The sequence below is a fragment of the Deltaproteobacteria bacterium genome, from assembly GCA_011375175.1.
GTDB lineage: Bacteria > Desulfobacterota > GWC2-55-46 > GWC2-55-46 > DRME01 > DRME01.
This window is the reverse complement of the sequence record DRME01000047.1, coordinates 1-56,930: the sequence shown is the minus strand read 5'-3', so window position 1 is coordinate 56,930 and position 56,930 is coordinate 1. Positions and strand designations below refer to the sequence as shown.

The following is a 56,930-nucleotide window of genomic DNA, read 5'->3' as shown; positions in this document are numbered from 1 at the left end:
AGCTTTTCGCGCGCCTCGGCGGAGAGGCCCGCCACCTCCCCGAAGTCGAGCGCAGGGGGGATCCTCGTCTCCTCGGCCCGCCTGAAGCGCTGCGCCTCCTCCATCTGGCGGCTTATGTAGCCCTCGTACTTGACCTCCGTCTCCACCGAGGCGAGCACCGCGGGCGAGGCGGCCACGCTCCCGCCGGCGAGCTCGAAGAGCTTTCTCACCGTCGCCTCGGGCCTGCGAAGAAGCTCCCTGTAGGTATGCACCCTTCGTATGGAGCCCATGCCGAGCTCCGAAAGCCTCGCGTTGGTCCGCTCCGTGGGAGCCGCCTTCGTCCCTTCCAGCCACTCGAGCACACGCCGCCTCTCTTCGAGCCGCCTCCTGTAACCCTCGTAACCCTCGTCGTCGACAAGCCCCGCAGTGCGGGCCTTGTCGCGCAGCCGCCACTCGGCGTTGTCCTCCCTGAGCAGCAGCCTGTACTCGGCCCTGGAGGTGAACATCCTGTAGGGCTCGCTCGTGCCCCTGGTTACGAGGTCGTCGATGAGCACGCCGATGTAGGCCTCGTGGCGGCCGAGCACGAGCGGGGCCCTGCCCAGGACCTTGAGGGCCGCGTTGGCGCCGGCCACGAGCCCCTGGGCCGCGGCCTCCTCGTAGCCCGAGGTGCCGTTTATCTGGCCCGCCAGGTACAGGCCCCTGATTTTTTTCGTCTCCAGCGTCGGATATAGCTCCGTGGGGTCGACGAAGTCGTACTCCACGGCGTAGCCGGGCCTCACGATCCGCGCATCCTCGAGTCCCTCGACGGTCCTCACCATGCGGGCCTGCACCTCCACGGGCAGGCTCGTGGAGAGGCCGTTGGGGTAGACCTCGCAGGTGTCCGGGCCCTCGGGTTCGAGGAATATCTGGTGGCGCTCACGGTCGGGGAAGCGCACCACCTTGTCCTCGATGGAGGGGCAGTAGCGGGGGCCCACGCCCTCGATGACGCCGCTGAAAAGGGGCGAGCGGTCGAGGTTTGCCCGTATCAGCTCGTGGGTCCGCCCGTTGGTGTAGGTGATGTGACAGGGCATCTGCTCGCCCGTCACCACGCTGTTGGAGAAGGAGAAGGGGCTTGTCTGCTCGCCGTACTGGGGCGCGAGCCTGGAGAAGTCTATGGTCCTTGCGTCAAGGCGCGGACAGGTGCCGGTCTTGAGCCTGCCCATGCGAAGTCCCAGGGCCCGGAGCGCCCGCGCAAGGGCCGTGCTCGCCTCGTCGCCGGCCCTGCCGCCCGGGAAGCGCCTCATCCCTATGTGGATGAGGCCGTTTAGGAAGGTGCCGGTCGTGACGACCACGGCCCTTGCGCCTATCGTCTCGCCCGTGGAGAGCCTCACGCCCCGCACCGCCGGCGCCGGGCCGGCCCCGCCGCCCCCTTCGATCACCAGCCCCTCGACCGTGCCCTGGCGTATGGCGAGGCCCTTTCTCGCCTCCAGGGCTGCGCGCATGCGGAGCCTGTAGCGGGTCCTGTCGGCCTGGGCGCGGGTTGCGCGCACGGCCGGACCTTTCGATGCGTTGAGCGTGCGGTACTGGATGGCCGCGTCGTCTATGGCCAGGGCCATCTCGCCGCCCAGGGCGTCTATCTCCTTTACGAGATGGCCCTTGGCAACACCTCCTATGGCGGGGTTGCAGGACATCTGGCCTATGGTGTCGACGTTCATGGTGACGACCGTCGTCTCAAGGCCCAGCCGCCAGGCCGCAAGCGCCGCCTCGCACCCGGCATGGCCCCCGCCGACGACCACTATGTCACACTCCCGCCTCACGCCCTTCGCCTCCGTTCCTTGCTCGCCGCCTCTCCCTGTTCCACGTGGAACAGGGAGAGGTTATTTTATATTACAACCTTTCCGCCTGTCAACGCCCGCCGGACCGGAAGGGGTTGAAAAAGACCGCTTTGTGCGGTATATTTTCAAAGAGGGGGGGCGCAAAGTGGTCGCGGACCCGCGCTCCCCTCGGCTCTCGCTGTATCTCGGCCTTGCTGGACGGCGCCCCATCTCCGGGCCGCCGCCGTGAAGGCGCGCCCGCGGGAGACTTCGAACTTTTTGGGAAACAGGGAATTAAAAGTCTTTGAAGGGGGTCTGGGGGAAACTTTCTTCAGAAAGTTTCCCCCAGGCTGCCCGCGCCGGCTGCCTTGGGGGCTGTACCGGGGGGTTCGGGCCGCAAAGGCGTAAAAATCCCGCCTGGCGCGGGCCGAACCCCCGGTACAGCCGAATATCCGAATACCATGCGATGGGGCAGGGGGAAACGCGGGCCTGTGGCCCTTCTACGGAAAGTTTCCCCCAGGGTAATCCGAGCTTCCTTGCACGTAACGAAGGGGTCTTCGCCCGGCGAAGAAAGCGCAGATGAAACCGAAATGGATCGGCCTCGACGTGGGGACCAGGCGCATAGGCGTGGCCGTGAGCGACGCCCTCGGCTTTTCGGCCCATCCGCTCTGCACGATAGAGCGCAGGGGCACGGGCGCCGACGTGGCCGAGGTGTGCAGACGGGCCGAAGGGGAGCAGGCGGCCGGCATCGTGGTGGGCCTGCCGGTCAACATGAACGGCACGGCGGGGCCCCAGGCCGAGATGGTCATGGCCTTTGTCGACGAGCTCAGGGCCGCAACACCGTTGCCCGTGGAGACCTGGGACGAGCGCCTCTCCACGTCGGCGGTGGAGCGGGTCCTCATCGAGGGCAACGTGAGCCGCCGAAAGCGCAAAGAGGTGGTCGACAAGCTGGCGGCGAGCTATATCCTCCAGGGCTTCATGGACAGCCGGGGCGTTAAGGGGGAGGCGGAGGGAGCCGAGCCCTGACGGCCCCGCCGCTGTACCTGTAACTCCTTGAAAAATTTGAAAAAATGAAGAGAAGGTTGGAGAAGGCCCTCTGGGTCGCCGCTGCCGCCTCGGTGGCGGCGGCGGTGCATTTGTACGCCGTCTTCTTTACGCCGGCCTCGCGGCACGCTGAGCCCAAGACGGTTGTCATCCCCAAGGGCGCGAGCTCGAGGCTCGTGGCCGCGAGCCTGGAAAAGGCCGGCGTGGTCCGAGACGCCGACGACTTCCTCCTCGTGGCCGGTCTCATGGGCGCCCACAAGCGCATAAGGGCCGGAGAGTACGAGCTCACCACCGCCATGACGCCCCTGGAGGTCCTCCAAAGCCTCACCAGGGGGCTCAGCAAGCAGTACACCGTCACCTTTCCCGAAGGCTACAACATAAGGCAGATGGCGGCCCTGCTCGAGGCCAAGGGCCTCGCCGACCGTGAAGAGTTCATGGCGAGGGCCACGGACAGGGAGCTTGCCCGGAGTCTCGGCATCGACGCCGACGGCCTCGAAGGATACCTCTTCCCCGACACCTACAAGTTCACCAGGGCCATGAGCGTCGACGACATGATAGCCGCCATGGTCGCCCGCTTCAGAGAGGTCTACTCGGGCGAGTTCGAAAGGCTGCAGGAGGAAAGGGGCATGACCCTCAAGGAGGTCGTCACGCTGGCCTCCATAATAGAAAAAGAGACGGCCGTGCCCGAGGAGCGGCGCAGGATATCGGCCGTCTTCCACAACAGGCTGCGCCGGGGCATAAGGCTCGAAAGCGATCCCACCGTCATCTACGCCATAGAAGACTTCGACGGCAACCTCACACGCAAGCACCTGAGAACGCCCACGCCCTACAACACCTACGTCAACTACGGACTCCCGGCCGGACCGATAGCAAACCCCGGCCGCGCCTCCATAGAGGCGGCCCTCAACCCCACCGACGAAAAATACCTCTACTTCGTCTCCCGCAACGACGGCACCCACTACTTCTCCAAGAGCCTCGCCGAACACAACCGCGCCGTCTACAAGTACCAGAAACTCCGCAAACGGGGCAGGTAGGGGGGGCAGGTTGCCGCCGGCTCACGACGGCGTGTACTTTATGACCCTTATGCGCTCCATGGTGATGAAGCCCTCCTCGACCATCTCGTCGAGATGGGGCAGGAAGGCTTCGAGCCGCGCCTGCGTATCGGCTATCTCGATGATTATGGGCATGTCCTCGGAGAGGCGCAGGAGCCTGGCCGTGTGGAGGCGGCCGTGGATGCCGTAGCCCATCATGCCGCGAAGCACCGTGCCTCCCGCTATGCCGAGCTCCTTGGCCCGCAGCAGTATCTGCTCGTAGAGCGGGCGCTTCCTGTAGCGGGCCGATTCGCTTATGAATATCCTCAGCAGCATCCCTTCGCCCGATTCCTTCATTGCGCCTCCTTGACGACCGATTGCCGGTGCTTCAGCGCTGGCCCGTCAGGGCCCGCGCAAGGATGTAGCCCGCCGCGACGAGGGCGAGACCGAGGGCGTTGCTCACCGCCACATTGGCGACGGCCAGCCGCAGCTCGCCGTCGCGCACGAGCGTCATCGTCTCGAGAGTGTAGGTGGAGAAGGTGGTGAGGCTTCCGAGAAAGCCTATGAGCGCGAAGGTGCGCATCTGCGTCGAGATGAGGGCGCCCTCGAATAGCGACCAGAGAAAACCTATCGCAAAGGCGCCGGCGGCGTTGACCGCCAGGGTTCCCCAGGGAAAGCCGGCGCCCCAGAGGCGGTATGCCACGCCGCTGAGACCGTAGCGCGCCAGGGCGCCGAGCCCCCCTCCCACGGCGATAAATATGAACTTCAACCCTTGATTACCTCCCTCGTGCCGGAATGCGACCCCGGCAACCACTTTACAAAAAGCCTCCCTCAAGCGCAATAGCTTCGGAGCTTCCCTTCTATATAACAATTATGGTCCTCCAATACAAACCTTAAGGAAACCCCGATTAAATACTTACTGGGGGAAACCTTCTATAGAAGGGCCACAGGCCCATCTTTCCCCTAGGCTCCCTCTATATGTCTTGCGGATGCCCGGCGGTACGGGGGAGGTTCGGCCCGCGCCAGGCGGGATCTTTTTACGCCTTTGCGGCCCGAACCTCCTCCCGTACCGCCCCCAGGGCGGGACGGTCAAAAAACGATTCAAATTTCAAGGGGTTTATGTTATCACTTAACAATCGAACAAGAAAAACTCCCGGAGAAGAGAAGAACCGACTCATGGACTACAAGGATACGCTCAATCTGCCCCGCACCGACTTTCCCATGAAGGCCCGGCTGCCGGAGACCGAGCCGCGCACGCTCGGTGCCTGGGACGAGGCGGGGCTCTACGGCAAGATAAGCGCCGCGGGCAGGGGACGGCCCGCCTACATACTCCACGACGGCCCTCCCTATGCGAACGGCCACATCCACATGGGGCACACGCTCAACAAGATACTCAAGGACATGGTCGTGAAGAGCCGTTTCATGGCGGGCTTTGCGGCCGACTACGTGCCGGGCTGGGACTGTCACGGCCTGCCCATAGAGTTGCAGGTGGAGAAGGCCCTGGGCGCCGACAAGCACAAGGTATCGAAGGTGGAGATAAGGAGGCGCTGCCGCGCCTACGCCGAGCGGTTCGTGGCCGTGCAGCGCGACGAGTTCAAACGCCTCGGGGTCTTCGGCTGGTGGGACCGGCCCTACCTGACCATGGACTACTCGTACCAGGCGGCCATCGTGCGCGAGCTCGGCCGTTTCGTCGAGGCCGGCATAGTATACAAGGGCAAGAAGCCCGTGCACTGGTGCGCCTCCTGCAGGACGGCCCTGGCCGAGGCCGAGGTCGAGTACGCCGAGAAGAGCTCGCCCGCCGTCTTCGTCAAGTTCCCCGTCGTCGACGCCAAGGGGGCGCTGCCGGTGAGCCCCGACAGGGAGACGTCCTTCGTCATCTGGACCACCACGCCCTGGACCCTGCCGGCAAACCTCGCCATCGCGCTCCACGGCGAGCTCGTCTACAACCTGGTGCGCACGCCGGCCGGAGACCTGGTGATAAACCGCGAGCTCGTCTCTTCCTGCATGGAGAAGTTCGGATTCGACGACTACGAGGTGCTGGGCGCCTGGAAGGGCTCGGAGCTCGACCGTCGGATACTGTGCCGCCATCCGTGGATAGAGCGCACCTGTGTAGTGGTCACCGGCGATCACGTGACCAACGAGGCGGGCACGGGCTGCGTCCACATAGCGCCGGGCCACGGCCAGGACGACTACGAGCTCGGCCTTCGTCACGGTCTCGACATCTACGCGCCGGTGGACAACGGCGGGCGCTTCACCGGCGATGTCGAGGGTCTCGGCGGCCGCTTCGTCCTCGACGCCAACAGGGATATAATCGAACTCCTGCGCTCGCGCTCCATGCTCCTCTTCAGCGAAGAGATCCGCCACTCCTACCCCCACTGCTGGCGCTGCAAGAGCCCGATCATATTCCGCGCGACCGAGCAGTGGTTCGCCTCCATGGACGAGCCGCTTCCCGGCGGGCGCACGCTGCGCCGGCTCGCCCTCGAGGCCGTAAGGGAGAAGGTGCGCTGGATACCGGAGTGGGGCAGGGAGCGCATCTACAAGATGATAGAGAACCGGCCCGACTGGTGCCTGTCGCGCCAAAGGGCCTGGGGCGTGCCCATACCGGCGCTGCGCTGCCGCGGCTGCGGCCACGCCTTCCTCGACAAGGGGCTCCTCGAGCGGCTCGCCGTCCTCTTCGAGCGCCACGGCGCCGACCTGTGGTTCGAGGGCGAGCTCGACGAGATTACAGGCGGCGCCGTCACGTGTCCCCGGTGCTCGGGCCGGGAATTCGACAAGGAAGAAGACATCCTCGACGTCTGGTTCGACTCGGGCGTGAGCTTCGCCGCCGTGCTCGAGGGCCGCGACGAGCTCGCATTCCCGGCGGACCTCTACCTGGAGGGAAGCGATCAGCACCGCGGCTGGTTCCACTCGGCCCTTCTCGCCTCGCTCGCCACCCGCGGCGCGCCGCCCTACAGGGCCGTTCTCACCCACGGCTTCGTCGTCGACAGCCAGGGCAGGAAGATGAGCAAGTCGCAGGGCAACGTCATCTCGCCCGGAGAGGTGATAAAGCGTTACGGCGCCGAGGTCCTGCGGCTGTGGGCCGCGAGCGAGGACTACCGCGAGGACATACGCATCTCCGAGGAGATATTGAAGCGCCTGTCCGAGGCCTACAGGCGCATACGAAACACCTTCAGGTTCATACTGGGAAACCTCTACGACTTCGACCCGGCCGCTCACACGGTGGAGTACGGGGAGCTCGAGGAGCTCGACAGGCTCACGCTCCACAGGCTCATGGGCCTTACGGCCCGGGTGCGCGCCGCCTACGAGGGCTTCGAGTTCCACACCATATACCACTCGGTCCACAACTTCTGCGCCGTCGACCTGAGCGCCTTCTACCTCGACGCTCTAAAGGACAGGCTCTACACCGAGCGCGGCGACTCGCGGCGGCGCCGGGCGGCCCAGACGACGATCCACCACGTGCTCGACCACCTGGTGCGTCTCGTGGCGCCCGTTCTGGTCTTCACCTCCGACGAGGCCTGGCGGCACATGAAGGGCCGCGACGTGGAAAGCGTCCATCTCGCCTCCCTGCCCGAGGTGAACGAGCGGTGGGTCGACGAAGGGCTGAGCCGGAAGTGGAAGACCATACTGGAGATAAAGGCCGAGGCCGCCAGGGCCCTGGAGGCGGCCAGGCGCGAAAAGCTCATCGGCCACCCCCTCGACGCTTCGGTGACCATCGAGGCGCCGGAGAGGCTTCGGGGAGTCGTGGCCGCCGAGAGGGCGGCGCTCAAGGAGATCCTCGTCGTCTCCGCCGTGGAGGCCGGGCGGGTCGCCCCGGCCGAGGGGGCGGTGCTCTTCGAGTCGTCCGAGATCGAGGGGCTTCGCGTGAGCGTATCGAGGGCCGGGGGCGCAAAGTGCGAGAGGTGCTGGCACTACAGTCCCACCGTCGGCTCCGACGCCGACCATCCGTCCGTATGCGGGCGCTGCGCCGCGGCGCTGCGCTGAGCCCCGGGCGGGAAGTTATGGACAGGCGCCTCGTCGTCTCCGTCACGGCCTGCGCCGTCGTGGTCGTCGATCAGCTCGTGAAGCTTCTCGTCATCTCACGGCTTGCGCTCCACGACGTCGTCGAGGTCGTTCCCGGCTTCTTCAACCTCGTCCACGTGCGCAACCCCGGCGCCGCCTTCAGCATCTTGAGCGACGGAGGCATGGTCCGCACGGTCTTTCTCGTGGCCGTCACCGCGGCGGCCCTGGTGGTCATAGCCTTTCTTCTGCGAAGCGCCACGGACCGGCTCACCGTGGCGGCCCTCTCCCTCGTCGCCGGCGGCGCCGTGGGCAACCTCATCGACAGGCTCCGTTTCGGCGAGGTCGTCGACTTTCTCGACTTCCACGCGGGCCCCTACCACTGGCCGGCCTTCAACGTGGCGGACTCGGCCATCACCGTGGGCGTTGTCCTCGCCCTCTCGGCCCACTACCTCGGGGGCGCCGAATCGGGTGAAGAGCGGCGGGGATAAGGACCATGGGGCTGCGCCTTTTCATCGCCACCTACGTTGTCGTCATATACCTGACGCTGCCGCTCATGGAGCCGCTTCTGCGCCGAGCCGAGGTCCTGGCGGGCAGGGACGGAGTGGCCCTCGGCGTCGACGCGGCGCTCCTGGTCTGCGCGGTCCTTGCGGCCCTTGCGGTGGCAAGGACCGCGGGGATCCTCAGGGCCGCCGCCTTTGCGGCCGCGGCGGCGGCGGTCCTCGGCGCGGCGTGGTTCGCGCTCGACCTGCCGCAGGAGCGGGTCCACTTCATAGAATACGGCCTTCTGGGGCTGCTTGCGCTCAAGGCCGCGGGCAGGGGGCTTGGGGCCGCAGTGGCTGCCTTCATCTTCGTGACGTTCGTGGGGGCGACGGACGAATTCATCCAACACCTGCTGCCCATGCGTGTGGGCGACCTGCGCGACGTCTTCATAAATGCCGTGGCCGGAGGAATGGGACTGTGGGCGGGACTGCTGCTCTTTCGGCGCTGATCATCCTTCTTGCGCTCCTCTCGCCCGCCGGCGCCATTGCGGGAGAGGCGGTCATAACCTTTCTCGACGTGGGCGAGGGCGAGGCCGTGCTCGTCGAGACGCCGGGCGGAAAAAAGGTCCTCGTCGACACGGGCAACCTCGTCACGGGCCGCTCCGTGGCCCAAGCCCTGCGCCGCCGCTCGATCGACAGCCTCGACGCCGTCTTCATAACCCACCACCACCCGGACCACATGGGCGGCGTCTTCCACCTCGCGCCCTTCATCGAGGAGGCCCTGCGCTTTGACAACGGCGTGGAGCTCAAGGCCCCGGGGTGCGAGGGCGACATGTACCGCTACTTCGCCGACCTCTTCAGGACCGGCCGCTACCGCGTCCCGGCCGACGGCGAGGAGATCTCCTTCGACGAGGTCACCTTCCACGTCATGCGCTACGGGGGAGAGAAGCGGGACTGGAACACCAACTCGCTGGTCATCATGGTGCGTCACGGCGGCGTGCGCATACTGCTCATGGGGGACGGCGGCCTCGAGACCGAGCGGTACCTCATCGAAAAGGGGGTCGATCTGCGGGCGCAGCTTCTCAAGGTGGGCCACCACGGCGCGGCAGACGCAAGCTCGGAGGCCTTTATCAAGGCCGTCTCACCCCGCTACGCCGTCATTTCCATAGACAGCGGCAACAGGCGCGGCTATCCGTCGAAAGAGGTGGTGGAGAGGCTGCGCAGGGCCGGGGCCCGCGTGCTGATCACCGCCGAGCGCGGCGACATAACCCTGCGCAGCGACGGATCCGCTTTGAAAAAAGAAAGTAAGGGAAACTCTGATTAATGACCCTGGGGGAAACTTTCTGTAGAAAGTTTCCCCCAGACCCCCTTCAAAGACTTTCAATACGACCTGGTTTCCCCCTGTTTTGCCAGGCAAAACAGGGGGAAACCAGGTCGCATTAAAAGTTTTTGGAGGGAGTCTGAGGGAACCGGGGGTCTGTGACCCGTGGGTCTATGACCCTTTACAAAAAGGTTCCCTCAGTGCAATAAATCAGAGCTTCCTAAGCAAAGAAAAAACAATCGCCTCGCTAACCTTCGGAAACTTGCCGCATCCCAGCGGCAGAACACCCCCGCCGCAATCCCGACGCCCCTGCCGCGCCCGCCCGGACCAACCTGTTTTTCTTTGCCTGCCTCAGGAAGGGGTTTCGCTGCCGCCGCTCGTCTCGGCCGCTTCTTCGGGCGGCAAAGGCCGGGACTCGGTCTCCTCGCCCTCTATGGCGGCCAGCACCGCACCGGCGGCTATTTCACGAAGGGAGGTGACGACGGCCTTGTTGTCGGAGTCGACGAAGGGCCTGGCCCCCTTGAGGAGCTGACGCGCCCTGTGTGCCGCCATGTGGACGAGCGCAAAGCGGCTGGGCACCTTGTCGAGACAGTCTTCGATGGTTACTCTCGCCATGAGCTTGTGGAACCTCCTTTGTCGTTATCGCCGGGCTCTCCGCCCTGCAGGCCCCGGGACGGCACTGTTGCGACCGCGGCCTCAGGGCCCGGAGGGTCCCCTTCACCGAAGAGAGCGCGGACCCGGTCGGCCATCCTCGACGCCCTCGAACGCTCGGCGACGATGATGGAGCTCAGCTTCGTGAAGGCCTCTTCGAGCCTGTCATTTATGATGATGTAGTCGTAGAGGGCCGCGCACCCGATCTCGTGGCGCGCCTGAAGAAGGCGGCGGCGTATGGTTTCGTCGCTGTCCTTGCCTCGGGCGCGAAGCCTCGCCTCGCAGGTTTCGAGCGAGGGCGGAAGGATGAAGATGTACACGCCCCCCTCGACGGAGCGCCGCACCTTTTCGGCGCCCTGGACGTCGATATCGAGTATGACGTCCTCGCCCGAGTCGAGCAGGGCCGCGAGGTCGCGGGCCGAGGTGCCGTAGCGGTTGCCGTGCACTTCGGCGTACTCGACGAACCGATCGGTGCGCACCATTTCGTCGAAGACCGCGGCATCGACGAAGCGGTAGTCGATGCCGTCGACCTCGCCTTCCCGCGGCGGCCTGGTCGTATAGGATATCGATTCGCGCAGGTCGCCGAAACGCTCCACGGCCATGCGGCACAGCGTCGTCTTGCCCGTGCCCGAGGGCGCCGACACTATGAAGGGTATGCCTCGCTTCTTCAACCTCTTCCCCGGCGGCCCTCTACCGCCACCGCATTGGGGCCGCCCGGCGGCTCAGGCGACAAGCGGAGGGCCGGCGGCCCCATGAGGCGCCGGCCCCCCGTATCGCCTGCGGCCCTGCCGCTCCCTTGATTATAAAGGTAACATTTTAGCGGCCCCTTTGCCAAATGAAAAAACGTCACCCGCAAGATCCCTTGAAGGGGCTCACTCGATATTCTGGACCTGTTCGCGCAGTTTTTCGAGCTCGCTCTTTATCTCCACCACGGCCTGGACGATCCTCACGTCCGGGGACTTGGAGGCAATGGTGTTGGCCTCGCGCAATATCTCCTGGCAGAGGAAGTCGAGGCGTTTTCCCACGGGCTCGTCGCTATCCATGTAGCGCGAGAACTGGTTCAGGTGGCTCCTGTAGCGGGCGATCTCCTCGTCCACGGCCGCCTTCTGGGCAAGGAGCGCCGCCTCCTGTATGAGCCTCGTCTCGTCCACGTTTTCCCCCACAAGCCTTGCGAGCTCGTCGGAGAGGCGTTTTCTGTGGGCCTCGAAACTCTCGGGGGCGAGCCTCTCGATCTCCTTCATGAGGGCGTCGAGCCGTTTGATGCCGGCGCCGATGTGGACGGCCAGGTCGCCGCCCTCGCGCCTGCGCCAGGCGTCGACCTCGTCGAGGGCGCGGCCCAGCCCCTCGGAGAAGACCCGCCAGTCGCGCTCGCTGTCCCCCTCTTCGCCTGCGCCGAGCACCTCCTTTATCCTGAGCAGAAAGGGCACGTCCACGGCCCCGTCGATGCCGAGCTCGTCGCGCAGCCTGTCGGCGGCCTCGAGGTAGGCCCTCACAAGGGGCATGTTGAGCGAGAAGGCGGCGCCTGCGCCCTGGGAGGGCCGCACCTGGATCGTTACGTGACCGCGCGAGAAGCGGCGCTTCACCTCCTCGCGCACCCGGCTTTCGAGCGGGAAAAACCGCTCGGGCAGCCTCGCCTTCAGGTCCAGGTAGCGGTGATTGAGTGTCTTCACCTCCACCACGTAACCCTCGCCGTCGAGGGTGAACCCGGCCCTGCCGTATCCGGTCATACTCTTGAGCATGTTTCCTCCCCGCGGGAAGCTTTCGAGTTTTTCCGCGCCCTCACAGGGCTCCCTTTTTCGAAGGAGTCAGGGCTTGCATGGTATGCCGTTCGTACGTCCCCCCCGCCCGCTGGGGGCGGTCCGCGGAGGTTCGGACCGCGCCAGGCGGGGTTTTTTACGCCTTTGCGGTCCGAACCTCCGCGGACCGCAGGGAAACTCTGATTAATTGCCCTGGGGGAAACTTTCTGTAGAAGGGCCACAGGCCCGAGGGCCACAGGCCCACGTTTCTCCCCCTCGCCCCATCGTATGTTATTCGTATCTTCGGCTGTAGCGGGGAGTCCGGCCCGCGCCAGGCGGGGTTGTTACGCCTTTGCGGCCCGGACTCCCCGGTACAGCCCCCAGTGGCAGCCGGCGCGGGCAGTATAAAGTCTCCCCCGGTTACAGGCCTCGGCCTATCTTTCTTGCGTAGCGTCTTCTCACGCCGTGGAGGAAGCCGAAGGCCCTCTGGTCGATATAGTCGGGGAAGGTCCATTCGAGGGCCCTGAATTCGCCGTCGCGGTAAACGAGGGTCAGGTCGGCGTAGACGCCGCGGCCCAGGTATATCCTGTGCGTAAAATTCTTGCACGAGGCGAGCACGAGGCGTTCGAGGGTGAGGTAGCCGGGGTCGATGTTGACCCTGCGCCTGCCGTCGTCCCGTCTGTACGTCTCTTCCACGCCGTTTGTAAAGAGCTTGAGATCGGCCAGCTCGTCGGGCGGGACGGGTCTCTCGAAGCTTATGAACCTTCGCAGCAGTCCTTCGCCGAACTCCTCCCTGTAGTAGTCCGTATGATCGAAGGAGAAGAGGGGGCTCATCATCTCGATGGGTCCGAAGCGCCCTGCGAGGCCTGCGAAGACCTCGGCGAAGAGGCGGCGTTCGCCTGTGATAACACTCATGACGAGGTTCACCTCTTCGGGCTCGCCGGGACGCACGGCCTGATGCCTCCTCTTCAGCGCCGTCTCCTGCGGAACTCCGCCCCCAGCGCCGCCGCGAGCTCGTCGGGGCTCACCGTGGCGGTGCCGACCTTTCCCACCACCACACCGGCCGCGAAGTTGGCGAGCACGGCCGCCTCCTTCATGGCGGCCCCTGCGGCCAGGGCAAGGGCCATGACGCCTATGACCGTGTCGCCCGCGCCGCTCACGTCGTAGACCTCCTTGGCGACGGTGGGGATGTGGGTTACGTCATCGCCGTCAAAGAGGCTCATGCCGTGCTCGCCGCGCGTTATGAGCACGGCCCGGCAGCCGAGCCGCTCGCGCAGCCGCGTCCCCGCCCGCAGCAGGCTCTCCTCGTCCTCTATCTCGACGGCCGAGGCCCTGGAGGCCTCGTCGTTGTTGGGCGTTACGAGGGTGACGCCCCTGTAGTAGTCGAAGTGCTCCACCTTGGGGTCGACGGCCACGATCTTGCCGGCGTCCCGTGCGAGGGCCGTCACCTCCTCGACGAGCCCGGCGCTTACCAGTCCCTTGGAGTAGTCGGAGATGACGACCACGTCCACCTCTTTCATGGTCTTTTTGACGTAGGCGAGGACCTTCCGGCAGGTGCCCTCGCTTATCTTTTTCTTGTTCTCCCTGTCGAAGCGCACGACCTGCTGGTTGTGTGCTATGACGCGGGTCTTGATGGTCGTGGGGCGTCCTGCGTCGACGAAGATGCCGTCGGTCGGTATGGAGCGCTCGCGCAGGGCCTTTACGAGCCTCTTTCCGTCGTCGTCGCGGCCTATGACGCCCGTTACGAGACAGCGTCCGCCGAGGCTGTGGATGTTGTTGACCACGTTGGCGCATCCGCCGAGCAGGATGCTCTCGGAGGTGACGTCCACGACCGGCACCGGCGCCTCGGGCGAGATGCGGCGCACCGTGCCCCATATGAAGTGGTCCATTATGAGGTCGCCTATGATGAGCACCCGCGCTCCGGCAAAGCCGTCGATGAGGGCGCGTCCCTTCCTGACGCTCAGGTATCTGCGCATGCGACCCTTTCGAGCTCCTTGAGAAATTCGTCGACCGTGCGCTCCATGGTGTAGGCCGAGGCGGTATGTGCGGCGCGCCGTCCGGCCTCGGCCCTTGCGCCTTCGTCGAGAAAGCGCGAGAGGGCCGAGGCCAGGGCGGCCGCGTCGGCCGGGTCGTCGACAATGGCGCCTTCCACGCCGTCGGTCATTATCTCGGCGACACCGTTTGCCCTGGTGGTCACGACCGGGAGCCCCAGCGCCATGGCCTCGAGGCAGGCGTTGCTGAAGGGCTCGTATATGGTCGGGAGGGCGAATACGTCGGCGGCCAGGTAGTAGTCGGGGGTTGCGCGCTGCGGTCCCGCAAAGCGGATCCGCCCCTCCACGCCGAGGCGGCGGGCGAGGCGGCGGTAGCGTCGGGTCCCGCCCTTGCCCACGACCACAAGCCTTACGTGCCGCGCTCCCGGGTTCTCACGGTCCCCGCAAAGGAGCGCAAGGGCTTCGATGAGAAAGCCTAGGCCCTTGCGCTCGAAGCCGGAGCCCACGAAGAGGACGACCACGTCGTCTTCGGCGATGCCGAGCCCGCTGCGCACGGCCCTTCGGGCCTGCGCGCGCCTGTGCGCGCCCGGCTCCGGCGGCGCGATCCCGTTATATATAACACGGATGCGCTCCGGCGGCAAACCATAATGCGCCGCGATCTCCCGCCTTACGCGCTGCGAGTTGGCGACGACGAGCCTGAGGTCGGGGGCCGTGAAGAGCCGTCTCTCGATGTAGAGGAGCACGCGGTGTAGCGGGTTGAGCGCAAGGAGAAGGCGCCTTGCCGGGCCGAGGAACCTCTTTCTCCGTTCGAGCCACTCGCGGTGGCATCCGTCGCCCGCCCTGTAGACATGGTGGCACCAGGTCCTCTCAAGGCCCAGCACCACGTCGCAGCGCGCCGCCGCCGCGGCCCTCGATGCGTTGACGGCGAAGACCAGGGGCCTCATGAAGGAAGGCCCCCACTCCGGGACCCCGTGAAACTCCACGCCCTCGCGCTCCTCCCACCGCGAGGCGAAGAGCGCCACCGAGTGGCCCCGGCCGATGAGCCCGTCGATGAACCTGTCGAGAAAGACCTCGGCACCGCCGTAGGGCGTATACCTCCTGCGCACAAGCCCTATCTTCACGGCCCGGTTTCCACGGCGGACCCCTCGAAGGCTTCTTCGGCGAGCCCGGTGACGGCCTCCATGACCTCTTCGACGGTTATGGTCTCCACGCTCTCCGGGGCGGCGACAACGGCGGCCCTGGTCTTCCACGGCCGCCAGGCGAGCGACTTGGCCCGCGTCATGAGCGCCGCAACCGGTTTGCCGAGGGCCGCGGCCATGTGGAGCGAGCCCGTGTCGAGGGTTACGACGAGGTCGGAGAGCGAGAGCGCCGCGGCGAGCGACTTGAGCGTCGGCGTGGGGAGGGCGAAGACCGGCGGGCCGCAGAGGGCGACCAGCCGCTGCGCCTTCTCGTCGTCGCCCGGGAAGCGGGGGTCGTCGCTTCGGCCCGGCGCCCAGAGAACCATCACGTCGGCAAGCCCCTTTTCGGCGATCTCTTCGATGAGGGTGGCGAACTTCTCTATGGGCCACCTGTTGCGGTCGATGCGCGCGCTTATGGATACGGCGAAAAGCGGCCTCGACCCTCGCCTGCCGCGGGCCGTTAGAAACGATGCGCAGCGGCGGCGCTCTTCCTCGTCGGCAGCGAGGACCATGGGACCGGGCTCGCCTTCGATGCCCAGGGGGGCGAGCAGGCGGAAGGTCTTTTCGACTTCGTGGAGGGGCTCTTGCGGCTCGGCGAGCCTCGTCGTGTAGCAGAGCCTCCCCCCTCCACCCCGGCGGTAGCCTATGCGCACCGGCGCGCCCGTGAGGAGCACGTAGCGGGCAAGGCTCGGCGACCAGGAGCCGCAGCCCAGGGCCACGTCGTAGCGGGCCCGCCTTATGCGCATCATGACGGCGGCGTTGGCCGTGAGCGCTGCGAGCCTGCCGCGGCCGGAGTGCTTCTCCTTGGTGTATACGTAGAGATCGTCGACGTCGGGGTTGCCCTCCACCACCGGGGCCGCGTAGGAGTTTGTGAGAAGGCCGATGCGGGCCCGCGGATAACGGCGCCGCAGGGCCCGCAGCGCCGGCGTGGTGCAGACGAGGTCGCCTATGTTGTCCTTTCTGACGAGCAGGATCTTATTCAACCCTTCCATTGGCCGCCTTCCACAATGCCTGAGCCCTGATTTACTGCGCCTGGGGGAAACTTTCTGAAGAAGGGCCACAGGCCCGCGTTTCCCCCAGGATGATTAATCAGAGCTTCCTTGATCGGAGCTTCCCTGCCGCGAGGTCGCCCCTTGTGCGGCGACCTCGAGGACGTATATCTCGGAGCGCCCCCGGAGAAAGACCTTCCTTACCGCATAGGACGGTGTTGCCGCAAGCTTTTCACCTTCAGGCGTCTTGTATATGAAGTAGTCGATGCGGGTGCCTTTGCCGGCGGCCTCCTCCATGCACTCATCGAGGTCGGAACAGTCCACCTTCACATAGGACCTTTCGGCGCTGAAGGGGATGGCCGGGGCGTTTGTGGCTATGGCCGCGGCGGCCTGGACGTTCTCCCTCACCCACCTTATCGCCTCGATCTGGTTCCCGTATGTGGAGTAGTCCTTTCTCTTGGAGTTGATTTTGTAGACCGCGGCGCCGAGCACGAGGAGCGCCACCATGGAGGCTATGGCGGCTTCGCTCAGAGAGAACCTCTTTTTCAGGTACTCCTCGACCCTCTGGTACCCGGGGCCGCCGAAGGGAAGGAGGGCCAGCGCCGCGGGCAGCAGATAGCGGGTCTCGGCGAAGTAGTTCTTCAACATGAAGACATAGGTGGTGAGCACGAAGAGCACCGCTATGGTGAGCAGGTAGGAGCGCTCGCAGCCTTTGCCGGCCCGCTCCCCGGCAAAGAGCCCTGCGGCCACGAAAGGGGATATGGCGTATCCGCACGCCTTGATGAGCATCTCCAGCGTCCCGATGAGGTATATGACATGTATGTAGTGGGTGGCCATCTCGAAGAAGTCGTAATACCTGCCGCCGTATATCTTGTCTTCGGCGAGCTTGAGCTCCTCGACCACCACGCCTCCCTTTACGAAGGAGAGGTCGCCCAGCACGTCGAGCACGTTGAGCACCTTGAGCGGCAGGCGTCCGGTGTACGAGCTGTACAGTTGAAGCAGCGCCACCGTAACGGCCGCCAGTCCCCCGGCTATGGCGATGAAGGTTACGAGTTTTTTCCTGTCGTGCCTGTACGAACGGTACACCCAGAAGAGGCAGAGGGGAAAGAGGACGATGCCCGCGTTTCTCGTAGAGGCGGCAAGGAGCGCGGCGACGGCGAACCCCACGAGATACCAGAGGCTGCCCTTTTCGTGGGCGAGCCACAGGACCCAGACGGCCAGGACAAAGAGCAGCAGGAAGGCGCTGTCGCTCCCTATGGCCGTTGACACGAAGTTGATCTCCGGCGACATGGCAAAGAAGAGGGAGGCGACGGCTGCGAACTTCACATCGAAGAGCCTGTTTACAAGAAAGTAGAAGGGGACGACGGCGAGCACGCCGCATACGAAAGAGACCATGATGGCCGACGTCGCCCAGCTCACCCCCAGTCCGTGAAAGAGGGCGATGAGCAGAGGATAGAAGGGAAGGTACGACTCGGCCGACAGAGAGAGGGCGCCGACGATATCCATTGCGGCAAAGCGCTTGGCTATGGCCACGTAATGGATCCCGTCCTTTTCGACCAGTCCCCAGTTGAGGGCGAGAAGGGGCAGCTTGATGACGGCGGCGGCTGCGAGGATGAAGCCTATGATCCTGGCATGGCCGCTTCTGTCCAGCCACTGCCGGACTATGCCGGTTTCCATCTTGTCTTTTGACATCCGTTGAGGAATCGCTTGAGCGACGAATAGATCACGGTCTGCTCGGGCCGGCGGCGTGTTCCGCCGCCGCGGCGGCCATGGTTTCACATATCTCCGCCCACCGGTATCTCCCGGCCGCCGTCTCCCTGGCCTTCCCGCCCATGGCCCGGGCGGTCGCGCGGTCCCCGAGCAGCCTTATGCACTTGTCGGCCACGTCTGCCGGGTCCTCGGGGTCCGCCAGCAGTCCGGTCTCGCCGTCGACGACGGCGTCGGCCGTGCCGCCCGAGCGGCCGGCCACGACCGGCTTTGCGCAGGCGCCGGCCTCGAGATAGGTTATGCCGAAGCCCTCGACGTCGCCGCGGCGCTCGATCTCGCGGCTCGCCATGACGTAGACGTCGCAGAGGTTGTAGTGGTCGGGACGCTGCTCGTTGGGAACGAAGCCCGCAAAGACGACGTCACCGGCCACCCCAGTCTCGGCGGCGAGTTTTTTGAGCTCCCCCTCGTAGTCGCCCTTGCCGCATATGAGGTACCTGACGCCGGGAACGGCCTTTTTGATCGCCGGCAGCGCCCTTATGACCGTGTCCTGGCCCTTGCGCTCCACGAGCCTTGCAAGGGTGAGGAGCACCGGCCTGCCTTCCAGGCCGTAGCGGCGCAGGAGTTCCTCTTTCGGCGGCGCAGGCTTGAAGGTTTCGATATCCACGCCGTTGCCCACGATGCGGACCTTCTCCTCCACGCGGCAGAGCCCATCTGTGACCTCATGGAGCTTTCGGGCCGTGGCCGAGCTTACGCAGAAGATGGCGTCGGCGGTCTCGAAGGTCCTTTTCATCCGCCTGCGCCAGAAGGGGCTGCGGAAGCGGGGGTTGAGTATCTCGTTGCCGTGGACCGTCACCGTGAGGACCGGTCTTTTCGCCATACCCCCCATGACCCCGGCGGCGGCCGCGCCGAAGGGGTACCACGTCTGGGCCGCCACCCAGTCGAAGTGTTCACGGCCCGCGAGCCTCTTCACGACGAGGCGCTGGTAGAGGAGCTTGGCGTAGTGGTCCTTTACGTTGCGGGTCCTTATCACCCTGAAGGGCAGCGCGGCGTCGAACTCTCCGTCGCCGTGCTCCTGTGTCGGCGCGAGGACGGTCACGTCGTGGCCCAGTGCGTCGAGGGCGCGGGCCACCTCGAAGGCCACGGTGGCCACTCCTCCGTCACGGAGCGGGAAGTCGCTCGATGCCACGAGTATCCTCACGGCGCGCCCCTGCCGGCCCTTTCACGGGCGCCGGAGGCGGTCCGAAGCCGCGCCGTCAGGGTGTCGATCACCTCGCGGGCCCCGATGGCCTCCATGCAGAGCAGCCGCTCCATGCGGCATTCCTTGCGGTGGCAGGGCACGCACGGCAGCTCGTCGCGGCGCACGATCCTGTCGTCCGGGTTTACGGGACCCGTGCGCTCCGCACCGGCCGCGCCGAAGAGCGCCACCGTGGGGGTGCCCACGGCCTGGGCCATGTGCATGGGGCCGCTGTCGGTGGTCACGAGGGCCGCGGCCTCGGAGAGAAGCGCCGCCGAGGCCCTCAGCCGAAGCCGTCCGGCCGCGCAGTGCGCGCCGCTTCGGGCGGCCATCCTTTCCGCCGCGCACCGTTCGGCCTCGCCCCCTATTATGACCGGAACGAGGCCGAGCTCCGGCTCCAGGAGCGAACAGAATTCCACAACCCGCTCTTCGGGCCACCACCTGTTGGCCCTGGTGCCGAAGGGGTGGACGGCCACGAAGCGGCGCGGCGCGATGCCCCTCTCATCGAGGAAGGCGCGGGCCGTTGCGCGGTCCTCCGCCGTGAGAAAGAGATCGAGGCCCCGTCCGTCCGGGGCGATACCCAGGGCCCCCAGCGAGTCGAGCCGCCAGTCCACCTCGTGCACATGGGCTCCTTTTTCGCCCATGTGCATGGTGTAGAGAAAGGAAAACTCCTGTTGCGCCGGTCCCAGCCTCCATGGCGCGCCGGTAAGATAGACGAGGGGACCGGTGTCGGGGTCGTTTCCGTGGAGCACGACGACGAGGTCGAAGCGGCCGCGCCTGAGCCTGCGCACGAGCCCCGGCACAGCGGCCAGGTACCGGAGGTTCACCCGGCCCGGATGGACTATGATGGAGTCCACGTAGGGGTTGGCGCCGAGCACCGCCGCCGCCGCCGCGCTTGCAAGGACCGTGAGCGATGCGCCGTCGAAACCCTTTTTCAGGGCCCGCAGGGCCGGCGTGGAGATGAGGGTGTCGCCGACGGCCGTGGTGTTCACCACGAGAAGCCGCCTTGCCCGCCTGGCGTCGAAGGGCGGCGCCGGTCCGTCGCGTCGCGCAAGGGCCGAGAAGACGCGCCTTATGAGCCTGTGGTGCAGCTTGGCCATCCGAGAATATCGAAGGGCCGCGGCCGGTACGGCGGCGGCCCTCCCCTCACAGCCGTCTAAGCGCAGCCTCGACCCTCTCTTCGAGCACAGGCCAGACCTCGTCGGCGGTCAGTCCTTCGAGACACTCGCTTCGGCCGCTGCGCTCGCAGCCCTCCCGGCCGCAGGGCACGCATTCCCAGGGCTTCTGCACCACCCTGTGGGGCCCGAAGCCTTGATTGCCGCTCCTTGAGCCGTATGGCGTGGTAAAGGCCGCGCCCGGGGAAGCCGCGAGCTCCGAGGCCTTGCCGCCGTCCCAGGGCCCCCAGTCGAAAGCGCCGCTGGGACCGAAGAGCGCCACCACCGGCGTTCCCGCGGCCGCGGCCATGTGCATGGGCGCCGTGTCGACCCCGAAAAAAACAACGGCCCGCCTGCTTAAGCCGGCGAGCTGCCTGAGGCTGAGCCTGCCCGAGAGGTCCACGGGCCGCGTCCCCATCTGCTCCTTTATGGAGCGCACCATGGAGAGTTCCGTCGCGTCAGGGGCCGCCGTCACGACGGCCCTGACTCCGGCGCGCTGAAGTCTGTCCATTATATCAGCCATCCCCTTGTTTGTCCAACACTTAAAGAACCAGCGCGACGTGGGGTGGACGTGGACGAAGGGCTCGTCCGGGGCCACTCCCCCCTCCTTCAAAAGCCCCTCCACGGCCTCTTCGTCGGCCCTCGAGGGATGGATGGAGACCGAGAGGTCGGCCGTGGAGAGGCCGAAGCTCCGCACGACCGACAGGTCGCGCAGCACCGTGTGGGTCATGGCTCCGGCGTAGGGGGCCAGGTGAGTATAGAGGAAGCGTTTTCCGGCGAAGCCTCCGCCCCGGGGGTCGGCGCCGAGACGGTAGCGCGCGCCGCAGAGGAGGCCGAGAAGCGCCGGCCGATCACCGCCGGTGAGGTCCACGGCCATGTCGAAGCGCCTGCGCCGAAGCTCGCCGAGCAGCCCCAGCTCGCCGCGCAGCCGCCCCACGGGCCCCTTCTCCTTTACGGACCTCTCGTAGACCAGGACCTCGTCGATCAGGGGGTTGCCAGCGAGCACCGCCTCGGTGCCGGCGTTTACGAGGACGCTTATCCGGGCGCCGGGAAAGTTCTCGCGCAGGGCCCGAAGCGTGGGCACCGTGAGGAGCACGTCGCCTATGTGGCGGAACTTCATGACCAGCACGGCCCTTACGCCGCCGAACTCCTCCCGCGCCCGCCTCTTTCCGCCCGCCTCGCCCCTTGCGCCCTCCCTCTCCCTCACAGCCCCCCCTTCTCCATCTCCAGCAGCTTTGCGTACTTGGCATGGGTATAGGCGGCCGCGAGCCTTGCGAGCGTGAGCCCCAGCGCCCCTTCGAGAAAGCCCAGGCGCAGCACGTAGGACTTGAGGAAGGCGAGCGGCGGCCTGAGCGCGAGGTCCACAAGCCCCGCCCTTCTGCCGCGGCCGTGGAGGTCACGGGCCGCGGCCGTCGAGTAGCGGTCGAGCCTTCGGATGTAGTCGGAGACGTCGCTGTAGGAGTAGTGCTCCAGGGCGCCGTCGAGGTATCCCGCCCTTCCCTCGACGACCACCGACTCGTGGGGGGCGTTCTCCTCGGCGTAGGCGCCGCGGTCCTTGCGGTAGAGCCGCAGCGTGTGGTCGGGATACCAGCCGCAGCGGCGCACCCAGCGGCGGCCGAAGTAGTTCCTGCGCGGTATGTAGTAGCCGTCGAAGCCGCCCCTGTCGCCCCTGAGCACGGCCGCTATCTCTTCCCTGAGCTCGGGGGTCACCCGTTCGTCGGCGTCGACGTTGAGGATCCAGCGGTGGGAGGCCCTCGACTGGCAGAGGTTCTTCTGCGCGCCGTAGCCGAGCCAGCGGTCCCGCCACACGCGCGCGCCCCGCTCGCGGCAGATCTCGACGGTGCGGTCCGTGCTGCCCGAATCGGATACTATCACCTCGTCGGCCCAGGCCACGCTGTCGAGACAGGCGCCGATATCCTCCTCCTCGTTGAGCGTTATTATGGTAACCGAAAGCCCCTCCATCTCCCGGTCCCCTCCCCGCGCAATCATCCCGGCCGCTACCCCCTCAGCCCCCGCCGAGACGCCGCGCCTCCTCCTCGATCATGACCGGTATGCCGTCCTTAACGGGATAGACGAGCGAGCAGACACGACACACGAGCCCGCCGTCCCCTTCGCTCAAAACCACCTCGCCCTTGCACCTGGGACAGACCAGTATCTTCAGAAGCTCCTCCTTCACCTCCATCAAAAACACCTCCTTGCGTCGTTTCCATGAGGGAACCTTTTTGAAAAAAGGTTCCCTCAGACTCCCTCCAAAAACTTTTAATGCGAGTTGGTTTCCCCCTGTTTCGCCAGGCAAAACAGGGGGAAACCAACTCGTATTGAAAGTCTTTGAAGGGGGTCTGGGGGAAACTTTCTTCAGAAAGTTTCCCCCAGGGTAATCAATGTGAGGGATCAGTTTTCCAGTTTTACGTCTTTTACCGCGCCCAGTCGAATATACTCTATGCCGCCTATGAGGCTCACGGCGACCATGATGGCGAACCAGAGAAGCGAGAGTCCCAGGGCCTCCTCGACGCTTGCCCCGGCCTTGGTGAAGAGGAAGACGAAGACACCTTCCCTTATGCCCAGTCCCGCAAGCGATATGGGCACCATGGAGGCCGCCGTTGTGAGCGGTATGTAGAGGAAGAAGTGGGCCAGCGACACCTCCATGCCCATGCCCCTTGCGAGCACGTAGTAGCCGATGATCACCCCGCCCTGCACGATGAGCGAGAAGGCGAAGACCTTGGCCAGTATGGCGCGTTCGCTCCTGTAGCTCATGAGGACCCTGTAAAACTTGTCGATCTTCTCGTTTATGCCGTAGAAGCGGATGCGCGCGAGGACGGACATGGCCCGGCCGTGGAGCCTGTCTGTCCAGAGCACGAGGCTTACGAGCACGTAGCCGCCGAGAAGGAGCGCGAAGAAGAGGGCGAGACCGGTCCCCTTGATGAGGGGATAGCCCGGAAAGAGGGCGAGAAAGGTTATGAACATGAGGGCCGTGAAGCCCGAGTAGCGGTCCATGAATATGGAGGCCAGGGCCGGGCCGCCGCGGCCCGTGAGCTTGTAGAGGTAGTAGCCCTTGATGACGTCGCCGCCCACCAGCGTGGGCAGGAAGTTGTTGAAGAACATGCCGATGAAGTATATGGAGAAGAGTTTGGGGTACGGTACGGTCATGTCTTTTCCGAGGATGACGGACCACCTGTAGGTGGTCACGCACTGGAGTCCCGTGTATATGAGCGCCGAGGCGGCTATGGCCGCCGGGCTCGTGGCCCGCAGCATCTCCCAGAACTTCCCGGTGTCAACGGAGCGCAGCAGAAAGAACATGATGGTGCCGCTCACGGCCACCTTGACGAGTGTGGTCAGCGCCTTCTTCATCCTCTCCCCAGGACCTTTCTCACAACGAATATCTTTTTATTCTGCGACTCGTGGTAGGTCCTGGCGAGCATTTCGCCGAGAAGTCCCATCACTATGATCTGCACCCCCAGGATGAGCAGCAGTATGGCGAGCAGCAGAAGCGGCCGCGTGCCGATGTCCTCGTGGCGGAATATCTTGAGAAAGCTCAGGTATACGCCTATGGCCGTGCCGGCCGAGGCGAGGACAAGCCCGGCGGGGCCGAAGGCGTGGATGGGCCGTGTTGAAAAGCTCTGGAGGAACTTTACGGTCAGCAGGTCGAGCAGCACGCGCACGGTCCTCGACAGCCCGTACTTGGACGAGCCGAAACGCCGCGGCCGGTGGTTGGTCTCCACCTCGGTCACCGTGGCGCCGTACCAGGTCGCGATGGCCGGGATGAAGCGGTGCATCTCGCCGTAGAGGCGGATGTTCTTCACCACATCGCTTCGGTAGGCCTTGAGCGTGCAGCCGTAGTCGTGGAGCTTTACGCCCGTCACCTTGGATATGAGGCGGTTGGCCGCAATAGACGGCAGCCTCCTTGTGAGGAACCTGTCCTTTCTCTGTTTTCGCCAGCCGCTCACCACGTCGTAGCGGTCCGTCTTTTCAAGGAGCGCCGGTATGTCGCGCGGGTCGTTCTGGAGGTCGGCGTCCATGGTGACGATGATATCGCCCCTGGCGTACTCGAAGCCCGCGGCCATGGCCGCCGTCTGCCCGAAGTTGCGCCTCAGGGAGACGACCACCACGCGCCCGTCGCGGCGCTGTATCTCCTCGAGCCTCTCAAGCGAAGCATCGCGGCTGCCGTCGTCGACGAAGACGATCTCGTAGGGCCTGCCCAGGGTCGCAAGCACGGCGGTGAGCTCTTCGTAGAGGGGCTGTATGCTCTCCTCTTCGTTGTAGACCGGTATGACGACCGATACGCCGCCGGTCCCGCCCATCGCCTCTGTGCCTTCCTCACCCATACCTTTCGCTCGCCTCTCTCCTGCGCCGGCAGGGAGCCTTTCTATTCAAATCCCCCTCGTCCCGGACCTGCGGGACGAGGCGCCGAATCGCGGCCTCCGGCATCGAGCGTCCTTCCTCGAAGCACCGTCCTTACGGCCTCCATCACACCTTCCGCGTCGATGCGCCTCATGCAGAAGGGATCGGCGCAGTGTTTTTTGAAGCAGGGGCTGCAGTGCGCGCCGCTTCGCACCACCACGTGGCCGCCGCCGTAGGGGCCGGTGCGTTTCGCCGAGGTGGGGCCGAAAAGGGCGACCACCGCCGTTTCCGCGGCGGCGGCCACGTGCATCGGTCCCGAGTCGACGGAGACCGCCGCCTGCGCCATGGCGCAGAGGGCGGCGAGCTCCTTGAGGGTCGTGCGTCCCGTCAGGTCGGCAACGCCCTTGCGGCCGGCCATTTCCACGATGGCCCGCCCCTTCGGCCTGTCGGCCGCCGCGCCGACGACTACGGAGCCGAGGCCGAGCTCATCGGCCGCCCGCCTCGCCACCTCGGCGAAGCGCTCCTCGCTCCAGAGCTTGGTGGGCCAGCGCGCCCCTGGAATGAGGACCATGAACGGCGTCTGCGCGGAAAGGCCCGACGATTCGAGAAGCTCGGCCGCCCGCGCCGCGGCGTCGTTGTCCACCTCGAGCGGAAAACGCGCCCGGAGCTCTCCGTCGGCCGGACTCACCATGGCGGCGAGCCTCAGGTAGCGGTCCACGGCGTGCATGTCGCTGTCGAGGCCGCCGAGCCTTTCGGTGAGCGCGAGGTGGCTCAGCTCCCTCGCCTTTGCGAACCCTATGCGGCGTGTGGCTCCGGAGAGGGCGACCCAGACGGCGCTCTTGGCGAGCCCCTGGAAATCGACGACCACGTCGTAGCGGCGCTCCCTCAGCCGCCCCGCAACGGCCAGCGTCGCCGCCGGCTCGCGCAGCCAGCCGCGGTTTTTCACCACCAGGACCTCGTCCACCAGGGGATGGCCCTCGACGATCCCCGCCGCCCCTTCCTCGACGAGCCAATCGATGCGCGCCGACGGTCCGAGGCGGCTGCGAAGAAGCCCCAGGGCGGGCAGCGTGTGTACCACGTCGCCGAGAGACGAAAGCTTTACAATCAGTACCTTCATCAGTGAGAGGGCCGATCCCTCCCGCCTTTGAAGTCGGCCGTTATCCAGCGGGCCGCCTCCAGCAGGTCGGCCGCCGTGTGGTGGGGCTCGAAGCGTAGCTCTTCCTGCGCCTTCGCGCCGAAACCGGTGAGCACGAGCACGGCCCTGGCCGAAACCCGGCGGGCAAGCTCCATGTCCGAGACCTTGTCGCCCACCACGTAGGACGCCGCCGGGTCGATGGCGAGTTCGGCCGCGGCCCGCTCTACGAGGCCGGTGGCGGGCTTTCGGCACCGGCAGCCCGCTTCCGGCGGGTGCGGACAGTGGTAGAAGCCCTCGACGCGTCCGCCCCCGGCCTCCAGCAGCCGCGCCACCCGCTCGTTGACCCTGCGCAGTGCGTCTTCGTCGTAGTAGCCCCTGCCTATGCCCGACTGGTTGGTCACGACCACAACCGGCAGTCCGGCTTCGCCCAGCATCCGCACCGCCTCGGCCGCGCCGTCTATGAGCACTATGTCGTCGGGGTCGCCTATGTAGCCGTCGTCGACGTTTATGGTGCCGTCGCGGTCGAGGAAGACGGCGGCCCGCCGCTTCGATTCCTTCTTCACGGTCTAATTACCTTCGCCGCCCGGCGGCCCGTTCCGCAAGCCCCAGGGCCGCCTCGACGACCGACTCCGTCGATACGGCGTCGAGGCAGTCGTAGTGGCCGTAACGGCAGGTCCTCTCAAAGCAGGGGCTGCAGGGCGGCGGAGAGGAGACCACCGCGGTGTGCGCTCCCAGCGGGCCGGTCCGTTTCGGGTCCGTCGAGCCGAAGACGGCCACCGTCGGCACGCCCAGCGCCGCCGCTATGTGCATGGGGCCGGAGTCGTTGGTCAGAAAGAGGGCGCTCCTTGCGGCAACGGCCATGAACTCGCGCAACTGCAGGCGGCCCGCGAGGTTGAAGACCGTCGTTCCCGTCCCTTCCTCGACCTTGCGGGCCGTATCCATGTCGCCGGGACCGCCGAAGACGACGACCGGCGCGCCGAGGCTGCGGCCGAGGGCCGTGGCCGCCCGGGCAAAGCGCAAGGGGTGCCACCGCTTGGCGGGCCCGTAGCTCGCCCCCGGCGCCATGGCCACAAAGGGGACGGAGGCGTCGATCCCCTCCCTCGAAAGGATGCGGTCCGCCCTGTCGAGCTCGTCGGCTCCCAGCCTTATGACCGGCCGCGGGCGCTCGGGACGCGCCGCGCCGAGGGCCTCGGCCACGGCCATGTAGTAATCGACGTGGTGGCCGTCGAGCAGCTCGCGCGTGAGCCTTACGGGTGTAGTAAGCAGCGGCCCCCTGAGCTGGACGTCAAAGCCCACGCGCTGCGGTATGCCGGCCGCCGCGGCGATGAGGGCCGCCTCGAAGGCGTTCTGCAGGAGCACGGCGAGATCGAAGCGCCTTGCGCGAAGCTCGGCCGCCAGGCGCACCAGACCGCCGGCTCCGCCGTGACGGCCCGGGGCCTCATAGGTCAGCACCTCGGTCGCGGCCGCGTCGTCCCCGCCGTAGACGTCCCTTACCCAGGGCTTGGCGAGCACCGCCAATGCGGCTCCCGGAAAAAGGCCGCCGATGGCGCCGACTGCCGGGAGACTCATTACGGCGTCGCCTATCCAGTTGGGCGCCCTTACGAGTATGCTGTCTATGCGGGAGCTTTCGAACATCGACAAAGGACGGCCCGTCTCGCCCGCGGTCCCGCCGGTCAAGAGAGGAGAGAACGGCTCCTCAGGCCCTCGAAAAATCATTATAATACACAAGTCCATGTTCTTTCAAATATTATAGGGAGGCCTTGATTGATTGCCCCGGGGAACGCTATAATCAGTCGGCGGAAGCTGCGGGGGGGTCCTCTGTGGCGCTGTCAGAACCGGAGGTCGGGCCGTTGCCGCGCAGGGTCGTGGAGGGAGTGTTCGAGGGGCTTGCCGACATCCTCTTGCCGAGGCTCTGTCCGCTCTGCGCCCGTCCCCTGTCGGGGCGGGAGGGGACGGGTCGCCGCGGCGCCGTTCTCTGTGGCCGCTGCTTCGCCGCCATGCCTCTTATCGAAGGTCCCCTCTGCTCGCTGTGCGGCCGTCCCTTTTCCTCGCCCCTCGGCCCCGACCGGCCGTGCTCGGAGTGCGCCGTCGACCCGCCGCCGTACCGGAGGGCGCGGAGCGCGCTTTTTTACGAGGGGGCGGCCCTCGATGCCCTCCATCTCTTCAAGTACCGCGGCAGGGTCTCGCTCGCCGCCCCCCTGGCGGCGCTCATGGCGGGGGCCGCCAGGGAAGCGGCGGGAGGCGGCGCCGACGTGGTGGCGGCGGTGCCGCTCCACGGAAGCAGGCTCAGGGAACGGGGCTTCAACCAGTCGCTGCTGCTGGCCAGGGCCGTTGCCGCCTCCATGGGGGCCCGCGTCGACAGCCGCGGCCTCGTGAGGGTCGCCGCGGGGCGGCCCCAGGTGGGCCTTGTCCGGAGCGAAAGGGTGCGCAACGTAAGAGGGGCCTTCGCCCTGGCGGCGCCCGGCGGTTTCAGCGGCCGCCGGGTGCTCCTCGTGGACGACGTCTTCACAACGGGCTCGACCGTCGCCGAGTGCGCCCGTCTTCTCGCCCGCGCCGGCGCCGAGGTCTCTGTCGCCACCCTTGCAAGGGCGGGGGTTAAGTGATATGAATTTGGGGAAACCCTTCTGAAGAAGGGTTTCCCCAAACCCCTTCCAAAGACTTTAGATGCCTTCGGATTTCCCCTGTTTAGCTGCGCGAAAGAGGGGAAGTCCGAAGGGAGCCGGTCTTTGAAGGGAGTCTGAGGCGGCCGCGGCTCTCTGCCCCTTCTCAGGGAAGCTTGTTCCCAAAGACTGAAAGAGGACTCCTGTGGGAAAGGTGATTTCGCTTCGGGCCCTGAAAAAGGAGCTCGCTGCCCTTCGCGCCGCCGGCCGTCGCGTGGTCTTCACCAACGGCTGTTTCGACATCATCCACGCAGGCCACGTGCGCTACCTGAGGAAGGCCCGCTCCCTGGGCGACGTGCTCGTAGTGGGGCTCAACAGCGATTCGTCGGTCCGCGCCGTAAAGGGTCCATCGAGGCCCGTCGTGCCCCAGGCCGAAAGGGCCGAGGTCCTCGCGGCCCTCGTCCCTGTCGACTACGTCGTCATCTTCGGCGAGCCTACGCCGGAGAAGCTGATAAGGGCCGTCGTGCCCGATGTGCTCGTCAAGGGCGCCGACTGGAAGGAAGGGGAGATAGTGGGCGCCTCCGTGGTGAAGGCCGCCGGCGGACGGGTCGCGCGCGTAAGGCTCCTCAAGGGGCGCTCGACGACGAACATCATAGAGAAGGTGCTTGCCCTCGGGGCCGCGGCGGGGAGGGGCGGGCGGAAAAAGGGGTGTGAGTGATGAGGCGACTGTTCACGGCGCTGGGCCTGGCTTTTGCGGTCCTTGCGGCCGGTTGTGACGACGGCGGTTCGACCTACCTGCCGGTGGTGAAGCCGGGGCATCCCGCCCCGGACTTCCAGATAAAGGACATGGACGGCGAGGTCTTCAGGCTCTCGAACGAAAGGGGCCGCGTGGTCGTGCTCTACTTCTGGCGTTACAAGTGCGAGGAGTGCGTGGAGGGACTGGAGTCGCTGGAGAAGCTCTACCGCCGCTACCGCGACAGGGGCCTCGAGGTGGTGGGCGTGGACGCCGACTCGGTGCACAGCGCCACGCGCCACGAGGTCAGGGATCTGATGGAGCGGCGGCGGTTGAGCTTTCGCGTCATCTACGACGAGAACGGCTTCGTCGCCGAGGCCTTCCAGGTGATGAAGGCGCCGGCGGCCTATGTCATCGGCCGCGACGGCGTGCTCGTCGGCATAATCGAGGGGGCGCGGCAGTGGACCGGCCCCGAGGCGACGGCGCTCGTGGAAGCGGCCCTCGAAGGGTCGGCCGCAGGAGGCGGCGGTAGATGATGGAGGGGGAAGATGGTGTGCCCCCACGCTTTTTTTTTTGCTATAATATAAGGAACCCCTGACCAATTATCCTGTGGGAAACTTTCTGCAGAAGGGCCGCAGGCCCGCGTCCCCCCTCGCCCCATCGTATGTTATTCGGAACTTCGGCTGTACCGGGGAGTTCGGGCCGCGCCAGGCGGGGTTGTTACGCCTTTGCGGCCCGAACTCCCCGGTACAGCCCCAGTGGCAGCCGGCGCGGGCAACCTGGGGGAAACTTTCTGAAGAAAGTTTCCCCCAGACCCCCTTCAAAGACTTTTAACTTGGGCTTAAGGACCTCGTTTCCTCAGCGATCATGAGAACCAACGCGGCTCGAAGAGCAAACAAAAAGTTTTTGGAGGGAGTCTGAGGGAACCTTTTAACGCGAGTTGGTTTCCCCCCTGTTTTGCCAGGCAAAACAGGGGGAAGCCAACTCGTATTGAAAGTCTTTGGAAGGGGTCCGGGGAAGCCTTTCTTCAGAAAGGTTTCCCCGGGAGGCGGCCGGGAAGATGAACGTAAGCGGCATAGTCCTGAACGTCTACAACTTTTACGGCGGCGAAGAGGCCATTGACGTCACCGGGGTGAGGGACCCCCTGCCCGGTTACGCCGTAGACGGCGACGCTGCGCGCGAGCGTGGCGATCCATCGACGCAGCGCGACGTCATAGAGCTCGCCAGGCATGGGAGGGTGTGGAGCTCCGTGGGTCGAAGCGGCGAGGAGTCCGTTTACAGGCGGCCCGCGAGGCAGCGCACCGCGGGAGCGGCCGGCGGGGCCTATTCGACGTACAACTCCAGGGGCCTGTGGGAAGGACGGGAAGCGCGGAGGGGAACTATTCTCGATGTGTACGCGTGAGGGGGCGGTACTGCTTATGCTTTATCATGTAGGTCACTGAAAGTCCCGTAGATCAAAGCCTATAGCCTTGGCTTCTCGCTTCAAAAACCATGTGAGACAACGGTTTTCAATTTTTTGATGCAAATTTTTGACTGTGGTTCCTGCAAGAAGATTCACGAGTGTCAGCAATGTAACTGCGGCCAACCCCATAATTAAAGACCAACCTAAAAGAGGATTTTTTGACGTGAATCCAACACCTTTAATAAGACCGAGGACAATAAGAACTATCAGCAAAACAGTTATAGTCACAGCAAGAATTTTTGCTTTTCGACGACATCGCAAGAAAAGCTTTTCCTGAATCTGCATCCTCTCTTGGCGCTCTGAAACTAATTCTTCTCGAGTCTTGCGATGGGCGGCTTGCTCGGCTGTTAGTTTTTCGCTCTCCTCCTTCTTGATTTCTTCTGAAACACGCCGTAATGTCTCAGTGACCGTTTCTTCAGTAAGTGCTGTTTCTTCCCCTAACGTCAGGCTCATCATCTCCTCTTGCGCAAGCGTGTTGCTTCGGAGGAGTTGATGGTCGCGTTTAGAGATTTTGCCCTGTTGTTCTAACTTCTCAACCTCAGATAGAAACTTGTCAAGCAACTCCTTAGAAGGCTGAAGTGCTGCATAAGAGTATGCAAGTATCTCGATGGTCGGTAACGACGGCGCATCCATCGGAGCTTTCAACCAGGCCATGTTTGCAAGACTGAAATCGGTAATCACAGGCGATACCTCACGTGATTCTTCATGCCTCTTACCATATTTATATGCTGCTCGTGCGAATCCTGAGTTACTGGTTACGAGAATTGCGCGGCATTTTTCCACAATCGAGGGCGAAGAATTCTTTCTGAGGACATAGATACTGCGTACAGAGTTGATGTCGTAATCCTTGGCACGTGGATTAAAATATGACACCTCGTCCTTAAGCACCTCGGTAAAAGCTTTTTCATCGATTTGAAATTTTTCAATATATTCTGGTGTGTCTTTAACTTCAATTCCTGCCTCGGCGAGCTGCCCATCGATCTGTCCTGCCAAGACTAGCAGATCGGATTTTGTGGTGCCTTTGCGTTTTGCTTCCATAACAATAGCCCCGCGGCCATCCCTTGAGTCGATACTCTTGGCTACACTCCTAAGGACATGCTCCAGTTCGTCACGGGAATGTGAGAATGTAGCAATTGTCCCACCAAGATTATTCAGAAGTCGAATTATTTCTTTCACTGCCACCAGCTTTGGCTCACCCTCAAGTCCAAACCGTCGTATCAACAATGGGGTGTCTAAGTAAAAAGTGACACCCTTGTAAGATTTGGGGGCACTTTGGAGATCTGGGCAAAGTAATGCGTTTGCCAGCATATGTCCCTGAAGCACCACGAGGAAACTTTCAAAACGTTCTGGGTTATTACGTTGCAGATGTAGGACATATTTACTGACCAGCACAATGTGTCTATGATGTTTTCCCACGACAGTTGGAATAGCCGTACCTCTCAGATATGCACGAAGACAAGTAATATTGAATTCTTCCAAGAATGCACACATTGCCTTCACTGCCTCATCTTCAGTTGAGATCGGTTTGGCGGTGCTTTTTGAGAATTCCATTAGACCTAAAACCACTGCCTGGATGTGCCGGTCTGCTTCGCTTTTCCTTATGGCAATTCCAGGGTCCGGTAAAGTACCCGTTATGTGATATACTCCGGCATCTTTTTTGAGTAAATGCCTCCGTGCGATGCGCTTCAAAAGAATCTGAACAACGCGTTCTGGAATCTTAAGGCCGAATTGTTCACGGAGATGATTGCTGACCCCTACGTCAGTCACAGGATCGGGCTTCTGGTCAACAAGTACTTGCAGTATAAAAGGGCGCAAATATTCGAGATAGTCGTTACCCTGATCAACGCTGACCTTCAGCATTGCAAGACTTGTCAAAGTGGCAACATTACTCATGTCACACTCTCCACAAGCTTCTCCGCATCCTTCACCCTCACCTCGCCGGAGATGAGTTTGGGCAGAAGCGCATCGCGGATGGCGGCGAGGGTCACAGATTTCTTCAATCTATAATACTCCCCAAAATTTGTACAGAGGTATTTGGTGTATGATAGGTTGCTGAAACCTGTAAAGAAGGCAGGCGAGATGAAAAAGAACCACGACTCTGCATTCAAGGCGAAGGTGGCGCTTGAGGCTATGAAGGGGGAAAAGACGATGCCCAGCTCGCAAGCGAGTACGGGGTCCATCCGAACCAGATAGGGCAGTGAAAAAACGTTTTTTAAGGAGCTTCTGTCGCTTTTCTCGGACAGGCGCAAGAGGGAGGAGAAGGAGACCCGGGCCGAGGCGGACGAGCTTTACCGGCAGATCGGCCAGCTTAAGGTGGAGCTCGACCGGCTCAAAAAAGTTTGCACTTCGAGACAACATAAGGGAAGCTCTGATTTATTGCACTGCCCGCGCCGGCTGCCTCGGGGGAGTGTAGCGGGGGGTTCGGGCCGCAAAGGCGTAACAACCCCGCCTGGCGCGGGCCGAACTCCCCGGTACAGCCGAAGATCCGAATAACTTACGATTGGGCGAGGGGGGGACGTGGGCCTGTGGCCCTCGGGCCTATGGCCCTTCTGCAGAAAGTTTCCCCCAGGGCAATTAATCAGGGTTTCCATAACCCGAGATGAGGGGGCTATGCCCCTTTTTCAAGAAAGTTTCCTTCTCCTTCCCGGCGTCGCGGTCCCTCACGCCCTCTGCTCCCTCGCCCTCCCCGCAAAGAACGCGCCAGCCGCCGTGGCGGCGACCCCTTTCAGGAGTATGGGCGCCGCGTAGGCGACGGCGTGGAGCAGAGGGGCCGCCACGGCCCGTTCGCGCAGCAGGGACATGACGTAGGCGAGCCTGCGCCTGCGGTCCCCGGCCAGGGCCTTCACTATCTCGGCCCGGCAGGAGAGCGCCGAGAGCCGCTCCGTGCCCAGGCGCTCGCCCAGCTCCATGACGCTGTCGAGATCGATCGTCACGCCCCGGACAAAACCGTCGTCACCGGTCCTGCGGGCCAGGACGGACCGCCTGACGCCCTCCTGGCGGATGAAAAAGTCTATGTTCCTGCCCGGCGAGTGGCGTATCCTTATGGTAAGCTCCCCGAAGAGCCGCAAAAGAAGCGGCGCCTCGGCCTCGAAGGTGCGCTCGAGCCCCTCGGCGCCGGCGGCTATGGCCTCGAAGAGATACTCCTTTATCTCCTCTCTCGACGCGCTCCTGTCGACGGCGAAGACGGCGTAGAGCCCGAGGAGCCTGAAGAGCGGCGGCAGGGCCATGTCGAAGAACCTCTTCTTGCGCAGGAAGGAGTGCCTGTTGTAGAACCTCCCCCACACGCGGGCGTACATGCGCTTGAGCGTGGCCCTGTCCATGCCCCTGGTCTCGACGACGGTGCAGAAGTTGTTGTAAAGGTCCCAGTCGCGGCTCCTTATCTTCCCTTCGCGCTCGAACTCGCTGAATACGGCCGTGCCCGGATAGGGCGTCATGACCATGAAGACCGCCTGCCTCAGCCCCAGGGCCCGGGCGTACTCGGGGTAGCGCTCCGTCTCCTCGACGGTCTCGTTGTAGTGGCCTATGATGAAGTAGCCCTGGCTCTTTATGCCGTGACGGGTGAGTATCTCCACGGCCCGGCGGCAGGCGTCGTCGCTGTTCTTCTTCTTCATGAGCCGCAGCGTCTCGGCGTTGGGGCTCTCGATGCCGAGGCTCACGTTGGAGAGGCCCACGCGCCTGAGCTTGGCCATGACGGCCTCGCCGCGCACGATGTCCTCGGCCCTCGTCTCGGTCCAGAGCTTGAAGTTGGTGAGCCCCCGCTCGAGCATGAGGTCGCAGAGCCTGTCCACGCGCTTTATGTTGGTCAGGAAGTTTGCGTCCCATATCTTTATGAGTTTTTTTCTGCGGGGGTCGTGGAGGAGCGCCAGTTCTTCGACGACGTTTTCGGGGCTGCGGGCCCGCCATCGCTTGTTTACGGTGTCGTTGGCGCAGAAGGTACAGCGCCAGGGGCAGCCGCGCGAGGTGTAGACCGTGTCGATGGTGTAGTCGCCGCCCTCCTCGCCGAAGCGGCGGGGCCGGGCCGAGCGCAGCGGAAAGGGGAGGGCGTCGAGGTCCCCTATGACCGGGCGGCCGGGGTTCACCTTCACCCGGCCGTCCTCCATGTAGGCAAGCCCCGCCACCTCGGACGACGGGCCCTTTATAACCAGGTCCCTGAAGGCGCCCTCGCCCTCGCCGAGGATGACGGCGTCGACCCATGGGCTTCGCAGGACCTCCTCGTAGAGGGCCGTGGGGTGGTAGCCGCCCATGACGACGTACTTGCCGGCCCGCTTGGCCGCCTCGGCAAGGCGCATGGCGTTGTTGAAGGCGCCGGTCATGGACGAGATGCCCACGAGGTCCACGGGGCGGCTCCTGAGATGCTCGTCGAACTCCCGGTAGGCCGCCTCGCCCTTGTAGAAGTCCACGGGTATGGAGACGCTCTCGACCTCGTCCTTCACCACGGCGGCGAGATAGCACAGCTCGGTGAGGTCCGATACGTCCTGGGGGTGGGGGACGTCGCTTGCCTGGGGGGCCTTGAGCAGGACGATGTTCCTGAAACAGGCCATGTGTCCCGCCTCCTTGTCGGAGATGAAGCCGGAAGGTTCCGCACTCCACCGGGGGAAACTTTCTGTAGAAGGGCCACAGGCCCACGTTTCCCCCGGCGGAGTGCGGCGGATCTACCTGAAGACGATCTCCTTTATGTGGATCGCGTCGATCCTGTAGGAGCCGAAGCTCGTCGTGCCCGTGAGCTTTTTGTGGGCCTCCAGGGAGACGCCGATGACCTCGCCGCTTTTGAGCGTCACCTGGAAGTCGGCCAGTCCCTCCCCGCCCTCGCCTACGAACTCGACCTTCCTCACCTTCTCGAAGGGTATGGAGACGGCGCCCTTGCCGCGCAGGCCGGAAAAGAAGGTCTGCCCGTCCCAGCTTACGTTTCTGCACTCGGTGGCGATATCCTGTGAATCGATTATGGTGGCCCTGAAATCGACGTCGGGCAGGGGCACCTCCGGACCGGGCACCCGGCCCATGCCCACGAGAAGCGTCCAGCAGAGGGCGGCGAAGAGAACGGTTAAAGGCCCTTTCGTCCTGTCCATCGAAGACCTCTTGCACGCAGGGATTGGGCGGGCGGAACCCCCGCGCCGTGGGGCCGGCCGGAGAAGGCCGGCCCGCTGCTTGCGTACCGGAAATTATCGGCCCTCGCCCCTCGAAAGTCAAGGGAAAAGGCCTCCCGCCCAGGGCTGCGCCGCCTCTTCGCGCCCGGCGGGCAGGCCGTCCTCCGCGCCGCCGGGCTAAAGCCGCGGCCCCGCCGTACCGATAAAAAATAACGATTGACTTTTTCCCGCTCCATATATAACATATTTCGCCATGTCCGCTGAGACCAAAAAACCCAAAGCAACCTCGACGGCCGGAAAGAAGACGAAGGCCGCCGAAAAGCCGGCCAAAAAGCCGTCCGGCGCCGCGACCTCCAGGACCGGAGCCAGGAAGCAGGCCGCCAGGGGCGCCGCTGCGCCCCGGTCCGCCCGCAAGGCCAGGACCAAGGGCAAACCCTCTTTCACAGAGGAGATGATCGCCCGCCTCGAGGCCGAAAAACAGCAGATACTCCAGGAAGTCGCCCAGAAGATGCGCAGCGAGAGCGACACCCACAAGTTCGAGATAGGCGATATCTACGACATCGCGAGCAGCGAGCGCGAGCGCGAGCTGGCGCTCACGCTCGGCAACCGCGACCGCGAAAAGATCGCCGAGATCGAAGACGCCCTGGAAAGACTGCGCGACGGCACCTACGGCGACTGCGAAGAGTGCGGCGAACCCATCACCGAGGGAAGACTGCGGGTCATGCCCTTTACGCGACTGTGCGTGGAGTGCAAGTCGCGGGACGAACGGCTCCGCCACGTCAGAGGCCGCCACGAAGAAGAAACCGGCCTGGGCATCATCGAGCGCTCCGAACTCGAGGAAGAAGAGTTTTAAAGAGACTCCGATTTATTGCCCTGAGGGAACCTTTTTGTAAAAAGGTTCCCTCAGACTCCCTCCAAAAACTTTTAACGCCCTGCGGTTCATCCCGATTTTGCTTGCAAAATCGGGATGAACCGCAGGGAATTAAAAGTCTTTGAAGGGGGTCTGGGGGAAACTTTCTACAGAAAGTTTCCCCCAGGGTAATTAATCAGAGCTTCCTTAAGGGGGCTTTCGCGGGCGGCGTTTTATCGAGGCAGGCCCCGGGCTCGTCCGGGAAGTGGCCGCTGGAGGTCTCCAGCCCCGTCATGGCCAGCATATTCCATGGAGAGCGGGGCCGCTCCGCGGCCCTCTACATCGCCGTAACGGCCTTTGTTGCCCTCGTCGTTACGGCGGCCTTTCTGCGCGCCCCCCAGCCTGAACGCTCCGTCGAGACCTACGCCCGTATCGCGATGGGCACGCTCGTGGAGGTAGCCCTTTACGACGGTGACCGCTCGCGCTTCGACGAGGCCGCCGAGGCCGCCTTCGCCGAGATCGAGAGACTGGAGGCCCTGTTAAGCGCCTACCGGCCCGACAGCGACGTGGCGCGCCTTGGCGCGGGCCGGGGTCCGGTGCGTGTGTCGGCCGAGACCGTGGAGGTCGTGGAGACGGCCCTTCGCATCGCCCGCCTGTCGGGCGGGGCCTTCGATCCCACGGTGGGTGTTCTCGGCGCCCTCTGGAGCTTCGACGGCAGTGAGCGCCCCGTCCCCTCGGACGGGGAGATCGAGCGGCTCCTTCCCCTTGTGGACTACCGCGGGATCGTCGTCGACGCAAGGGAATCGACCGTCGAGCTGCGCCGCGGCGGCATGGCCGTGGTGCTCGGCGGAGTGGCCAAGGGTTTTATCGTCGGCAGGGCCGTCGATGCGCTGAAAAGTCACGGCGTTACGGCCGGCATCGTGACGGCCGGAGGAGACATGACCGTCTTCGGCGGCTCGGGAAGACCCTTCACAATCGGCATACGCCATCCCCGCGCCCCGGGGCGGCTGCTCGGCGAGCTTCGCATCGCCGACGGCGCGGTGGCCACCTCCGGCGACTACGAGCGCTTCTTCATGAAGGACGGCGTGCGCTACCACCACATAATCGACCCCTCCACCGGCCGTCCGGCCCGCGCCTCGCAGAGCGCGACGGTCGTCGCCGCAGACCCCGCCCTGGCCGACGCCCTCTCTACGGCCATGTTCGTCATGGGGGCCGACCGGGCCGTGACGCTGGCCGACAGCCTCGACGGCGTGGAATGCCTCGTCGTCGACGCGCAGGGCGGCATACATATGTCGAAGGGCATGGAAGAGATGGCCGTCCTCGCCGCCCGGAAGACGCCCTGATTCGTCAATCAGAAGTCCATGACCGTCGACGAGATGCTGAGGAAGGCCCTCACCACCTCGGGGTCGAACTGCGTGCCCGAGCACCGTTTGAGCTCGAGGATTATCTCGTCCCTGGGGCGGCCCTTGCGGTAGGGTCGGTCGGCGCCCATGGCGTCGACCGTGTCGGCCACGGTGAGTATCCTTGCGAGCAGCGGTATCTCGCCGTCTTTCAGGCCGTCGGGGTAGCCGTTGCCGTCGAAGAACTCGTGGTGGTGGCGTATGGCCGGTATTATGCGGGTGAGCTGTTTTATGGGGGCCAGTATGCGGGCGCCCTGGACGGGGTGGAGCCTTATCATGTTGAGCTCCTCCTCGGTGAGCCCGGCCGGCTTGTCGAGTATGTACTCCTTTGTGGCCAGCTTGCCGATGTCGTGTAGGAGTCCGGCCAGTTCGAGGTCGCTGAGCTCGTCGTCGTCGAGACCCAGCACGCGGCCTATCTCGATGGCCATCCTCGTGACCCTGTCGGAGTGGCCCTTGGTCCATGGACTCTTGGTGTCTATGGCCTCGGAGAGGGTCTTGACGGTTCCGAGGAAGAGCTCCTCGAGGTCCTTTACGAGCCTTGCGTTGGAGAGGGCCAGCCCCACCTGGGAGGCGAGTTTTTCCACCGTCGAGAGGTCCTCGGGCGTGTAGGCCGCCGGCCGCCGGCAGCCGACGGTGAGCACGCCGGCGACCTCCTCCTTTATGATGAGGGGCGTCCTTATGTGGGAGAGCATCCCTTCGTCGAGGAGCATCCTTTCAAGGGCCGCGAGGTTATCCTCGTCTTCGCGCAGGTCGGCCGTGTACTGGGGCCTGCCCGTCTCGACCACATCGGTGGTGCTCGTGTCGGCAAAGGGCACGAAGTCGCCCTTTTTGAGCCCCTTCAGTCCGAAGCCCGCCTCGTAGACGAAGCCGCCGCGCTCCCTGTCGACGAGCGCGATGGTGGCCCTGTCGCAGGGCACCACCCGCGCCATCATGGCGGCAACGGACTCGAGTATCTCGCGGGGGTCGAGGGTGGAGAGTATGGAGCGGTCGATCTCGTGCATGACCTGGATGGTCTCTATCTTGCGCGACAGCGTCATCGTCTTGTCGAGCGCGCTCTTGTACTCCATGGCCTCCATGAGGGAGATGGAGACCTGGTGGGCCACGCCGTCCATGAGGCGGCGCTCCCGGTCGGTGATGGGCCTTGCGTCGCAGTCGCCCGTATAGACGCCCAGGAGAAAGCCGAGCAGCCTGTCGCGGCCATGAAGGGGTATGGCCGCGGCCCGGCACTTCCCTTCCAGGGGCTTGAGGGGCGGAAAGGCGAGGAGCTCCTCGTCGCGGGACTCGAGCACCACGCAGCTTGAAAGCTCCATGAGCCGTCGTGCAAGGGGGATATCGGCGTCCGGGTGGTTGAACCTGAAGGAAGGGGCCAGCTCGGCGGGCAGTCCGCACTCGCGGGCCGGCCTGAACACGCTGCGTTCGTCGTCCCAGAGGTAGGCGAGGCAGGCGTCGGCGCCGAGGATGTCCCTGACGGTGACGACCACCTTGGCCAGGAGCTGCTCCATGTCGCTCGAGCTCTCGGCTATCTCGAGCAGGCGGCGGTTTATGTCCGCCTCGAGCTTGAGGGCCTCCTCGGTGCGCTTGCGCTCGGTGATGTCGCGCAGGATGCCGGTGGCGCACCACTTTCCGCCGAGCTTGACGGCCGATATGGAGAGCTCTACGGGCACCTCCTCGCCGTCCTTGTGCAGGCCCGTCGTCTCCAGGGTCCTGCCTATGACGGGGCCTTCGCCCGTGCGGCGGAACGCCTCGAGCCCCTTGTAGATGGCCGTATGGTGTCTGTCCGGCGCTATGAGCCGGTGGAGTTCCCGCCCCACCGCCTCCTCCTCCGTGTAGCCGAAGAGCCGTCGAGACGCCTCGTTCCAGAAGGTGATCGTCCCCCTGTCGTCGATGATGACGATGGCGTCTCTCGCCGTGGCGCTCACGTTCCTGAAGCGCTCCTCGCTCTCCAGGAGCGCAAGCTTGGCCCGCCTCTCCTCGGTTATCTCCTCCATGATGCAGAGGGTGCTCTTCTTGACGGGCGAGCCTTCCTGCGAGGGGAAGATCGACGGGTAGCGCCTGACCCTGAAGACACGGTCGAGCCAGAGGAGCTCGATCTCGTCGGAGGCCCGCTCGTGCCTCTGGCCGGCCTCTCTGCTCCCGAAGGGGAACGGACCGTCGAGGCCGCGGAAGAGTTCGTGGTAGGGCCTGCCCATTATCTCCTTGTAGTCCTGTCCCACCAGTTCCTTGAAGGCCCGGTTGCAGCGCAGGACCCTGAGGTTCTCGTCGTGGGTGAAGAGGGGGTTGGGGATGGCGTCTATGATGGCCTCCCACTCCTCCTTGGCCTGGGCGATGAGGGTGGTGTTGAGGCTCAGGTCCCTTACCACGGCGTTGAGCGCCCCGACTCTGACGTGGTCCCTGGCGCGGGCGCTCTCGAGCTCGGCGCTCAGGCGCCGCACCTCGGCCTCGAGCTCTGCTATGCGTTTTTCAGCGTCCATCGAAACCGGCCCTCTTTTGGCGGGGGGATCCGTCCGGCTCATGACTCCCTATCGCCTTAAAGGAGGCGCGGCTTTAACGGGCTCTGTGATGCGGCGGCGGCGACGTTCAAGCCCCTTTGCCGGCACCTGTCTCCTCCTTCGGGTGGAAGCGGTTTCAACAATACGTTGACGCCTGCGTTGCAGGTATATATATTGAATTTACACTCGTTTCACTGAAGAGTCAACCGTATCCGGGCGGCGACGGCCGCCGGCATGCTCGTCCGCTTCAGGCGCAGGCGCCGGCTCCGAAGGCCGCGCTACGGCTCGCCGTAGCGCTCCTCCTTCCAGGGGTCGCCGTGGTTGTGGTAGCCCCTCTTCTCCCAGAAGCCGGGCCTGTCTTCGGCCGTGAACTCGATGGCCGTGACCCACTTGGCGCTCTTCCAGAAGTAGAGGCGCGGCACCACGAGCCTTGCCGGGTAGCCGTGCTCTATGTCGAGGAGCTCGCCGTCGTGTTTTACGGCGATGAGGGAGTCGACGGCGAAGAAGTCGTCAAGGGGCAGGTTGGTCGTGAAGCCGCCGTGACCGTGGACGACGACGTGGCGGGCCGTGGGGTCGATCTCTACGAGTCCCCCCAGGGTCCTCGTGGAGACGCCCTCCCAGAGGTTGTCGAACCTTGACCAGCCGGTGACGCAGTGTATGTCCGAGCGCACCAGCACTCGCGGCAGCGCGAGGAAGGCGTCGTAGTCGAGCGTTCTCTCCGGCGCGCAGAGGCCGTGGATGCGGAGCCTCCAGCGGCGAAGCTCGATATCGGGCGGCTCGCCGTGGTGGAGCACGGGCCAGTCCGCCACGAGGCGCTGGCCCGGCGGCAGGCGGTCCCCGCCGCGCAGCGTGTCGGGACTTGTTATGACGCCGTCTTTCACCGGCCGTTGAGCTTCCAGTTGTAGTCCATGTACCTCACTCTCGGACCGGTTGCGATGAACTCCCTTGTCTCGGCGTCGACGAAGCGCGATATGTAGAAGAGCACGCCTCCGCGGGCGTCGAAGTCGGCGGCGAACCACTTGAAGATGGACGAGAGGTAGAGCGTGGAGCGGCCCCTGTCGGCGCGGAGCCCCTTGGTGGGGTCGGCGAGAAAGGTCCGCGCCGCATCGTTGAGCTGGCGGTTGAGGCGGTCGGCCCTGTAGGGCTCGTCGCGCAGGTCGGGACAGCTCAGCGAGGCGCAGACGATGGCGAAGTGTATCCTCGGCTCGTTCATCTTCCTCAGTATGGAGTGCTCGATCTCGTCGAGCGAGTAGGCCCTCCCGCCCACCCGTCCGGCCTCCTTCTTCCACACGGGAGAGAATATGCCGCCCGCGTCCTTTATGCTCCTGAGGGGATAGTTGTCGACCACGACCTTTACGGCCATGATGTTGTAGACGTTTATCCAGAAGGCGAGCCTCGCCTCCCTCGTCGACAGGGCCGCCGGGTCGAAGCCGTCGAGCCTTGCAAGGAGCTCGCCGAAACGGCTGTCCGCCGAGACCGCCTTGTAATCGACGAGCACGGCCCTCACCCCGTCACGCTCGCCGCGGGAGAGATGGTCGTCGAGCAGCCCCTCCCAGAGCGAAAAGTCGAAGGCCCCTGCGGGCGACGCCGACAGGATAAGCATGAAGAAGACCAGATACCTCAATCCCATGACAACCTCAAACTTTTAAGGAAGTTCTGATTTATTGCGCTGAGGGAACCTTTTTGAAAAAGGGTCACAGACCCACGGTTCCCTCAGACTCCCTCCAAAAACTTTTGACGCCCTGCGGTTCATCCCGATTTGGCAAGCCAAATCGGGATGAACCGCAGGGAATTAAAAGTCTTTGAAGGGGGTCTGGGGGAAACTTTCTTCAGAAAGTTTCCCCCAGACTGCCCGCGCCGGCTGCCTCGGGGGGCTGTGCCGGGGGTTCGGGCCGCAAAGGCGTAAAACAATCCCGCCTGGCGCGGGCCGAACCCCCGGTACAGCCGAAGACCCGAATAACATGCGATGGGGCAGGGGGGAAACGCGGGCCTATGGCCCTGCTACAGAAAGTTTCCCCCGGTGTAACGAGTCAGGGTTTTCTTTTGATCATAGCCGCCCGAGGCCTTGGTGTCAACGCCCGCGCTTTTCGGCGGAAGCGCTTTACAGCCGCCGCCGCTTCTGTTAACCTTTTGTCATGCGGACCTTCAGGATCGCCATGGCCCAGATAAACACGTGCGTAGGCGACATAAGGGGCAACGCCGCCAGGATACGCGACTATGCCTCCAGGGCCGCCCGGGTGGGGGCCGACATGGTCGTCTTTCCCGAGCTCGCCGTCACCGGCTATCCTCCCGAGGACCTGCTGCTCAAGCCCAAGTTCATAAGCGACAACATCGAGGCCGTCTTCACGCTGGCCTGCCAGATCGAGGCCGTGACGGCGGTCATCGGTTTCGTCGACCGCCGCGACTACATCTACAACGCCGCCGCCGTGGTCCAGGGGGGGCGGGTGGCCGGCATCTACAGGAAGATGTTTTTGCCCAACTACGGCGTCTTCGACGAGGAGCGCTACTTCCAGCGCGGCGCCGCGGCGCTCAACGTCGTCGTCGGCGACACGACCGTGGGCGTGAGCATCTGCGAGGACATATGGTATCCCGAGGGCCCGGCGGCGGTCCAGGCCCTCGGCGGAGCCGAGGTGATAGTCAACATCAACGCCTCGCCTTACCACATGGGCAAGCTTGCGACCCGCGAGGAGATGCTCGCAACACGGGCTATGGACTACGAGGCGGTGGTCGTGTACTGCAACCTCGTGGGCGGTCAGGACGAGCTGGTCTTCGACGGCCGCAGCATGATACTCGACGAGGAGGGGAGGCTGCTGGCCCGGGGCGCGGCCTTCGAGGAAGACCTGGTCATAGCCGATCTCGATATCGAGGCCGTCGCAAGGAAGAGGCTGCGCGATACGAGACGGCGCTCCAAGGTCTCGGGGCTGGTGCGCGACGGCGGCCTCGAGGTGGTGGACCTCCACGGGGCGGTGAGAGAGGAGAGGAAGAGGCGGCAGGCGCCGGTCATCGCTCCGGCTCTCGGGCGCCTGGAGGAGGTGGCCGGGGCCCTCGAGCTCGGAACGCGCGACTACGTGGAAAAGAACGGCTTCGGCCGCGTGCTCGTGGGCCTGAGCGGCGGCGTGGACTCGGCGCTCGTGGCCGTCGTCGCCTCGGCGGCGCTCGGGGCCGGGCGGGTATCGACGGTCTACATGCCGTCGCGCTACTCTTCGCCCCGCAGCGGGGAGCTCGCCTCCGTGCTCGCCGCAAACCTCGGCACCAGCCACCGAACCGTGGCGGTGGACGACATCTTCGACGCCTACCTGAAGACCCTCGCTCCGGTCTTCGAGGACCGGCCGCCAGACGTGACGGAAGAGAACATCCAGGCCCGTATAAGGGGCAACATCCTCATGGCGCTGAGCAACAAGTTCGGCTGGCTCGTGCTGACCACGGGCAACAAGAGCGAGATGAGCGTCGGCTACGCCACCCTCTACGGCGACATGGCCGGCGGCTTCGCCGTCATAAAGGACGTGCCCAAGAGACTGGTCTACGAGCTCGCCCGCTTCTACAACGAGCGTGCGGGCCGCGAGCTCATCCCGGAGGAGATTCTGACGAGGGCCCCGTCGGCCGAGCTCCGCCCCGGCCAGACCGACCAGGACACGCTTCCTCCCTACGACGTCCTCGACGACCTGCTCAGGCACTACGTGGAGGAGGACCGCAGCCTCGACGAGCTCCTCGCGCTCGGCTTCGACAGGGAGGTGGCCTCGGCCGTGGTGCGGATGGTCGACCGGAGCGAGTACAAGCGCAGGCAGGCGCCGCCGGGCATAAAGATAACGCCCAAGGCCTTCGGCAAGGACCGGCGCATGCCCATAACCAACGGATATGGCGGGTAGGAGGAAGATATCGCCAAGGGCGGCGGCCCGCGCCGTCTTCAGGGAGGCCCTGAAGGCCGCCGATCCGGTCAAGGCCGTGAAGGCCGCCCTCTCGCTCGTGAAGGCGCGGGGCCGGACCCGCCTCAGGGCGGGCCGCTACAGCTACGACCTCGACTCGATTGAGGGGGTATACTGCATCGGTGCGGGCAAGGCGGCGGCCGCCATGGCGGCCGCCGTGGAAGGGGTGCTCGGCCGGAGGGTCGCCGGGGGCCTGGTCGTCACCAAGTACGGTCACGGCCGCCCCACAAGGCGCATAGAGGTCGTCGAGGCGGCCCACCCCATCCCCGACGAGGCCGGTCTCGCCGGTGCGCGGCGCATGATGGAGATCGCCCGCAAGGCCGGCGCAAGAGACCTCGTAATCTGCCTCGTCTCCGGCGGGGCCTCGGCCCTCGCTCCGGCGCCGCTGCCGGGCGTGACGCTCGCCCACAAGCAGGCGATGACCGAGCTCCTCGTGCGAAGCGGCGCCGACATATACGAGATAAACGCGGTGAGAAAGCACCTCTCCGTCATCAAGGGCGGCGGCCTTGCCCGTCTCATCGCCCCGGCCCGCACTCTCGCCCTCGTCATCTCGGACGTGGTGGGCGACGACCTCTCGACCATAGCGTCAGGGCCGGTCTCGCCCGACGAGACGACCTGCGCCGACTGTCTCGCGGTGCTCGAGCGGTACGGCATCGCCGAGAGGGCGCCGCGGGCGGTGCTCGATGGGCTGCGCTCGGGCCGCTTCGAGACGCCCAAGCCCGGGGACCCGATCTTCGACGGCGTGCGGGCCCTGCTCGTTGCGACCAACAGGTCGGCCCTCGCGGCGGCGGCACGCAGGGCCGGGAGCCTGGGGCTTCGGCCCGTGGTGCTCACCTCGACCATTACGGGCGAGACCCACGAGGCGGCGCGTTTTCTCGTCGCCGTGGCCCGCGAGGCGCTCTCTTCGGGCAACCCCGCAAGGCCTCCGGCCTGCATCCTCATGGGAGGGGAGACGACCCTTCGCGTAACCGGCGGGGGCCTTGGCGGCAGGAACCAGGAGTTCGCCCTCACGGCGGCCCTGGAGCTCGACGGCATCGACGGCGTCACGGTGCTGTCGGCCGGCACCGACGGCACCGACGGCCCCACCGACGCGGCCGGCGCCTTTGCCGACGGCGCAACCCTCGTGCGCGCCCGGGCCGCGGGCCTCGACGCCGCCGGCCATCTCGCCCGAAACGACTCCTACCGCTTCTTCGATACGCTCGGCGATCTTCTCAGGACCGGCCCCACGGGCACGAACGTGATGGACGTGATGATGGCCGTTGTGGGGAGGTGAGGGTTCCGGTGGCCGTGCCCGTCTTCGAGGCCGAGGCTCTCGACTACAGCGTGCAGGGCCGCTTTCCGGCGCTCCGGGGCGTGGACCTCGTGGTGCGAGAGAACGAGAAGGTGGCGCTGCTCGGCGCGAACGGCTCGGGAAAGAGCTCGCTTCTGCACCTGCTCGACGCCCTCGTATTCGCCCAGGGCGGCGAGGTGCGCTTCCTCGGCCGGCGTCTCGACGAGCGGGCCATGGCCGACGAGGCGTTCAACGCCTTCTTCCGAAAGAGCGTGGGCCTGCTCTTCCAGGACCCCGACGTCCAGCTCTTCTCACAGACGGTGAGGGAGGAGATAGCCTTCGGTCCGGCCCAGGCCGGACTTCCGGGGGGCGAGGTGGAAGAGAGGGTGGCGGACCTGCTCCGCGCCATGGGCCTCGCCTCCATAGGAGAAAGGGCCCCCTACGAGCTCAGCGGCGGCGAGAAGAAGAAGGTCGCCATCGCCTCGGTGCTGGCCCTCGACCCCGCGGTCCTTCTCCTCGACGAGCCGACCGGCGGACTCGACCCCCGCACCAGGGCCTGGGTCATCGGCCTCATCGAAGAGCTGCACCGGAAGGGCAGGACCATCGTCACCGCCACCCACGACCTCGACATGGCCCGGCGCACGGCCGACCGCGTCATAGTGCTCGGCGAAGACCACCGCATAGCGGCCGAGGGACCGGCCGCCTCCATACTGGCCGACAGGAGACTCCTGCAGCGGGTGAACCTCATACACGAGCACCCGCACAGCCACGACGGCTACACCCACAGCCACGAACACGGCCACTACGCCGACCACGAGCACGACCACGATGACGAGGGGGGCTGAAGGCCAGGGGGGAAAAGATCGGAGTTGCCTTGAAGACTCCTGGAGGGAGTCTCCTTGCAGGCGCGCCTTCTCGGCGGCGAGCGGCGGGGCGGGCCGTAAAGGCGTAAAGAAACCCGCCCGGCGCGGCGCGCCGGTTGCCGCCATGCAAGGCGACCGCCATACGGGGTGATTGCCGGGGCCTTTTCGAGGGGCGGCAGTGGAGCGTCGCAGGGCAAGGCTCGTCATAAAGGGCATCGTTCAGGGGGTCGGTTTCCGTCCCTTTGTCTACGGTCTTGCCGCAAGGCACGGCCTTGGCGGATTCGTGCGCAACGACGGCAGGGGCGTGACCGTCGAGGTCGAGGGGGCGGCCGGGGAGGTCGAGGCCTTTTGCCGGGCCGTCGAGAAGGGGCCTCCCATGGCCGCGGTCTTCGAGGTGGAGGTGACGCTCCTTGAACCGGCGGGCTACGGGGACTTCACCATAAGGGAGAGCCGTGGCGGCCCCGACCCCTTCGTGCCCGTGCCGCCCGAGCTCGCCACCTGCGAGGAGTGCCTGCGCGAGCTCTTCGACCCGCGGGACAGGCGCTACCGCTACCCCTTCATAAACTGCACCGACTGCGGCCCCCGCTTCACCATCGTCGTGGACGTGCCTTACGACAGGGCCCTGACCACCATGGCGGACTTCGAGATGTGTCCGCTCTGCCGCGCCGAGTACGAGGACCCCCTCGACCGGCGCTTCCACGCCCAGCCCAACGCCTGTCCGCGCTGCGGCCCGCGGCTCCGGCTCGTGGAGCCCGGCGGAGGGGAGAGGGACGTGGAGGACCCGGCGGCCGAGGCGGCGCGGCTTGTGCGCGACGGCGCGATAGCGGCCGTCAAGGGCCTCGGCGGCTACCACCTCTGCTGCAACGCCCTCGACGAGGAGGCCGTCTCAAGGCTCCGCTCGCTCAAGGACCGCGAAGAAAAGCCCTTCGCCGTCATGGCGGCCGGCGTGGAGCAGGCGCGCGGCTTCTGCGCCGTCGGCCCCGAAGAGGAGCGCCTTCTCACGGGCCCGCTGCGTCCCATCGTGCTGCTCGAGCGCGCCGGTCGCCGCCCCCTCGCGCCGGCCGTGGCGCCGGGCCAGCGCCGCCACGGCGTCATGCTCCCCTACACGCCCCTGCACCACCTCCTGCTCCGCGACGCGGCGGCGCCCCTTGTCATGACCAGCGCCAACCGCGCCTGCGAGCCCATCGCCTACCGCGACGACGAGGCCATGGAGCGGCTTGCCCCAATGGTCGACTTCCTACTCGTCCACAACAGGCGCATAGAGACGAGGACCGACGACTCGGTTGCGGCCCGGCTGGGAGGGAAGACGGTGCCGCTTCGACGCTCGCGGGGCTACGTGCCCATGCCGCTTCGGATGCCGCTGCGCTTCGAGCGAGCCGTTCTCGCCTGCGGCGGCGACCTGAAGAACACCTTTTGTCTCGGCCGCGATGGGCTGGCCTTTTTGAGCCACCACATAGGCGACCTCGAAGACCTCGCCACACTGCGCTCCTTCGAGGAGGGGATCGAGCATTTCAGGCGGCTCTTCCGCATCGAGCCCGAGGTCGCGGCCTTCGACCTCCACCCCCGCTACCTGTCGACCCGATACGCACTCGCCCTCGATGGGGTGGAGAAGGCGGGCGTGCAGCACCACCACGGCCACATCGCCTCCTGCATGGCCGACAACATGCTCGACGGCGAGGTCATAGGCGTCGCCTTCGACGGCACGGGCTACGGTCCCGACGGCACGGTCTGGGGAGGCGAGGCGCTCGTCGCCTCCTACGACGGCTTCGAGAGGCTTGCAAGGCTCGATCACGTGGCGCTTGCCGGCGGGGACAGGGCGGTCGTCGAGCCATGGCGCACGGCCCTTGCCTGGCTACACAAGGTCTGGGGCGAAGAGGCGCAGGAACTGGAGATCGACCTCGTCGAATACGTCGGCGGGCGGCGCTGGCGCAACACGGTGCGCATGATAAGCGGCGGAGTCAACTCGCCGCTCACATCGAGCGCCGGCAGGCTCTTCGACGCGGCGGCGGCCCTTGCGGGCGTGGGCCGCGAGGTCCGCTACGAGGGTCAGGCGGCCATGGAGTTCGAGGCCCTGGCCGACCGCAATGAAAGGGGTCGCTACGGCTTCGACATGGAGGCGCGGGACGGGCTGAAGGTGGTGATCCTCGACGGGATGTGGCGCGAGATGGTGAACGATATCAGGGCCTCGGCGCCGGTCCCGCTCGTCTCGGCGCGCTTCCACAACACCGTGGCCGCCGTGGTGGCGGCGATGGCGGAGTCGGGGCGCCGTGAAACGGGGCTCGACAGGGTCTGTCTGAGCGGCGGCGTCTTCCAGAACGGCCTGCTCGTGGAGCGCGCCGCGGCCCTCCTGGAGAGAAAGGGCTTGCGCGTCTTCACCCACGGCCGCGTGCCGCCCAACGACGGAGGGCTCTGCCTCGGTCAGGCCGCCGTGGCGGCGCGGCGCCGACCCCGCCGGCCTTCCCCTCCCTCTCCGTCTTGACGGCCCGTTCCTTATCGTATATATTTTTATAAACTATCTGTTGCTATTTCCCGCGGCCAGCCACATCTCGGAAACTCACCGAGTCCCTTCATCGAGGAACCACAGCCCTTCGCCGGCGCTCCGGCTCCGTTGCGAACAGTCATCGCCCTGGCGGGGCGGGCCGCGACCGCGGGCCGCCGGCTCGCGCGCGAGCGCCGGACCGGCGACCAAGGAGGGAGAGATGACCGTCGCCAGACGTTCCCATAGCGGCCTTCGCGACGCCCTCGAGCAGCAGCGCGTCATCAACGAGATACTCACCGTCTCCATGGACAGGATCCCCTTCGACGAGCAGCTCGGGCGGATCCTCGACCGTCTCCTCTCGCTGCCCTGGCTGCCCCTCGTCAGGAAGGGGGCGATCTTCCTCGCCGACGACGAGGACCCGCAGACACTTGTGCTCAGGACGTCGGTGGGGCTTACCCCGGACATGGAAAGGGCCTGCCGGACGGTCCCCGTCGGCAAATGCCTCTGCGGCGAGGCCGCCGCAACGGGCAGGATCGTCTTCGTCGACCGGGTCGACGAGTCCCACGTCATCAGATACGAAGGCATCCAGCCCCACGGACACTACTGCGTTCCCGTAAGGTGCGGCGAGAGGACCCTCGGCGTGCTGACCCTCTATGTGAGGGAGGGCCACAGCGAGCAGCAAAGCGAAAGGGACTTTCTCGCGGCGGCGGCCCATACGCTCGCCGGCATCATAGAGAGGCACAGGGCCGAACAGGCGCTCAGGGAGAGCGAGGCCCGCTACCGCCTCCTCTTCGAAAACGAGTCGGAGGCCGTCATCATCGTCGACGCCCGGACGCTGAAGATCGAGGACGCCAACAACGCGGCGCAGAAACTCTTCGGCTACACGAAGGATGAGCTCATAGGGCTCACGTCCCTCAAGCTTGCCGGTCCTGCGAAGAGATCGAGGGCCGCCCTGGAGAGGCTCTTCCGCCGCCGGCCGGGCTCCACGGCTACGCTCACCTTCCAGCGCAAGGACGGCACCGTCTTTCCCGGCGAGATGAAGGCCGGCACGTTCACCATCGACGCAAGGACGAGGATCATAGGGTCGGTGCGGGACGACACGGAGCGCACCCGCCTGGAGAAGGAGCGCGAGAGGCTCTACGCCCAGCTTCTCCACTCCCAGAAGATGGAGGCCGTTGGACGGCTCGCCGGCGGCATAGCCCACGACTTCAACAACATCCAGACGGCCATAAAGACGCTCAGCCACCTGGGGATGAAACGCAGCGAGCCGGGCGCGCAGTGCCACGAGCTCTTCGGCCAGATACTCAAAGCGTCGCAGCGGGCAACGGAGCTCACCCGCCAGTTGCTGCTCTTCAGCCGCAGCGAACCGGCCTCCCACGTCCCGCTTTGCCTGAACAAGGTCATAACGGCCCTTACCGGAATGCTCGCCCCCCTCATAGGCGAGAGCTACGCCATCAAGGTCGAGAACGACTCGGCCCTCAAGCCCGTAAGCGCCGACCGCGGCAACATGGAGCAGGTCATCACCAATCTCGTCGTCAACGCCCGCGACGCCATGCCCGAGGGCGGCACTATAACCATCAGAACCGAGAACGTCGTGCTCGGCCGCAGCGACTGCAACGAGATGGCCGGCTCGCGTCCCGGCAGCTTCGTGAAACTCACCGTCGAGGACCGGGGCGCGGGCATCTCCGACGACGAGCTGGAGCGCATATTCGAGCCCTTCTACACGACCAAGAAGTCCGGCACCGGCTCGGGCCTGGGCCTGACGGTCGTCTACGGCATCGTGCGCGATCACGGCGGCTGGATAAACGTCAGGAGCGCGCCCGGCGAGGGCAGCGCCTTCGAGGTCTACTTGCCGGCGGCGAGCGTGCAGCCCCCCGACGAGCTCGACGCCCCGCTGCCCCTCTCCGGCGGCGGCGCGGGCAAGAGGATACTGGTCGTCGAGGACGACGACATGGTGCGCGAGACGGCGGCCATGGTCCTCGAGGACGAAGGCTACGAGGTCGCCTGCGCCGCCACGGCCGCAGAGGCGCTCGCCCTTTTCAAGGAGAGAAACGGCGCGTTCCAGGTCGTCATAAGCGACTACGTGCTGCCCGACAGGGACGGCATGCGCCTCATCGACGAGCTCAGGGGCCTGAACCCGGCCGTGAAGGTCATACTCAACAGCGGGTACATGGACAACCACATGGACAAGTCGAAGATCCGGCGCAAGGGCATCAGGTTCATCCGCAAGCCCTACGACGTACCGCGCCTTCTGGCGCTGCTGGCGGAGCTCACAGGGGAAGGCGGCGCCTGACCGCCGGGGCTGATTTGACAGCCCGGTTTTTTGTGCTAAGCTCTGATTACAGGCAAGCGACAGAGTATAGACCGGCACAAAACAAGACCTTGCGGTCCGCAACGCCGCCGGGTGCGCCCTTCGCCCTTTAGGGAAACTCTGATTTATTGCACTGAGGGAACCTTTTTGTAAAAAGGTTCCCTCAGACTCCCTCCAAAAACTTTCAATGCTTTCGTACTCCCCTGATTTTGCTTGCAAAATCAGGGGAGTACGAAAGGCATCAGAAGTCTTTGAAGGGGGTTTGGGGGAAGCGTGGGCCTATGGCCCTTCTACAGAAAGTTTCCCCCAGGGTAATTAATCGGAGCTTCCTCAGTATCGTGCGTCCTTCCCGCGGGCACGTTCCCGACGGATGCGCGCGGCGCAACGCAAAGGCACTTCGAGGGGGGGTGGTCCTTCATGGAGCCCGAGCTCGGCAGGGAATTTCTCGACGGTCTGGAGCTGAAGGGGGTTTCCAGGCGTTCGTTCCTCAAGTTCTGCGCCCAGGCGGCGGCGCTTCTGGGGCTCTCCCAGGCCGCCGTGCCCCGCATCGCCGAGGCCGTGGAGCGGATGAGCAGGCGCCCGCCCCTGGTGTGGCTCGACTTCATGGAGTGCCTGGGCTGCACCGAGTCCTTCATAAACGCCACCTACCCCGAGGTCGACAGGATAATCCTCGAAATACTGAGCCTCGAATACCACGAGGCCGTCAACGCCGCCGCCGGTGAAAAGGCCCACGAAAACCTCTGGAAGGCCGTCGACGCCGGAGGCTTTCTCTGTGTCGTCGAGGGAGCGGTGGCTACGGGCATACCGAGCGCCATGACCATAGGCGGTCTGACCTCCATGGAGATCATGGAGCGCGTGGGCCGCAGGGCCGACGCCGTGGTGGCCGTGGGCATGTGCGCGACCCACGGCGGCACCCAGGGCGCAAGCCCCAACCCCACGGGCGCCGTGGGCGTAGGGGAGTTTCTCAAGAGCAGGTCCATCGCCACGCCGGTCATAAACCTCCCCGGCTGCCCCGTAAACCCCGAAAACATCATCTCCACGGTCCTCCGCTACCTGCTGCTCGGCGCTCTCCCGGAGCTCGACGCCTACGGCCGTCCCCTCGACCTCTACGGCAGGACCATCCACGACAACTGCCCGCGGCGCGGCCACTTCGACGAGGGCCGGTTCGTCGAGCGCTTCGGCACCGTCGAGGAGGCCCGGGGCTACTGTCTCTACAAGGTCGGCTGCCGGGGACCCGAGACCTTCAGCAACTGTCCCCAGGTCCTCTGGAACAACCGCCAGAACTGGTGCATCGGCGCCGGCGCGCCCTGCATCGGGTGCTTCGAGCCCCGCTTCTGGGACCGCTTCGCCGACTTCTACGAGCCGCTGCCAGGGGTGGAGGTGGCGGGGGTGAGGACCACGGCCGACAGGGCGGGCATCGCCCTTGCCGCGGCGGCCGCCGCCGGCGTGGGCGCACACCTGGCCGCAAGCGCGGCCAAGGGCAGGCTCGGCAGGAAAGAGAGCCGCGTGGTCAGGGAAGAAGAGGAGGGGGGTGAGTAGGCCGTGGCTCAAAGGATAGTGATAGACCCCATAACGCGCATAGAGGGACACCTGAGGATCGAGGTCGAGATAGCGGGCGGCAAGGTGGTCAATGCCTGGAACACGACGACCCTCTTCCGCGGCTACGAGATCATCCTCAAGGGCCGGGACCCGCGCGACGCATGGCACTTCTCGCACCGCATCTGCGGCATATGCCCCACGCCCCACGGCCACACGGCGGCCATGAGCCTCGAAGACTCCTTCGGCGTAAGGCCGCCCGACAACGCAAGGCTCATAAGAAACCTCATGGAGGCCTCGCAGATAGCCTACGACCACATACTCTGGTTCTACATCCTCAACGGCTTCGACTACGTGGACATCGTGAGCGCCCTCGAGGCCAGGCCGGCCACACCGTCGCTGCGGCGCGTGCAGGAGCGCATAAAGACCTTCGTCGACAGCGGCCAGCTCGGCTTCCTGGCAAACGCCTACTGGGGCCACCCCGAGTACCGGCTCCCGCCGGAGCTCAACCTCGAGATCGTGGCCCACTACCTGGAGAGCATAAGGGTGAAGTCGCTGGCCAACGAGGCGGGCGCCGTCTTCGGCGGCAAGTTCCCCTACATCATCACCTCGCCGCCCGGCGGCGTGACCTGCATCCCCACGCTCACCCAGATAGCCGACTATGAGGACAAGATGGCCAAGGTCAAGGACTTCGTCGACAACACGGTCGTGCCCGACCTGCTGGCCATAGCGCCCTACTACCTCTACCTCAAGGACTACGGCGGCGGCCACAGAAACTACATCACCATGGGCGTGCTCGACGCCGAGAGCCAGGACCCCTACGAGCGGCTCTTCCCCCGCGGCGCAATCGAGGCGGCGGATCTCTCGAAGGTTGAGCGCATCGACCTTCTCGACGACATAGAGGAGTACGTGGGCCACAGCTGGTACACCGACCGTTGCGGAGGCGGCAAGAACCCCTCGGTCGGCGAGACGGAGCCCGACTTCACGGGCACGGAGGGCATAAAGGAGATAGACCACGAGGGCCGCTACGACTGGACCAAGGCGGTAAGGCTCAAGGGACGCCCCATGGAGGGAGGGCCGCTGGCGCAGATGCTCGTGGCCTACGCATCGGGACGGGAAGAGGCCGTAAGGCTCGTGGACGACACGCTCGAGGCCGTGGGTATGGCGGGCCGCCACGAGATACTCTTCTCCGCGCTGGGCCGCGTCGTTGCGAGGGTGCTCAAGCTGAAGATGACGGTGGACGCCGTGCAGGGCTGGATAGACGAGCTCGTGGGCAACATCAAGCGCGGCGACATGGACTTCTACACCCCCTACGAGATACCGGACTCGGCGAGCGGCGTGGCGGGCTGGGACGCCCCGCGCGGCTGCATAACCGACTACAACACCATAAAGGGCGGCAGGCTCGAAAGGTGGCAGGCCGTGCCGGCGTCGAACTGGAACTTCTCGCCCCGCGACGACAACGGCACAAGAGGGCCGGCCGAAGAGGCGCTCATAGGAGTGCCCGTGCAGGACGTGCGAAACCCGCTCGAGATCCTGCGCGTGGTCCACTCCTTCGACCCCTGAATGGCCTGCGCGGTTCACGTGATTGAGCCGGAAACAAACGAAATACTGAGTTTCAGGGTCCGCTGAGGGAAGCTCTCCGAAAAAGGCTCCCCCTTCTTGCACGCCGGATGGAGGAGTGTCCGCGCAGCGGCCTCCCGGAGGTCCGGGCCGCAAAGGCGTAACAATCCCGCCTGGCGCGGGCCGGACCTCAGGGAGGCCGCCACCGAGGGGAGCTCGGGGTGAGGCCGGGCCGTCCCCCCGCGCGGGGAAGTCTCCCCCAGGCGGAACTTTTCTCTACACCTGAAAGGAGCAGCGGTCATGGAGGAGAGGTATCTGCGCCACGACCTGGCCGAGCGCATCGTCCACTGGGTGATGGCCCTCTCGGTACTGCTTCTCATGGGCAGCGGACTCAACATCCGCTACCCCGGGCTCATACCCGCAGGCGACATGAACGGCGCAAGGTCGCTCCACTTCATCTCCATGTACGCCCTCGTCTTCTCGTGGCTCTTCCACGTCTACCACACGCTGGCCGTCGAGCGGAGAACCGAGATATTCGGCGTCTCGGACCTGCGGAACCTGCCGCGCACGGCGGCCTACTACCTCTTCCTCGCCGACGAGCCGCCCGCTTTCGTAAAGTACAACCCCCTGCAGAAGCTCACCTACAACCTGCTGTGGGCGCTCATATTCGTCCAGGCCCTCACGGGTTTCGGCCTCTACTGGCCGGCTCGGCTCATGGCGGTGAACGAGCTCATGGGGGGACTCATGGCCGTGCGCATGCTCCACGACTTCCTCATGTACGTCTTCGCCTCCTTCATCATAGTCCACCTCTACCTCGTACTCACCGAGGACATACGGGCCCTGTGGGCCATGTTCCACGGATACTACTACAGGCGCTCCGGCGGGTGAAAGAGCTGCTGACGGAGACGGTGCCGGGGCGAGGGCGGCGGGGGGCGGAGCGCTTCCCGTCCCGTTTTTTTGCCATGAGAGACGAAGGCCGCGCCGTCCTGGTGCTGGGGGTCGGTAACATCCTGTTGAGAGACGAGGGCCTCGGCGTAAGGGCCGTGGAGCACCTGAGGGAGCGCTACGTTCCGCCCGAGGGCGTGGAGCTCGTGGACGGCGGCTGCGGCGGCTTGAGGCTCCTGAGCCTCCTCGCCTCCCACAGCCGGGTGATCGTAATCGACGCCGCAAGGGCGGGAGGCGAGCCGGGCTCGGTCTACCGCATCCCCGGCGAAAGGCTCCATCGGTCGCTGCCGCTTATGACCGCCTGCCACGACGTGGGCCTGAAGGAGCTTCTGGCAATGGCGCAACTGGAGGGAGCGAACCCCGAGGAGCTCGTGGTCATAGCCGTCGAGCCGGCCGACATCTCGCCGGGACTCGAACTGAGCGAGACGGTGAGGGAGAGACTCGACGACGTGGCCTCCCTCGTAAAGGACGAGCTCGCCAGGTTCGGCTACGACCTGCGCAGGCTTGAGGGAAGCCCTGATTGATTGCGCTGGGGGAAACTTTCTGAAGAAGGGCCACAGGCCCACGTTTCCCCCCTGCCCCTATGTTATTCGGGTCTTCGGCCGTACCGGGGGTTCGGCCCGCGCCAGGCGGGATATTTTTACGCCTTTGCGGCCCGAACCCCCGGTACGGCCCCCAGAGGCAGCCGGCGCGGACAATCTGGGGGAACCGTGGGTCTGTGACCCTTTTACAAAAAGGTTCCCTCAGGGCAATAAATCAGAGTTTCCTTGTCAATGTGCTTGCGCGGCGGCGGCCGGGAGGTCCGGGCGCAAAGGCGTAAAAGATCCCGCCTGGCGCGCCCGGACCTCCCGGTCGCCGCCGCAAACGAAGAGCCCTTCTGCAGGAAGTCCCCCCAGGCGGCCGAGCAGGGCCTTCTCCGGGAGGTATGGCGCTCATGCACGAGATGGGGATAACGGTAAGCGTGGTGGAGGCCGTAAGGGAGCGCATGGAGCGTGAGGGGGCGAGCACGATCAAGGAGGTGCGGCTGCGGGTGGGAAAGCTCACGGCCCTCGAGCCCCTGGCCCTGAGCTTCTGCTTCGATGCGGTCTCCAGGGGCACTCCCCTCGAGGGCGCGCGCCTTTTGATCGAGGAGGTGGCGGTCAGGGGCCGCTGCCGTGGCTGCGCAACGGAGTTCGTCATGGAGGGCTACCTTCTCGAGCCCTGTCCCCGCTGCGGCGGCGCGAATATCCTCAGGCTCTCGGGTACGGAGCTCGAGATCGTATCCATCGACGTCGAATAGGCGCACGGCCCGCCTCCCCCCCTCCCCCCCGCAGGCAGGGGGATGACAAACATACCCCCTCTTCAACCCTCCCGGTCCCGTTCCGGGCGGCTCCCCACTTATTGCTTGACAAAGGGCTCCAAGCGGTGTTTCCCTGCTAAGGAGACTCTGATTAATTACCCTGAGGGAACCTTTTTGTAAAAAGGTTCCCTCAGACTCCCTCCAAAAACTTTTAATGCGACTTGGTTTCCCCCTGTTTTGCTTGGCAAAACAGGGGGAACCCAAGTCGTATTGAAAGTCTTTGAAGGGGGGCTGGGGGAAACTTTCTACAGAAAGTTTCCCCCAGTGTAATAAATCAGAGCTTCCCTAAGGAGACTCTGATTTACTGCACTGAGGGGACCTTTTTGT

The 56,930-nt window shown here is 65.1% G+C and carries 50 protein-coding genes (1 of these 50 running past the window's edge); 22 read left to right on the top strand and 28 right to left on the bottom strand.

Annotation, left to right across the window (positions count from 1 at the left end; translation table 11 throughout):
- On the bottom strand, positions 1-1,775 hold the 5' portion of the coding sequence (mnmG, locus tag ENJ37_03410) for a tRNA uridine-5-carboxymethylaminomethyl(34) synthesis enzyme MnmG (protein HHL39535.1). The gene continues 109 nt to the left of window position 1, outside the view; only the first 1,775 of its 1,884 coding nucleotides appear in the window; it begins with the start codon at positions 1,773-1,775; its stop codon lies beyond the left edge, outside the window.
- Between the two features lie 576 nt (positions 1,776-2,351).
- Here mnmG and ruvX point away from each other — a divergent pair.
- Together ruvX and mltG are read left to right on the top strand one after the other, a co-directional pair.
- Positions 2,352-2,798: a Holliday junction resolvase RuvX gene (gene ruvX / locus ENJ37_03405; protein HHL39534.1), complete on the top strand. Its 447-nt coding sequence runs from the start codon at positions 2,352-2,354 to the stop codon at positions 2,796-2,798.
- Positions 2,799-2,842: 44 nt separating this feature from the next.
- Entirely contained in the window at positions 2,843-3,850 is a 1,008-nt protein-coding gene (gene mltG / locus ENJ37_03400; GenBank protein ID HHL39533.1) for an endolytic transglycosylase MltG, read from the top strand.
- A gap of 21 nt (positions 3,851-3,871) precedes the next feature.
- On the opposite strand, the gene ENJ37_03395 is transcribed toward mltG, so the two are convergent.
- Positions 3,872-4,204, bottom strand: coding sequence for a DUF190 domain-containing protein (locus ENJ37_03395; protein HHL39532.1), 333 nt, complete (start codon positions 4,202-4,204; stop codon positions 3,872-3,874).
- Between the two features lie 31 nt (positions 4,205-4,235).
- Positions 4,236-4,616, bottom strand: a complete 381-nt coding sequence (crcB, locus tag ENJ37_03390; GenBank protein HHL39531.1) for a fluoride efflux transporter CrcB — start codon at positions 4,614-4,616, stop codon at positions 4,236-4,238.
- A 407-nt stretch (positions 4,617-5,023) separates the two neighbouring features.
- On the opposite strand from crcB, the gene ENJ37_03385 reads away from it, so the two are divergent.
- Genes ENJ37_03385 through ENJ37_03370 form a run of 4 tightly spaced genes read left to right on the top strand, consistent with a single transcriptional unit; the run spans position 5,024 to position 9,649 of the window.
- A complete protein-coding gene (locus ENJ37_03385; GenBank protein HHL39530.1) occupies positions 5,024-7,828 on the top strand; it encodes an isoleucine--tRNA ligase in 2,805 nt (934 codons plus the stop codon).
- A 17-nt stretch (positions 7,829-7,845) separates the two neighbouring features.
- Entirely contained in the window at positions 7,846-8,334 is a 489-nt protein-coding gene (gene lspA, locus ENJ37_03380) for a signal peptidase II (protein ID HHL39529.1), read from the top strand.
- A gap of 5 nt (positions 8,335-8,339) precedes the next feature.
- Positions 8,340-8,834: a hypothetical protein gene (locus ENJ37_03375; GenBank protein ID HHL39528.1), complete on the top strand. Its 495-nt coding sequence runs from the start codon at positions 8,340-8,342 to the stop codon at positions 8,832-8,834.
- A complete protein-coding gene (locus ENJ37_03370; GenBank protein HHL39527.1) occupies positions 8,576-9,649 on the top strand; it encodes an MBL fold metallo-hydrolase in 1,074 nt (357 codons plus the stop codon). The genes ENJ37_03375 and ENJ37_03370 overlap by 259 nt, the downstream gene beginning before the upstream one ends.
- A gap of 348 nt (positions 9,650-9,997) precedes the next feature.
- On the opposite strand, the gene ENJ37_03365 is transcribed toward ENJ37_03370, so the two are convergent.
- The 18 genes from ENJ37_03365 to waaF (ENJ37_03280) all read right to left on the bottom strand — a co-directional run bounded on the left by ENJ37_03365 (position 9,998) and on the right by waaF (ENJ37_03280) (position 27,493).
- Positions 9,998-10,261: a DNA-directed RNA polymerase subunit omega gene (locus ENJ37_03365; GenBank protein HHL39526.1), complete on the bottom strand. Its 264-nt coding sequence runs from the start codon at positions 10,259-10,261 to the stop codon at positions 9,998-10,000.
- The gene (locus ENJ37_03360; protein HHL39525.1) at positions 10,249-10,968 is read right to left on the bottom strand and encodes a guanylate kinase; all 720 of its coding nucleotides are present in this window, start codon (positions 10,966-10,968) and stop codon (positions 10,249-10,251) included. The genes ENJ37_03365 and ENJ37_03360 overlap by 13 nt, the downstream gene beginning before the upstream one ends.
- Before the next feature lie 201 nt (positions 10,969-11,169).
- Positions 11,170-12,036, bottom strand: a complete 867-nt coding sequence (locus tag ENJ37_03355; GenBank protein ID HHL39524.1) for a YicC family protein — start codon at positions 12,034-12,036, stop codon at positions 11,170-11,172.
- Positions 12,037-12,453: 417 nt separating this feature from the next.
- Entirely contained in the window at positions 12,454-12,948 is a 495-nt protein-coding gene (locus ENJ37_03350; GenBank protein ID HHL39523.1) for a DUF4416 family protein, read from the bottom strand.
- Positions 12,949-13,001: 53 nt separating this feature from the next.
- Positions 13,002-14,009, bottom strand: coding sequence for a D-glycero-beta-D-manno-heptose-7-phosphate kinase (rfaE1, locus tag ENJ37_03345; GenBank protein ID HHL39522.1), 1,008 nt, complete (start codon positions 14,007-14,009; stop codon positions 13,002-13,004).
- Positions 13,994-15,592 carry a glycosyltransferase family 1 protein gene (locus ENJ37_03340; protein HHL39521.1) on the bottom strand — a complete coding sequence of 533 codons (1,599 nt, stop codon included), beginning with the start codon at positions 15,590-15,592 and terminating at the stop codon, positions 13,994-13,996. Before ENJ37_03340 ends, rfaE1 begins: the two co-directional genes overlap by 16 nt.
- Complete coding sequence (locus ENJ37_03335; GenBank protein ID HHL39520.1) at positions 15,142-16,194, bottom strand: lipopolysaccharide heptosyltransferase family protein; 1,053 nt, start codon at positions 16,192-16,194, stop codon at positions 15,142-15,144. The genes ENJ37_03340 and ENJ37_03335 overlap by 451 nt, the downstream gene beginning before the upstream one ends.
- A gap of 93 nt (positions 16,195-16,287) precedes the next feature.
- Positions 16,288-17,883, bottom strand: coding sequence for a hypothetical protein (locus ENJ37_03330; protein HHL39519.1), 1,596 nt, complete (start codon positions 17,881-17,883; stop codon positions 16,288-16,290).
- 31 nt (positions 17,884-17,914) lie between these two features.
- The gene (locus ENJ37_03325) at positions 17,915-19,096 is read right to left on the bottom strand and encodes a glycosyltransferase family 1 protein (GenBank protein ID HHL39518.1); all 1,182 of its coding nucleotides are present in this window, start codon (positions 19,094-19,096) and stop codon (positions 17,915-17,917) included.
- Entirely contained in the window at positions 19,093-20,232 is a 1,140-nt protein-coding gene (locus tag ENJ37_03320) for a glycosyltransferase family 9 protein (protein HHL39517.1), read from the bottom strand. The genes ENJ37_03325 and ENJ37_03320 overlap by 4 nt, the downstream gene beginning before the upstream one ends.
- A gap of 46 nt (positions 20,233-20,278) precedes the next feature.
- On the bottom strand, positions 20,279-21,493 hold the full coding sequence (gene rfaQ / locus ENJ37_03315) for a putative lipopolysaccharide heptosyltransferase III (protein HHL39516.1): 1,215 nt from the start codon (positions 21,491-21,493) through the stop codon (positions 20,279-20,281).
- A complete protein-coding gene (locus ENJ37_03310) occupies positions 21,490-22,248 on the bottom strand; it encodes a glycosyltransferase family 2 protein (protein ID HHL39515.1) in 759 nt (252 codons plus the stop codon). The genes rfaQ and ENJ37_03310 overlap by 4 nt, the downstream gene beginning before the upstream one ends.
- Positions 22,249-22,291: 43 nt before the next feature.
- A complete protein-coding gene (locus ENJ37_03305) occupies positions 22,292-22,468 on the bottom strand; it encodes a Trm112 family protein (protein HHL39514.1) in 177 nt (58 codons plus the stop codon).
- Between the two features lie 209 nt (positions 22,469-22,677).
- Entirely contained in the window at positions 22,678-23,634 is a 957-nt protein-coding gene (locus tag ENJ37_03300) for a flippase-like domain-containing protein (protein HHL39513.1), read from the bottom strand.
- A complete protein-coding gene (locus ENJ37_03295; protein HHL39512.1) occupies positions 23,631-24,584 on the bottom strand; it encodes a glycosyltransferase in 954 nt (317 codons plus the stop codon). The genes ENJ37_03300 and ENJ37_03295 overlap by 4 nt, the downstream gene beginning before the upstream one ends.
- Positions 24,585-24,649: 65 nt before the next feature.
- Positions 24,650-25,741, bottom strand: coding sequence for a lipopolysaccharide heptosyltransferase II (gene waaF / locus ENJ37_03290; GenBank protein HHL39511.1), 1,092 nt, complete (start codon positions 25,739-25,741; stop codon positions 24,650-24,652).
- A complete protein-coding gene (gene gmhB, locus ENJ37_03285; protein HHL39510.1) occupies positions 25,741-26,322 on the bottom strand; it encodes a D-glycero-beta-D-manno-heptose 1,7-bisphosphate 7-phosphatase in 582 nt (193 codons plus the stop codon). Before gmhB ends, waaF (ENJ37_03290) begins: the two co-directional genes overlap by 1 nt.
- A 7-nt stretch (positions 26,323-26,329) precedes the next feature.
- The gene (waaF, locus tag ENJ37_03280; GenBank protein ID HHL39509.1) at positions 26,330-27,493 is read right to left on the bottom strand and encodes a lipopolysaccharide heptosyltransferase II; all 1,164 of its coding nucleotides are present in this window, start codon (positions 27,491-27,493) and stop codon (positions 26,330-26,332) included.
- Between the two features lie 86 nt (positions 27,494-27,579).
- Here waaF (ENJ37_03280) and ENJ37_03275 point away from each other — a divergent pair, with 86 nt between their 5' ends.
- From ENJ37_03275 to ENJ37_03260, 4 genes are all read left to right on the top strand, one after another.
- A complete protein-coding gene (locus ENJ37_03275; GenBank protein ID HHL39508.1) occupies positions 27,580-28,362 on the top strand; it encodes a ComF family protein in 783 nt (260 codons plus the stop codon).
- Positions 28,363-28,564: 202 nt separating this feature from the next.
- The gene (rfaE2, locus tag ENJ37_03270; GenBank protein HHL39507.1) at positions 28,565-29,077 is read left to right on the top strand and encodes a D-glycero-beta-D-manno-heptose 1-phosphate adenylyltransferase; all 513 of its coding nucleotides are present in this window, start codon (positions 28,565-28,567) and stop codon (positions 29,075-29,077) included.
- A complete protein-coding gene (locus ENJ37_03265) occupies positions 29,077-29,628 on the top strand; it encodes a TlpA family protein disulfide reductase (GenBank protein ID HHL39506.1) in 552 nt (183 codons plus the stop codon). Before rfaE2 ends, ENJ37_03265 begins: the two co-directional genes overlap by 1 nt.
- Before the next feature lie 524 nt (positions 29,629-30,152).
- Positions 30,153-30,494 (top strand): hypothetical protein, encoded by a 342-nt coding sequence (locus ENJ37_03260; protein HHL39505.1) that lies wholly within the window; start codon positions 30,153-30,155, stop codon positions 30,492-30,494.
- 33 nt (positions 30,495-30,527) lie between these two features.
- Here the strand turns inward: ENJ37_03260 and ENJ37_03255 are convergent, their stop codons facing one another.
- The 4 genes from ENJ37_03255 to ENJ37_03240 all read right to left on the bottom strand — a co-directional run bounded on the left by ENJ37_03255 (position 30,528) and on the right by ENJ37_03240 (position 35,620).
- Complete coding sequence (locus ENJ37_03255) at positions 30,528-32,414, bottom strand: hypothetical protein (GenBank protein HHL39504.1); 1,887 nt, start codon at positions 32,412-32,414, stop codon at positions 30,528-30,530.
- Positions 32,415-32,443: 29 nt separating this feature from the next.
- Entirely contained in the window at positions 32,444-32,734 is a 291-nt protein-coding gene (locus tag ENJ37_03250) for a hypothetical protein (GenBank protein HHL39503.1), read from the bottom strand.
- Between the two features lie 480 nt (positions 32,735-33,214).
- Complete coding sequence (locus ENJ37_03245; GenBank protein HHL39502.1) at positions 33,215-35,095, bottom strand: radical SAM protein; 1,881 nt, start codon at positions 35,093-35,095, stop codon at positions 33,215-33,217.
- 111 nt (positions 35,096-35,206) lie between these two features.
- Entirely contained in the window at positions 35,207-35,620 is a 414-nt protein-coding gene (locus ENJ37_03240; GenBank protein ID HHL39501.1) for a hypothetical protein, read from the bottom strand.
- Between the two features lie 271 nt (positions 35,621-35,891).
- On the opposite strand from ENJ37_03240, the gene ENJ37_03235 reads away from it, so the two are divergent.
- Together ENJ37_03235 and ENJ37_03230 are read left to right on the top strand one after the other, a co-directional pair.
- On the top strand, positions 35,892-36,491 hold the full coding sequence (locus ENJ37_03235; protein ID HHL39500.1) for a hypothetical protein: 600 nt from the start codon (positions 35,892-35,894) through the stop codon (positions 36,489-36,491).
- 290 nt (positions 36,492-36,781) lie between these two features.
- A complete protein-coding gene (locus tag ENJ37_03230) occupies positions 36,782-37,831 on the top strand; it encodes an FAD:protein FMN transferase (protein ID HHL39499.1) in 1,050 nt (349 codons plus the stop codon).
- A gap of 8 nt (positions 37,832-37,839) precedes the next feature.
- Here the strand turns inward: ENJ37_03230 and ENJ37_03225 are convergent, their stop codons facing one another.
- The 3 genes from ENJ37_03225 to ENJ37_03215 all read right to left on the bottom strand — a co-directional run bounded on the left by ENJ37_03225 (position 37,840) and on the right by ENJ37_03215 (position 42,007).
- Positions 37,840-40,401, bottom strand: coding sequence for a PAS domain S-box protein (locus tag ENJ37_03225; GenBank protein HHL39498.1), 2,562 nt, complete (start codon positions 40,399-40,401; stop codon positions 37,840-37,842).
- A gap of 254 nt (positions 40,402-40,655) precedes the next feature.
- A complete protein-coding gene (locus tag ENJ37_03220; GenBank protein ID HHL39497.1) occupies positions 40,656-41,276 on the bottom strand; it encodes a sulfite oxidase-like oxidoreductase in 621 nt (206 codons plus the stop codon).
- The gene (locus tag ENJ37_03215; protein HHL39496.1) at positions 41,255-42,007 is read right to left on the bottom strand and encodes a DUF547 domain-containing protein; all 753 of its coding nucleotides are present in this window, start codon (positions 42,005-42,007) and stop codon (positions 41,255-41,257) included. The genes ENJ37_03220 and ENJ37_03215 overlap by 22 nt, the downstream gene beginning before the upstream one ends.
- Before the next feature lie 505 nt (positions 42,008-42,512).
- Here ENJ37_03215 and ENJ37_03210 point away from each other — a divergent pair.
- The 10 genes from ENJ37_03210 to hypA all read left to right on the top strand — a co-directional run bounded on the left by ENJ37_03210 (position 42,513) and on the right by hypA (position 56,543).
- Positions 42,513-44,243, top strand: a complete 1,731-nt coding sequence (locus ENJ37_03210) for an NAD+ synthase (GenBank protein HHL39495.1) — start codon at positions 42,513-42,515, stop codon at positions 44,241-44,243.
- A complete protein-coding gene (locus tag ENJ37_03205; GenBank protein HHL39494.1) occupies positions 44,233-45,573 on the top strand; it encodes a glycerate kinase in 1,341 nt (446 codons plus the stop codon). Before ENJ37_03210 ends, ENJ37_03205 begins: the two co-directional genes overlap by 11 nt.
- Before the next feature lie 8 nt (positions 45,574-45,581).
- Positions 45,582-46,415, top strand: coding sequence for an ATP-binding cassette domain-containing protein (locus ENJ37_03200; protein HHL39493.1), 834 nt, complete (start codon positions 45,582-45,584; stop codon positions 46,413-46,415).
- 196 nt (positions 46,416-46,611) lie between these two features.
- Positions 46,612-48,912 (top strand): carbamoyltransferase HypF, encoded by a 2,301-nt coding sequence (hypF, locus tag ENJ37_03195; GenBank protein HHL39492.1) that lies wholly within the window; start codon positions 46,612-46,614, stop codon positions 48,910-48,912.
- 220 nt (positions 48,913-49,132) lie between these two features.
- On the top strand, positions 49,133-51,205 hold the full coding sequence (locus ENJ37_03190) for a PAS domain S-box protein (protein HHL39491.1): 2,073 nt from the start codon (positions 49,133-49,135) through the stop codon (positions 51,203-51,205).
- Between the two features lie 435 nt (positions 51,206-51,640).
- The gene (locus ENJ37_03185) at positions 51,641-52,762 is read left to right on the top strand and encodes a twin-arginine translocation signal domain-containing protein (GenBank protein HHL39490.1); all 1,122 of its coding nucleotides are present in this window, start codon (positions 51,641-51,643) and stop codon (positions 52,760-52,762) included.
- Positions 52,763-52,765: 3 nt separating this feature from the next.
- Positions 52,766-54,322, top strand: coding sequence for a nickel-dependent hydrogenase large subunit (locus ENJ37_03180; protein HHL39489.1), 1,557 nt, complete (start codon positions 52,766-52,768; stop codon positions 54,320-54,322).
- 297 nt (positions 54,323-54,619) lie between these two features.
- Positions 54,620-55,207 carry a hypothetical protein gene (locus tag ENJ37_03175; GenBank protein HHL39488.1) on the top strand — a complete coding sequence of 196 codons (588 nt, stop codon included), beginning with the start codon at positions 54,620-54,622 and terminating at the stop codon, positions 55,205-55,207.
- A complete protein-coding gene (locus tag ENJ37_03170; protein HHL39487.1) occupies positions 55,204-55,788 on the top strand; it encodes a hydrogenase maturation protease in 585 nt (194 codons plus the stop codon). The genes ENJ37_03175 and ENJ37_03170 overlap by 4 nt, the downstream gene beginning before the upstream one ends.
- A 401-nt stretch (positions 55,789-56,189) precedes the next feature.
- A complete protein-coding gene (gene hypA / locus ENJ37_03165; GenBank protein HHL39486.1) occupies positions 56,190-56,543 on the top strand; it encodes a hydrogenase maturation nickel metallochaperone HypA in 354 nt (117 codons plus the stop codon).
- Positions 56,544-56,930: the final 387 nt, after the last annotated feature.

Excerpts from the sequence above, each read along its gene's own strand:
- ruvX (HHL39534.1), top strand. The coding sequence starts at position 2,352 with ATGAAACCGAAATGGATCGGCCTCGACGTGGGGACCAGGCGCATAGGC.
- mltG (HHL39533.1), top strand. The coding sequence starts at position 2,843 with ATGAAGAGAAGGTTGGAGAAGGCCCTCTGGGTCGCCGCTGCCGCCTCG.
- ENJ37_03395 (HHL39532.1), bottom strand. The coding sequence starts at position 4,204 with ATGAAGGAATCGGGCGAAGGGATGCTGCTGAGGATATTCATAAGCGAA.
- ENJ37_03385 (HHL39530.1), top strand. The coding sequence starts at position 5,024 with ATGGACTACAAGGATACGCTCAATCTGCCCCGCACCGACTTTCCCATG.
- lspA (HHL39529.1), top strand. The coding sequence starts at position 7,846 with ATGGACAGGCGCCTCGTCGTCTCCGTCACGGCCTGCGCCGTCGTGGTC.
- ENJ37_03375 (HHL39528.1), top strand. The coding sequence starts at position 8,340 with ATGGGGCTGCGCCTTTTCATCGCCACCTACGTTGTCGTCATATACCTG.
- ENJ37_03365 (HHL39526.1), bottom strand. The coding sequence starts at position 10,261 with ATGGCGAGAGTAACCATCGAAGACTGTCTCGACAAGGTGCCCAGCCGC.
- ENJ37_03355 (HHL39524.1), bottom strand. The coding sequence starts at position 12,036 with ATGCTCAAGAGTATGACCGGATACGGCAGGGCCGGGTTCACCCTCGAC.
- ENJ37_03350 (HHL39523.1), bottom strand. The coding sequence starts at position 12,948 with ATGAGTGTTATCACAGGCGAACGCCGCCTCTTCGCCGAGGTCTTCGCA.
- rfaE1 (HHL39522.1), bottom strand. The coding sequence starts at position 14,009 with ATGCGCAGATACCTGAGCGTCAGGAAGGGACGCGCCCTCATCGACGGC.
- ENJ37_03335 (HHL39520.1), bottom strand. The coding sequence starts at position 16,194 with ATGGAAGGGTTGAATAAGATCCTGCTCGTCAGAAAGGACAACATAGGC.
- ENJ37_03330 (HHL39519.1), bottom strand. The coding sequence starts at position 17,883 with ATGTCAAAAGACAAGATGGAAACCGGCATAGTCCGGCAGTGGCTGGAC.
- ENJ37_03320 (HHL39517.1), bottom strand. The coding sequence starts at position 20,232 with ATGGCCAAGCTGCACCACAGGCTCATAAGGCGCGTCTTCTCGGCCCTT.
- ENJ37_03310 (HHL39515.1), bottom strand. The coding sequence starts at position 22,248 with ATGGAGGGGCTTTCGGTTACCATAATAACGCTCAACGAGGAGGAGGAT.
- ENJ37_03305 (HHL39514.1), bottom strand. The coding sequence starts at position 22,468 with ATGGAGGTGAAGGAGGAGCTTCTGAAGATACTGGTCTGTCCCAGGTGC.
- ENJ37_03300 (HHL39513.1), bottom strand. The coding sequence starts at position 23,634 with ATGAAGAAGGCGCTGACCACACTCGTCAAGGTGGCCGTGAGCGGCACC.
- ENJ37_03295 (HHL39512.1), bottom strand. The coding sequence starts at position 24,584 with ATGGGCGGGACCGGCGGCGTATCGGTCGTCATACCGGTCTACAACGAA.
- waaF (HHL39511.1), bottom strand. The coding sequence starts at position 25,741 with ATGAAGGTACTGATTGTAAAGCTTTCGTCTCTCGGCGACGTGGTACAC.
- waaF (HHL39509.1), bottom strand. The coding sequence starts at position 27,493 with ATGGACTTGTGTATTATAATGATTTTTCGAGGGCCTGAGGAGCCGTTC.
- ENJ37_03265 (HHL39506.1), top strand. The coding sequence starts at position 29,077 with ATGAGGCGACTGTTCACGGCGCTGGGCCTGGCTTTTGCGGTCCTTGCG.
- ENJ37_03260 (HHL39505.1), top strand. The coding sequence starts at position 30,153 with ATGAACGTAAGCGGCATAGTCCTGAACGTCTACAACTTTTACGGCGGC.
- ENJ37_03255 (HHL39504.1), bottom strand. The coding sequence starts at position 32,414 with ATGCTGAAGGTCAGCGTTGATCAGGGTAACGACTATCTCGAATATTTG.
- ENJ37_03250 (HHL39503.1), bottom strand. The coding sequence starts at position 32,734 with ATGGACCCCGTACTCGCTTGCGAGCTGGGCATCGTCTTTTCCCCCTTC.
- ENJ37_03245 (HHL39502.1), bottom strand. The coding sequence starts at position 35,095 with ATGGCCTGTTTCAGGAACATCGTCCTGCTCAAGGCCCCCCAGGCAAGC.
- ENJ37_03240 (HHL39501.1), bottom strand. The coding sequence starts at position 35,620 with ATGGACAGGACGAAAGGGCCTTTAACCGTTCTCTTCGCCGCCCTCTGC.
- ENJ37_03235 (HHL39500.1), top strand. The coding sequence starts at position 35,892 with ATGTCCGCTGAGACCAAAAAACCCAAAGCAACCTCGACGGCCGGAAAG.
- ENJ37_03230 (HHL39499.1), top strand. The coding sequence starts at position 36,782 with ATGGCCAGCATATTCCATGGAGAGCGGGGCCGCTCCGCGGCCCTCTAC.
- ENJ37_03225 (HHL39498.1), bottom strand. The coding sequence starts at position 40,401 with ATGAGCCGGACGGATCCCCCCGCCAAAAGAGGGCCGGTTTCGATGGAC.
- ENJ37_03215 (HHL39496.1), bottom strand. The coding sequence starts at position 42,007 with ATGGGATTGAGGTATCTGGTCTTCTTCATGCTTATCCTGTCGGCGTCG.
- ENJ37_03210 (HHL39495.1), top strand. The coding sequence starts at position 42,513 with ATGCGGACCTTCAGGATCGCCATGGCCCAGATAAACACGTGCGTAGGC.
- ENJ37_03205 (HHL39494.1), top strand. The coding sequence starts at position 44,233 with ATGGCGGGTAGGAGGAAGATATCGCCAAGGGCGGCGGCCCGCGCCGTC.
- ENJ37_03190 (HHL39491.1), top strand. The coding sequence starts at position 49,133 with ATGACCGTCGCCAGACGTTCCCATAGCGGCCTTCGCGACGCCCTCGAG.
- ENJ37_03185 (HHL39490.1), top strand. The coding sequence starts at position 51,641 with ATGGAGCCCGAGCTCGGCAGGGAATTTCTCGACGGTCTGGAGCTGAAG.
- ENJ37_03175 (HHL39488.1), top strand. The coding sequence starts at position 54,620 with ATGGAGGAGAGGTATCTGCGCCACGACCTGGCCGAGCGCATCGTCCAC.
- hypA (HHL39486.1), top strand. The coding sequence starts at position 56,190 with ATGGCGCTCATGCACGAGATGGGGATAACGGTAAGCGTGGTGGAGGCC.